This window comes from Leptolyngbya sp. FACHB-8 (assembly GCF_014695575.1).
Taxonomy (GTDB): Bacteria; Cyanobacteriota; Cyanobacteriia; order Elainellales; family Elainellaceae; genus Vacuolonema.
Map to the genome: position 1 here is coordinate 1 of NZ_JACJOO010000011.1, position 57,039 is coordinate 57,039.

Genomic DNA, 57,039 nt, shown 5'->3' on the forward strand with positions numbered 1-57,039 from the left:
TGTTACTCCAAGTCGGTCGAGATGTTAACCCTCTCAGTCCAGTTACTCATTTACTATCTCAAGCATCATCGGATTCCAGTATTTACTTAAATCATTCTCTACTGTGCAACGCCAAAATAGAATGGCTTAAGTCTTTTAGCTCATTCCGGAATTACGGTGATGGTAGTTGAACCTATACAATGCCCAAGTTGCAACAGCACAAACATAGTCAAACATGGCAAGACGGCAGAGGGAAAACAGCGATACAAATGCCGCAATTCGGAATGTGCTCGTCACAACTTTGTTCTGAAGTATTCTTACCGAGGCTACTTGCCTAGCGTGAAACAACAGATTTGCGAGATGGCACTCAATGGCAGTGGGATTCGCGATACTGCACGAGTGCTCAAGATTAGTCCAACTACAGTGATTGAAGAATTAAAAAAAAGATCGTCATCTTGAACACGTAAATCGTCCCTTATTGGAGCGCCTTAAACCAACCTCTGTAACCGTTGCCAAACACGTTGAGGAGGCCGAAGCTGACGAGATGTGGAGCTTTGTCCGCTCTAAGAAACAGGAGCGTTGGCTCTGGCACGCAATTGATCATCAAAGCGGACAAGTGTTAGCGTATGTGCTAGCCGATCATAAAAACCAAGCATTGGTCGAGTTAAAAGCATTGTTGGAGGGGTTTGGCGTTGGAACTTTTTACACCGATGGATGGGGTGCGTATGCCCATTTGTTGGATCAAGACCAGCACGTTGTTGGCAAGTGGAACACCCAAAAAATTGAGCGCAAACACCTAACGTTACGAACCCGAATTAAGCGATTAGCGCGCAGAACCATTTGCTTCTCCAAATCCGAATGGCTCCATGACATCGTGATCGGACTGTTCATTAATCGTTACGAGTTTGGTCGGGTAGTTTGACCCCATCGATCCCCATGTCTAGAACACTACCCTCCGTTAGAAGGAGCAAAAATCGCCTTGAATCTCAGAACACGGGTTTTAACTGGATGACTGCGACAGAGCGTATTCCATGGGAAAGATCGCGGATTGATTACGTCCACGCTGTTTAGCGCAGTACAACAGGCGATCGGCCTGGTTGAGCAGAATATCAGGCGATGTCTCAGGAGCAGGGACAATGCTGGCCATACCCAGACTAATCGTAACGACGTTACTGACAGGAGAGGCGTTATGGGGAATATGCAGTGCTCTGATCGCCTTGTGGATGCGTTCGGCTACAGCGATCGCCCCACTCCTGGAGGTATTGGGTAACAGCACAACAAACTCCTCGCCACCATAGCGGGCCACGAGGTCGGCTGGGCGTTTCACTACCTGCTGGGCAGCTTGAGCAACAGCAATGAGGCAGCGATCGCCCTCCTGGTGCCCATAGGAATCGTTATAAAGCTTGAAATGATCAATGTCGAACAGAAGTAAGGATAGGGGTTGCTCTTCCCGTTGAAGCCGCTGCCATTCGTGTCGTAAATGCTCGTCAAAGCAGCGACGATTCGCAATTTGAGTTAACCCATCAAGATTTACAAGCTTTTCCAGCAGGCCCTTGGCGTGGTTAAGTTGGTGGTTCATTTCCTGAAGACGGGCTTCGGCCTGCTTCCGTTCTCGCAATTCGAGCGCTAATTGAGAATACAGATTGGATTGCTGAATGGCAATGGATAGTTGATTGGATAGCCGTTGCAGGAAATCAATTTCCCAATTCTCCCAGGAGCGGGAGCGATCGCACTGATGCAATTGAATCGCTCCGTTGGGTCTGCCCTGATAGGACGTTCGCACTGCCAGCATTGATTTCAAACCAATCTGCTGGCAAACGGGAGCCGCCGATTGCAGCAGGGGATCCGCGAAGACATCCGGGGAAACGACGACCTCATCCTGGGCCATCATGGTTTCCGTGTGGGCATTGGTCAGTATCGGAAACGGTCCCTGCATCAGCGATATTTGGTCTGGGGATAAGTACTCGGCAACCAGGGAAAGCCGTGGCAATGGCACATCAGTAAAGGCATAGATTAAACAGCGATCGACATTAAAAAGTAAACCGATCTGAGTTGCCGCAGTTTTAAATATTTGCCGACTATCCAGGCTTAGCCGAATATCTTGCGTAATCTGCTTCAATAGCAACGTGCGCTCATACTGCTGTCGCAATGCTACTTCCGCTTGCTGTTGAGCGCGGGTGGCGGCCTCTGCTGCTCTCTTGGCCTTCAGAATTTCGTCCTCATACTGAATACGTTGCCGGATGGGAATTAAAATACAGTCGTTCACAAAATGCCCATCCCGCTCCTGTCGTGCTCCATTCACCAGCATGGGGATATCAACTCCCTGCCGGGAACGCATAGAAAAATAAATCTCCTCCGCCTTCCCATGTAATTTGAGCAGGGGAAAAAAGTGAGTCTGACAGAAAATGCGGCTGGCGATCGGCAAAATTAAATCCAGCTTTTTTCCCTGTAATTCATCAGAAGAATAGCCCAGCAAATTCAGCAATGTGGCGTTGGCTGCCCCAATCGTAAAGTCATCTCGGAAGGACAGGAAGCCACAGGGCGCAGTGTTGAGTAACCCGTCGATTGCCGCTGAATTAGACACAATTTAATGCATAGTTGTGGGCAAAAAAACTTAAGTGGTAGGAACAGGAGACAGATAACCCTGAATCGCCTGAATCGTTTCCTTGGGATGGCTCATATGGGGGCAGTGGCCAGTAGCAGCCATGAGCTTGAGTGTACTGTTGGGCAAGCAACGGTCCAGATAGTGACCGACCTCGACAGGGGCGATCACATCCTCAGCACATTGCAGAATCAGAGAGGGTATCGTCACTTTGGGCAGATCATGCCGATTGTCAGAATAGAAGGTGACTTCAGCAAAACGGCGAGCAATGACAGGGTCAGTTGAGCAAAAGCTAGTCTCTAACTCATGGGTTAGATCGGGGCGATCGCTATTGTGCATCACCATAGGCGCTAGCATGCTCGCCCAGCCGATATAGTTTTTTTCCATAATGTCGAGCAGTCCTTCAATGTCAGCCCGTTCAAACCCACCCAAATACTCAGGCAGATGATTGATGTAGCAGGGAGAGGGACTAACCATAATTAACTGCTGAAACAGGGAAGGTGCTTCAATAGAAGCAAGTAGGCCAACCATACTACTGACGGAATGGCCAACAAAAATAACATCTTCCAGATTTAGCGCCTCACAAATGTCGAGAACGTCCTGGGCATAGCCCTGGAGAGCGCTATACCGTTCGGTGTTGTAAGCGCTCAGATCAGATTGCCCAGAACCCACATAATCAAATAAAACTAAGCGGTAGTCCTGCTCAAAGGCGGGTGTGATAAACCGCCACATATTTTGATCACACCCAAACCCATGGGCGAACAGCATGGTCTGGTGGCCTTTTCCCAAAACGGTCACATTGTTGCGTTGGAGAACGTTTTGAGTCATTCATTCACACCAGTGAAAATATACAGGGTTCAAGTTGATTCTAGATGCTTTGCTTAGCCTCCTATGAGGAATATTGCGGGGTGGTTACGTTTATTCATAGGACTATTTAGGCGGTGGCTGTCCTGTTCGTCGTTGCCTGTTGCGATCGCCCTCGGGCCGTGTCATCAATTAAGCTGGATAAGCGTTGCTGCCAGGTAGATGATCCCTAAAAAGCTCTCGTTAGACTATCGTAGCGAGTTGGAATCACCCGAACTGCTTCAATTTGACAAAAAAGTTCTCAACCCAGGGGTGCTCCTTGTAAAGCTCTTGATCGTACTCTCGGGGCTGTTTGTAGCTCTTCTTGGGAGGAATAACAGCCTTTTCGCCTTGTCCTAACCAGATTAGAGAGGGTTATAAATAAATCCTGCAAATCCTGCCCAGTCCCAACGAACAAGGGAACAATGGAAACGTTGCCTGCACCCCAAGTTCCATCACTTTGGTGTGGCATAACGCTGCCGTCCGCAAGGATATCCCCCAACGGGCAGCCGTCCCTCAAGCAAGGCGAGACGGGAAATTCATGAAACTACTGCTCATTGAAGACGATCTAGCCATCGGAGAGATTCTCACCAATACCCTTACCCTGCATCACTGGGTCGTCGAGCGGGCAACCGATGGTCAGATGGGATTGGAAATGGCTGCTCAGCAATTTTATGACCTGATTCTGCTCGATATTGGGCTACCCAAATTAGACGGACTAACCGTCTGCAAGCGACTTCGCAGGAATGGCTACGAGAACCCCATCCTACTCCTCACCGGGCAAGACAGTGTCAGCGCTCAGGTCGCAGGGCTGGACGCCGGAGCCGACGACTACGTCACCAAGCCCTTCGATATCGACGTTCTGCTGGCTCGCGTACGGGCGCTCGTTCGCAAAGGAAAATCCACCACCCTTACCTGGGGAACGATTCAACTCGATACTATCAGTGGTGAAGTCACCAGTGAAGGCAAACCCGTACGCCTCACCGCCAAAGAATTTAGTCTACTTGAGCTATTTTTGCGTAACCCCCGCCACCTCTACAGCCGTCGGGCCATCCTCGATCGCCTTTGGAATGCTGCTGATTCCCCTGGCGAAGAAACCGTCAGCACCCACATCAAATGTCTGCGCCAAAAGTTAAAAGCCCTGGGCTCGGCTGACCCCATCGAAACCGTCCATGGGATAGGTTATCGGCTGCGAGACCCGCAAACCGCTGCGCCTTCCAACCTGCTAGAGTTTCCCACCCTTAAGACTCCTGAGCCCCCCGCCCCTGCTCCCACCGCAGCCCAGCAGAAGGCCCAGGCCGTTACTTTCAAAGTTTGGAACCAGTTCAAAACTCAGTATCTAGAACAGATTCGGGCTTTAGAAAGTTTAGTAACCAGCCTGCAACCCCAGGCTGACTCTCCGAGTCAGCAGCAAGCCATCCAACAGCTAGCCCATAAGTTAGTTGGCTCTATGGGCATGTTTGGGTTGATGGAGGCATCTCAACAGGCCAAGCAAATTGAACAGTTGATGCAAGGCTCGTCCCTGAATAGCTTACAAATTCAGGAGGCTAGACAACGGGTTGGGGTACTCCGCGATACCATCGAGCAGGCTCAGATGGTTCAACCTCCCAAGGTGCAAGCTCCCAAGCTGCATTCTGCCACATCTCGCCCTACCGCCTCTGGCTATATCTTGATTGTGGATGATGACCTGCTACTAGCAGAGCGGCTGCGCATCGAGGCGATCGCCTGGGACTTTCAGGTCGAAATTGCCAACGATCTGACAACCGCCCGTGATCTGATCGCGCAGGCTCCCCCCCGCATCATTCTGTTAGATCTCAACCTGTCAGAGGCAGAAGATGGGCTCACCTTGATACGGGAGCTAGAGCGGCGATCGCCCCCCATCCCCGTCATTATCATGACCGCGCGGGAAGACCTGAGCGATCGCATTGCAGCGACTCGCCTGGGCGTCAGTGCATTTCTGCGGAAGCCACTACCCGCCTACGAAATTCTCAAAACCGTTACGGATGTCCTGAGTCGGAAGCCACCCCAAAACCGGGGCGATCGCATCCTTATTGTGGACGACGATCCAGGCTTCCTGAAATTGCTCTTTAGTCTTTTGGCGGTCGAGGGAGTACATGTCAGTACGTCAAACCAACCCCAGACTTTCTGGCAGGCACTGGCAACCTGTAACCCAGATGTCCTGATTCTGGATCTGGAAATGCCAGAATTTAATGGCATTGAACTGTGTCAGGTCGTCCGCGCTGACCCCCAATGGCAGCACCTTAAAATCCTCTTCCTGTCTTCCCATACTGAAGCCAGAAGAATGGCAGAGGCCTATGCTGCCGGAGCCGATGACTACATCAGCAAATCAATGTCTGGGCCAGAGCTCGTGGCCCAAATTCTCCACCGATTAAACCGAGCCCCTCGAGCAACAGACCGAAGTAATCCGGGAGCCGTTCCACGGCTTTAGTATCTAGTCAACCTGAAGGGGATAATGACCTAAACCCCTTCAGGTTGGCCAGATCCGGATTGCGAGCGGACGTCTACCCATCGCATCGTTCACCAATTTCACCTTCTGGATCTCTGCAACACAGGGAAACGTGCCATGCATTCCACCATGTATCGCCTGTTTCTAAGGTATGGAGTGGCTGTCGCCAGCACAGCGATCGCCCTTTTGCTCACCCTCTGGCTAGAGCCCTATATGGTGCGTACCGTTGGAGCCTTCTTTTACGGTGCGGTGATCGTCAGCACCTGGTACGGAGGCCGACGACCCGGTATGGTATCCATCCTCCTATCTGTTCTGGCATTGGACTGGTACGTCATCACACCCCATGATCCGTTTCTTGGGGCAGATGCTAGCAATCTCGTTCCCCTCGGCATTTTTATGCTGATTGCACTCACCATTAATTTGCTAGGGGCCAACCTGCGAGCCAGCAAACGCCGAGTAGAACGCCTCAACCGCATGCTTCAACAAGAAAATGCCGAACGGCTCAGCAATGCACTGAATGCGGCTCAGATGGGGCTATGGGACTGGGACATGATCAACGGCACTGTAGAGTGGTCACCCGAACATGAGCAACTTTTGGGCTTGGCCCCTGGAGAATTTGATGGCCAGTATGCCACCTTTGATGCCTGCCTTCACCCCGATGATCGCTCTGGCTTGACCCAGGCAATCACCCATTCTCTAGAACACCGTATTGCCTATCACCATGAATTTCGGGTCGTCTGGAAAGATGGCAGCACTCATTGGATTGAAGGGCGAGGGCGCGCTTACTATAACTTTGAGGGGCAGCCCGTTCGTATGTCGGGCACCATCATGGCTATCGATGCCCGTAAAAAGGCTGAGCTCGCCTTGCAGCAACTCAATGCGGACCTGGAGCAACGGATTTCAGAAAGGACAACTGAGCTCTCTCAGGTGAACGATCGCCTGCTAGAAACTATTCTAGAGCAGCAACACACCCAACTACTCTTGCTGGAACAGGCTCAACTGCTAGACCTAGCCCACGACACAATCCTCACCTGTGACCTCAATTGGGTCATTACCTTCTGGAATGAGGGAGCCGAACGCATGTATGGCTGGACTAAGAAAGAAGCGTTGGGCAAAGAAACCACAACCCTTCTGAAAACCCAGTTTCCACACCCCCTGGACGAGATCAAAACTGAGTTGTTTGAACGGGGATACTGGGAGGGTGAACTGGTGCAGTGGGATAAGAGCGATCGCCCCCTATTCGTTGCGAGCCGCTGGGTCGTTCAAAAGGATCTCATGGGAAGACCCATTAAGATTCTCGAAATTACCAACGACATCACCGCTCGCAAGGAGGCCGAGCAAGCTCTGCAACGTTACACCCGTGAGATTGAGGATCTCTACAACAACGCTCCTTGCGGCTACCATTCCGTTGATGCAGAGGGAACCCTGGTTCGGATGAATGATACAGAACTTCGCTGGTTTGGCTATACCCGTGATGAAATCCTATACCAGAAGAAGCTCGTGGATTTGCTCGCGCCAGAAAGTCGGGCCATCTTCCACGACATTTTTTCCACATTCAAACAGCAGGGTTGGATCAATAACCTGGAACTGGAGGTGATTAACCGCGACGGCACTACCCGCTGGGTGAATCTCAATGCAACAGCCATTTATGATGCTGACGGTAATTTTGTGACCAGTCGCTCATCCCTCTTCGATGTCAGCGATCGCAAGCAAGCAGAAGCAGAACGGGAGCAAGTGGCGATCGCTCTCCAGGAAAGCGAAGCAACCTTTCGGCTACTGAGCGAATTCGCCCCGATGGGCATTTTTCTATGTGATTCTGAGGGATCCTGTACCTATACCAATCCCCGCTATCAAGCCATTGTGGGGTGTACAGCCGAAGAAGCCCTGGGAAATAGCTGGATCAACTTCGTTCATCCAGAAGATCGCCCCTGGATACACGACCATTGGAAGCAGCTCGTTAACGATATCCAGGAGGGCATCGTTGAAGACATGCGCTACCAGGATCGCCAGGGTCGGGTTCGCCATGCGCTGGTACGCACCTCTCCCATCCGGACCACGGATGGAACGGTGATCCACTTTGTCGGTGTGGTCGAGGACATCACAGAGCGGCACGAAATTGACCAGATGAAGAAAGATTTTATCTCCGTTGTCAGCCATGAGCTCCGCACGCCGCTGACCTCCATTCGTGGCTCCCTAGGGCTGGTGGCTGGAGGAGTTTATGACCAAAAACCCGAAAAGATGAAAGCCATGATTGATATCGCGGCCCGCCAGAGCGATCGCCTGGTTCGTCTGGTCAACGACATCCTCGACCTGCGCCGGCTGGAGTCAGGGCAGACTCTATTTAACCTGAAGCTTCATAACAGTGAGGATTTGATTCAGCAATCGGTGGATGTGATGCGATCGCAAGCTGGCCAGAATGACATTACCCTGACCATCATTCCTAACACCAACACCGTCTGGGCCGATGCCGACGCCATCCTCCAAACCCTCACCAATCTCCTCAGCAATGCCATTAAATTCTCCCCTCCCGGTAGCACGGTGTGGCTGAAAGCAGAACCGTTAGAAGCAGGAGAGAAAGAAAGTGACGGATTAAGGGAGTTATGGCGTGAAAAAGTAACAGAGCGCAGAGGAACGGAACGGTTCCTGAGTCTGGATGAAGCCAGTTCCCTGGGCCTTCTCCCCCCTCGCCCCCCCGCCCCCTCAACCTTCTACATCCTCTTCTCAATACAAGATCAGGGCCGTGGCATCCCCGCTGATCAACTTGAGAAAATTTTTGGACAATTTCAACAAGTGGATGCCTCCGACTCCCGCGAAAAGGGCGGCACAGGCCTGGGTCTGGCTATTTGCCGCACTATCGTTGAACAGCATCGGGGTAAGATCTGGGTAGAAAGCGAGCTGGGCAAGGGCAGCACTTTCTATTTCACCCTTCCCACAACCTCCGATGTTAACCAAGCGTGTTCTGGTGATTGATGACGAAGCCGATATCCGAGCTATTCTTCAGGGATGTCTAGAAGATATTGCAGGCTGGGATGTCATAATTGCGGCCTCTGGCGAGCAAGGTATCCAGTTAGCTACAACGAGTCAGCCTGACGGCATTCTAATGGATGTATCAATGCCTGGCATGGGCGGTCTTGAAGCCCTACAAAAACTTAAGCAGAACCCAATGACTGGCAATATCCCAGTAGCATTACTAACAGCCAAAGTCCTGACGGAGGAACAAGAGCACTTTGCGCATCTCAATATTGCAGGACTAATCATGAAACCCTTTGATCCCATGACCCTGGTGGACCAAGTCATAGAAATCTTTCACTGGAATATCTAGCACTCGACGGCTTACAGTGCTTTGCGCTTGAATCAGCCACGGTTGTTTTTGTAAGAACCGCGCTCCGTGTGGCTCTTACAAAAACAACCAGATCTTAAGCGCTTTTAAGATGACAAGGAGTGAAGCCCCTATCTGCTCTCCTCGCTCTAAACCATATAGTGACACTTACTTTGAATAAAATTCAAACTTCTTAAACTTCAAAAATTCTTCAAATCTCATTTCTACAGTGAAGGAGTGCTGCAGGAGTTAGATATTTTGGTGCCACCAGTATGCTACGTCCGCCATGACTAGCACTTTTCGGACATTCCCTAAATATCCCTTGGCTTGAATATTTATCGGTTTCTACACCCCTAATCGCTATCATCATTTCCCGAAAACCAATGATCTCATCTCTGTATCCCCAATTTGGCCTACAAAACTTTACAAGAATGGCAACTAAACGTGTTTTGGTCATTGATGATGAAGCAGATGTTCGGGCTGTCGTTCAGGGATGTTTAGAAGATATAGCCGGTTGGAATGTCGTTACAGCAGCTTCAGGCTTTGAAGGATTACAGCGGGTTCTCATCGAGCAACCTGATGCAATTGTGTTGGATGTCATGATGCCTGGAATGGATGGGTTCGCATTTTTGCAGGCGCTCCATTCTCAAGCACAAGACCGATGCATTCCTGTTATTTTGCTGACTGCGAAGATAAATTTAGACTACACACCAACGCCTTCGGTACTAAGCATCAAAGGCATTATCTCTAAACCATTTGACCCATTCATCCTAGCTGAGCAGGTCGCTAGTATCCTGAATTGGCAGATGGAATCCTGACGCTTCTTCTATTTCTAAACCTGCACTAACAATTCATTTACCAATGTTAAAACAATACTCTAGACAGTTTTTCTGAAATCCTTGATTTTGCGTGCGCTTCGCGCACGCAAAATCAAGGATTTCAGAAAAACTGTCCGAACTAATGTTAAAAGAATAGAAATGGATTTGCCTGTTCCATCCTTTTAACATTAGTGGGATTTATATCAGTTTTGCTTAGCGCCATACCAAGGCTTCTATAAGGACTAACAGGGTTTGTCATAAAACAGTCCCATGAAAAATTTAGTTTTGCATATAGAGCACATACATAAAACTAAATCTTTTTTGGAATTTCTGATAAACCCCGAATTTCCGCAGCATTCACCCTGCTGAGTAAACTAAATTGAGTAAACTAAGAAGTAATAGCTTATGTCATTTGTTAGAGGAATGAGGGCGATCGCTTTCCTAACATGGAATGAACATGCTATCCACAACATCCAGAATATTGTCAGTGAAAGACAATAGGCGATTGCCTAAACCGTGCCCATCTATATCACCGTTCCCATCCTTTAGAGAATGTTTGAAATCATCCAAGAGTTGATTTCGCACAGGTAAGATTCACGGCAAATTAGACTTGCAAGCATCCTTTTAGTCCCTCTCGTTTATCAAGAGCTATGAACTCTTTAATCTCGTTTGAGCAATTTTCAGACTGGGCAGCTGCTAGACCTGAGCCTCCCTACTTTTTGCTGTTTGCCAGCATGCTCATCATTTTGACATGCTCCCTTCCACTCATCGTTGCGGTGCGGCATCGGGTAAATTACTGGTCAAAAAACTTTTCTCCTGATACCTTGCCCCGGGGTGGGGGTGTACAAGTTCTGCTGCCCTTCCTTGGAACATCTGCAGGATTGTGTATCCTGCTTGCATCTACCATGGAAGTTTTTGGCCTGGCTATACTGCCATCTCTGATTTTCGCCCTTGTATTGACGGTTGTGATCAGCCAGCTTGCCTGGTCGCAATTAGGCAAACTGCTCAGTCGCCGTCTGGTTCGTTCCTATCTGGATCAGTTTTCTGATTTTCCACGAGTAGGCATTTAACCGCCTTATGGCGTTTTTCTAAGACCCATTCGAAGAGGGTGATTTTTCGTGCTTAACAGATACTAGTAGGCTACGGCCTAAGTTCGTTGCCTATTTTTTGTGGTGAGGTGCTTCGCACCTCACCACAAAAAATAGGTTGTACACTTCTGCCCCAGCCTACTAAAGATCAACCTCTTCAATAATTTTGAAAACAGCCTCAGGGATACTCAACATAGCGGATATTTTTCGCCCCAAAGACAAGTCGAGTAACAGCAAGAAATCAAGAGGAAGCCACTAAGTCGATCAGTTTGTTAAAAAGAAAATGGCGCGATCGCTCAATGCCTTTTAACTATTACTAGTGGGCTGCGGCCTAAGTTCGCAACCTATGTTTTTGTGTAGGGTGCTTCGCACCCTACACAAAAACATAGGTGATGGATTTCCGCCGCAGCGTACTAGGCACGATTGAAGACAAGAAAATTTATCGAACCCGGACGTATAGTCGCATTAGTTCTCGATTGCCCCTAACGTTTTCAGAGTGGCTCTCTGAGCCACGGTCAACCCGGTTACGCCTTGAATATTCATCCCTTCGTATAGGCGATCGACCGTTAACGTGTTGATACAACGTCCTGACTGCACATCCCAAAGCTTGATGGTGCGATCGTTGCTACCACTGAATAGAATTTGACCGTCGGAACTAAAGATCACCGACCGGACCCAACCGTTATGTTCATCCAGGACGTGGAGACAATGCCCCGTTTGCAGATCCCACAGTCGAATGGTTTGATCATCACCGCCACTTGCCAGAAATCGACCATTGGGACAGATGGCAACCGTCCAGATAGCTCCAGTATGCCCCTGCAAAACCTTCAAACATTTTCCAGTCTGCCCATCCCATAATCGAACGGTCTGGTCATGACTGCCACTTGCCAGCCGGTGACCATTCGGCTCAAATGCCAGTGCGAAAATTGCACCGATATGTCCCTGAAAAACCTTCAGACATTCTCCACTTTGCACATCCCACAAGCGAATAGTGAGATCAAAACTACCGCTTGCCAACCATTGACCACTGGAGTCGAACGCGATCGCACGAATACCGCTCTCATGTCCGCACAACATATGCAAACAGTGATGCGTTTGCACATCCCAAAGCCGCACAGTGCAATCATAACTACTACTTGCCAGAATTTGTCCCGTTGGGCTAAACAGAATGGTCCAGATCGATGCGTTGTGTGCTGACCATTGATCGAGGTGCCCAGTTTGGATATTCCATAGCGCGATCGACTCATTGTGTCGATTGACCGCGAGTGTTTGGCCGTCAGGACTAAAACTGACATTGCTGAAGGGTGACATCCGACGAATTGGGTTAGAAAAGGTTTTGTAGGGGTGAAGTTGCGATCGATTGTGATCTCGTTGCACATGCCACAACTGAATCGTTTCATCTTGACCACTACTCGCAAGAATTTGGCCATCCGGACTGAGGCTCAGGGAGTGAATGCCACCGGTATAGCCGCGCAGTGTTTTCAGGTTCTGTCCGCCCGGCAAATTCCACAGCCGCACGGTGTAATCTTTTCCTGTACTAGCCAATAATTGGCTGTCGGCACTGATGGCGAGCCCATAAACATCATGCGTATGGCCTTCAAGTACATGAATAGGTTGCCCGTCTGGAACACTCCAAAGGCGCAGCGTACTATCGAGGCTCGCACTGGCTAACCAATGACCATCCGGGCTAAAAGCAATGTTCCAAACCCAGTCGGTATGTTCCTGCAGTAGCTTGACGCTGGAAGTTATGACATTAGGCTTCGACGCTCGGTTGTGAGGCAGATGAGCGTTCCACAGTCGAATCGATCCATCCCGACAGCCGCTGGCGAGGAGTTGACCGTCCGGGCTGTAGCGTACACACTGAACCCCGCTGGTATGCCCTTGTAAGATACTCAAGCAGTTCCCATTACTCACATCCCAAATCCGAACCGTTGCATCATTACTGCTGCTGGCTAGAGTTTGTTGATTTGGAGCAAAGTGGACAGAATAAACACTCTGGGTGTGCCCTTCCAAAACACGGAAACACTGCCCCTGCAAGTTCCATAGGCGGACTGTTTTGTCTTCACTACCGCTCGCAAACTGCTGACCATCAGGACTAAAACTCACTGACCGAACACCACCCGAATGGTCTGTTAGCAGCTGCAAGCATTGCCCACTCTGAACATCCCACAAGCGCACGGAACTATCCGTACAGCCGCTGGCTAGCAAAGCACCAGAGGGACTAAAGGCAACTGACCAAACCCAGCCGACATGACCTTCCAAGGTGCCCAGAAGTTGGGTTGTGGTGACATTCCAGAGATAGATATTACCACTGGAATCGCCCACTGCCATCATCTCACCATCTGGGCTCATGTCGATTGACATGGCAATACTGAACATTTCCGAAAAGATGGACTTGGCAAACGTAGCATTCTGAAAATTGACCCTGGATAAATCGACTTGCCGTAAGTCGGCTTGTTGCATTACAAGACCAGAAAAATCTGAGCCACGCAAATCGACTTGAAGCTGCACCAGGAGGTTAATCAGGTTGCCGGCAATGTACCCGGGTTTCTTCCCCTGTTGCGTTAATAGGTGCCTTGCTTGCGACTCAATTGCTGCCACGCTACCAAAGCAAGACAGCAACCGTTCCATCACCGGTTGAATAATGAGGCGCGTCTGAATCTCTCGAACGTAATCTTTTGCTTGTACTCGTAATAAAGAATGCGTCTGCCAAACGTTAAGCCGCTGCGTCTCAAATTCGATACAAATTTGTTGTACGAATTGTTCCGTGACATATTCCATCACTACGGGTTGTAAGAAGAATAACCCATCATTTTTTTCAAGGAGCGATCGCCGGAGTAATGAGTTGACCAAATTAGGTACATGTTGCTGAGCAGCCAGATCAACTACATTCTCTCGAATGTCTGCGATCGAGACTGGCTCCCGATGAATAGCAAACCAGAACAGGATTTTTTGTTCTGCTTCAGATAGGCGATCGAACTGACGCTCCAGCACATCGCGAATATCTTCAAATACCGCCAATCCCTGGCTGAGAAAGGGTACTACCTCGCTAATACTGCCGTTAAACAAATCTTGAGTTGCGGCTGCCACCAGTTTCAGCGCCAGAGGATTGCCACCGTAGTGATGGATTAACGCCTCCCATTCGACTTCTGACCCTGTAAACGCTCCTTTTTGCCGAAAGATGGCACGTCCGTCATCCGGTGTGAGCCCACTCAGGGGCAGCGATCGCACCAGCGTCTGTGCGCCTTCCATCAGAGCCATCTCGCGTGGCTTTTCTCGACTCGTCAGTAACAAACAACTCCCATGAGACGCTTCACCAATGGCTCTGAGCAACTGTCCGTAACCTTCATACCCCGATCGCCATTGTCCCACTGGCTCACGCTGCAAAATGGTTTCAACGTTATCGAGAATTAATAAACACCGACGCGATCGCAGGTATTGCATCAGTTTGGGAAGCTGCTGAGCAAGCGTCGTGGGAATGATGGGGTCTTCCCCATAGAGCGGCATAAGAAACTTCAGCAGGCTTGATAGCAGTTCATCTAGCGGGGGCGCATTCGCCAGGGAGCGCCACACGACGATCTCAAACTCAGCTTGCATCTGCAGCGCCGCCTTGACGGTGATCGTACTTTTGCCAATGCCGCCAATGCCCAACAGCCCAACGATGCGACAGCGATCAGACACAACCCACTGCCATAGTTGCGCCAGTTCTGCCTCACGTCCATAAAATACCGAGGCATCAACCGCCGTGTCCCAGTCCTGTTGAGGATTGCATCGGCTCTCGGTTTCCTCCGAGGAGGCAGGGGATTTCACGTCTGCCTGCGTTAATTCCAACCCAAACGCTCGGAACAAATACTCTACGGATTGGCGATCGACCCCCAGTTCACGTTTGAAGATGCGAGCCAGGGTATTGAGGGAAAGCCCGGTGCGATCGCTGATGTCTTCCTGGGTAAAGTGTTTACCCCAGGTTTCATCGGATTCTGCCTGCTGTTTTGCCGTCTGAAATTTTTGCCATCCCTGAGGCGATAGGATGACTCCTCGCACTCGCTTAGACGGGGTTGTTCCACGTCTAGATTTTGATGGGTTGGAATTCATACAGCCACTCATGCAAAGGACAGAACGAACCTTTCCTTAAAGTATCGGGCGTTTCTTGAATACAAGCCTGACGAAGAGCTTCAGCGAACTAGAAAGACCGGCAAATGATTCCTTTTTGGCCGAAGTATATCAGGTTTCATTGATCCTCGCTATTAACGACCTATCCGAACAGCAATTCCCAGTATGAGAAGGCCGAGAGTGCGTGCCCGACGGGCACGCACTCTCGGCCTTGAAGCTCGAAAACCGCCCACTAAAGGTGGGCGGTTTTCGAGCTTGATTTCAAAATGAGAATTGCTGCTATCCGAAACCCTAATTCAGGGAAGGTGCGGACGCACCTTCCCTGAATTAGGGTTTCAGTTTCGGACTTTAAGTCGCGTTTTAACTCAAAGAACTTGAGTGGTGTGGATAGGGCGATCGCAGAAGAATGAAGTTAACCGAGTGGGCCGCAAGCTCACCTAACAAAAGGAGAACAAGATGAGCAGCAATCACGTAAACAGTCAAAATATGAAACTCGAAGTTATGGTATTGCCCGTCTCAGATGTTGATCGTTCCAAGCACTTCTATGAGGCGTTGGGGTGGCGGTTGGATGCTGACTTTGTCACTAGTAAGGACTTCCGGGTAGTGCAATTAACCCCTCCTGGCTCCGAAGCCTCGATCATCTTCGGGCAGGGAGTGACGTTAGCCGCACCGGGTTCCGTTCAGGGGCTGTACCTCATCGTTTACGACATCGAGGCAGCCCGCGCCGAACTCGTTGATCGGGGTGTTGAGGTGAGTGAAGTATTCCACGACATCGGAGGAGTTTTCCATCACGCCGGAACCGAGGGACGGGTACCAGGCCCCGATCCGAAACGTCGCGACTATGCCTCCTATGCCTCGTTCCGTGATCCAGACGGCAATGGCTGGGTGCTCCAGGAGTTGAAAACACGGCTTCCCGGACGGTAACAAGACAAGCACTGAAGAACAAGGAGCCCAAAGTAACAGCTTTTTGCTCCTTCTAATACCCACCATCCATACAGCAGTCAGCCCACACACTAGACAACATCTAAAACGAGGACACATATGAAAACGCAGAACGTATGGTTTATTACCGGAGCCTCCAGAGGTTTTGGGTTGGAAATTGCCAGAGCAGCCCTGGCAGCAGGTGACCAGGTTGTGGCAACGGTTCGCAGCCAGCCCGCACAAGTCACCAATGCTTTGCACAACGACCCGAATCTGTATGTGGTGCAGATGGATGTCACCCAGGAAGACCAGGTAAAAGTGGCTGTTCAGCAGGGCATTGCCCGTTTTGGTCGGATTGATGTCTTGGTCAATAATGCTGGCTATGGCATGGTTACAGCGATCGAAGAAGCCACAGATGCCGAAGTTCGCCAACAGTATGACACCAACGTATTTGGTTTACTAAGCGTGACGCGTGCCGTATTGCCCTACCTGCGCCAGCAAAAGTCTGGACGCATCATCAATATTTCGTCGTTGTTTGGCTACGATGCCATTCCAGGCTGGGGGTTGTACGGGTCCACTAAGTTTGCCGTCGAAGGCCTCTCGAAAGGGCTGGCAGTCGAGCTGGCACCGCTCGGCATCCATGTCACGGTAGTCGCTCCCGGTCTTTTTAGTACCGACTTCCTGAGCACGGAATCCTATATTGCCGCAAAAACCATCATTGACGACTACCAGGAAACGGTAGGACAGATGCGGAGCGGAGCCGATGCGCTACACGGGAACCAACCCGGTGATCCGAAAAAGTTTGCTCAGGTGATTCTTCAAGTCGCCACTACAGACCATCCGCCCGTGCATTTGCCCGTCGGGAAGGATGCGATCGCCATGTACCAAAACAACGCCGTGAAAGTGGCCCAGGAAATCGAAGCATGGCTACCAGTCACGACCAGTACCGACCATGACCAACGTATTACAGCTTCGACCGTAGTTTGACCTGCAACATTCATACATGATTTCTAAAGGAGTTTTACCATGGACATCGAACAAAAAGTTGCTGTGATTACCGGCGCATCGCAGGGCATCGGCGCAGCTCTCGTCAAGGCGTACCGCGATCGCAACTACCGAGTCATCGCAATCTCGCGCTCGATCCAGCCCTCAGACGATGATGAAATCGTGACAGTATCTGGCGACATCGCGGAGCGAAAAACTGCCGAGCGTGCGATTATCGAGGGTGTGACCCGATTTGGGCGGATTGACACGCTCATTAACAACGCTGGCATCTTCATCGCCAAGCCATTTACCGACTACACCGAGGCTGATTACACGGCATACCTGGGCACCAATATCGCTGGATTTTTTCACATGACGCAACTCGCGATCGCTGAGATGGAAAAGCAGGGCAGCGGTCATATCGTGCAGATTTCAACGAGCCTAGTTGATAACGCGATCGCGGGTGTACCGTCTGTGCTTGCGTCCCTAACAAAAGGTGGATTAAATGCTGCAACCCGATCGCTGGCGATCGAGTACGCCAAGCGCGGTATCCGAGCGAATGCGATCGCGCTGGGTACGATCAAGACGCCGATGCATCCTGCCGAAACCCATGCACAGCTTGATGCTCTGCACCCAATGGGTCGTATGGGCGAGGTCTCCGATGTCGTCGATGCAGTCCTCTACCTGGAATCAGCCAACTTTGTAACAGGCGAAATCCTTCATGTTGATGGGGGTCAGAGTGCGGGGCACTAACACCCCCTTGTGAGACAACTGACGCTGACGCTCTCAAACAGAATTGCGCGATCATCTAGCCTTCACAGGAACATACACCATGACTCCACTCGAAAAAGGCATGATCTACGAATTACGCATTTATCACGCCACGCCCGGACGATTACCTGCCCTACTTTCGCGCTTCGAGCACCACACGCTACAGATTTGGGAAAAGCATGGCATCCGTCAGGCTGGATTCTGGACCACGTTAATCGGCGAGAGTAATCAGCGGCTCACCTTCATGCTTGCCTGGAACAGCATGGCTGAACGTGAAGAGCGCTGGGCTGCATTCCTTGCCGATCCCGAATGGATCGCGATCAGCACCGAAACTGAGAAAGACGGTCAACTTGTGCAGAACATCAGCAACGAGTTGCTGACACCGACCGCCTTTTCCTCGGTGAAGTGAGCGATGGAGCGAGTGACGGAACTCGAAACCGTTGCAGTCAGTGTGCAAACTCCTCTCCCCCGTCACAACAAGCAATACGGACAGACAACCTGTAACTCCCGTGAATTCAGCACCCCTGTAAACGCAGCTAAGTCACGTTTTAACTCAAAGAACTTGAGTGGTGTGAATCGGGCGATCGCAGAAGAATGAGAAGTAACGAATCTGAACACCAGATTTACCAACAAAAGGAGAACAAGATGAACAGCAATCCCGTAAACAGTCAAAACATAAAACTCGAAGTTGTGTTGTTCAATGTTGCCGATGTTGACCGTGCGAAAGCATTCTACGAAAACCTCGGCTGGCGATTTGACATTGACGTGGCGGAGGGCGACTTCCGAGGCGTGCAGATGACACCACCCAATTCAGACGCCTCGATCATCTTCGGCAAGGGAGTCACTCCAGCGAATTCTGACACGGCGCACAATCTAGTTCTCGCCGTCGAAGACCTCGATGCCGCTCGCGAAGACTTGATCGCTCGTGGTGTCAATGTAAGCGAGATCTTCCATTACGCTGGTGGTCCTTTTAATAATGCTGTGGAGAACCCGCGCGTCGACGGGCGCGATCCAGAAGGTCGTTCTTACTTCTCATTTGCCTCATTCGAGGATCCAGAGGGGAACGTTTGGCTGCTCCAGGAAATTACAACGCGGCTTCCCGGCCGAGAATGGAACTCAGCGCCAGCACAAGATACAGACGTTGCAACCCTTGCAAGCCTTCTCCGCGAGACGGCAGAGCACCACGACCCCTACGAGAAGACTCACGACGAGCATCACTGGTGGGACTGGTACGCGCCCTATTTAAATGCACGTCAGAATGGCAACAGCCCAGAAGAGGCCGCCGCTGCCGCCGACCGTTATATGGAGGAGGTGTTGTCTGCTTCCAGATAAGGCGGTCAGAGTTGTCACACCCACGTACTCGGTGGGTGTGGCAAAGTGATTCTCTCATTCCACCGTACCTATCTGAACACAACAAGGAGGTCAGCCCATGTTTGAAGAAGTCAATCCTAATCGCCGCTCCTTTTTAACAACCACGGTTCAAGCCCTTGCTGCCACTCAACTCGGCAGACTTGGCTACACTAAACAAGACGCTACACCAGCAATGGCCGAGTTACCGATTGAAGGCGAACTGCCTTCGCTTGTGGGCGCGATCGCATGGCTCAACTCGCAGCCATTGACGGTTGACGAGCTGCGTGGAAAAGTTGTGCTCATCAACTTCTGGACGTATACCTGCATCAATTGGCTGCGCCAGCTTCCTTATGTTCGCGCGTGGGCCGAGAAGTATCAGGATCAAGGACTGGTCGTGATCGGTGTGCACACACCGGAGTTCGAATTCGAGAAGACTCTCGATAACGTCCGCCGAGCCTCAACGGACATGGAAATTAACTACCCGATCGCCGTGGATAACGATTATGCGGTGTGGCACGCGTTCGGGAATCGTTATTGGCCGGCCCTTTATTTTATCGACACGCAAGGACGCATTCGTCATCACCACTTCGGCGAAGGCGAGTACGAGCAATCAGAACAGGCCATTCAACAGCTGTTAGCTGAGTCCGCAAGCCGCCGCAGTCAGGAAATGGTTGCAGTCGAGGCTCACGGTTTTGAAGCTGCCGCCGATTGGAACAACCTGAAATCGCCTGAAAACTACCTTGGATATCAAAGAACTGAAAATTTTGCGTCTCCCAGTGGCGCCGTGTTAAACAAGCGCCATTCCTACACCACCCCCGTACAATTGCAACGTAATCAATGGGCACTTTCGGGTGATTGGACCATTGGAAGACAAGCCATTGCACTGAACGAGCCCGGTGGACGGATTGTGTACCGCTTTCACGCCCGCGACCTTCATCTTGTTATGGGGCCAACTGTGTCAGGAACGTCTGTGCGGTTTCGCGTGCTCATAGACGGGCAACCAGCCGTCGCGGCTCACGGACTCGACCTCAATGAACAAGGCGAAGGCACCGTTACCGAACAGCGGTTGTATCAATTGATTCGACAGCCCCAGTCCATCACCGATCGCCAATTCGAGATTCAGTTTCTGGATGCCGGGGTAGAGGCTTTTGCATTCACGTTTGGATGATCACACAAACAGATATGTCCTCGACATGAGCGACAAGAAGGTAAATGATATGACCATGAACTCCACCCATGACAGCCCAATCCTCGTGACCGGAGCAGCCGGAGATGTTGGTGCGATCGGTCGTAACCTGACCGCAATGCTGCTCGACAAGGGGCATAAAGTGCGCGCCTTGGTCCGGCGGGAAGATGAACGCGCTGAAGCTCTACGCGAGCTTGGTGCCGAAGTTGTGCAGGGTGACCTGACGGATCTTGACTCGATGCATCGGGCGATCGCAGGAGTTGCGCGCATCTATTTCGGCATGTCAGTCTCGCCAGCTTATCTCGAAGCCACGGTCAACGTCGCTGCGGTGGCGAAGCATCATGGGGTCGAGGCTTTCGTGAATATGTCCCAGATGACGGTGACGCAGATGAGCATCACCGCGACTACAGACAGCCCACAGCACAAGCTGCACTGGCTTGCAGAACAGGCATTAGCGTGGTCGGGGCTACCCGTCGTCACAGTGCGACCAACGGTCTTTCTCGAAAGCTTCTTCCTGCGTCTCGCCGCTGCTAGTATTCGGGATAGCAACGAACTGGCACTGCCGCTGGGCAACAGCAAGACCTCGCCGGTCTCGGCGGTTGATGTAGCGCGTGCTGTTTCTGAGATCCTCGACGACCCTGCCCCGCACATTGGTCATGTGTACAATTTGACCGGATTCGAGTCAGCCGATCTAGACGACTACGCCCATGTCTTTTCTGAAGCCCTTGGCCGAACGATTCGCTATCGCGACGTACCGCTCCCTGAGTGGATTGATGGGCTTCGCGAGTTTGGGGTGCCAACGCACCTCGTCAACCACCTCGCGGTAATGGCCGAACTTCACGCGCAGGGACGGTATGACCGTATGACAAACGACCTGTTCAAGCTGACTGGCAAGACACCGACGAGCATGTACGACTTCGTGAAATTACACACCGCTGAATTCACGCGACGTGAAGTCACCAAACTGTAATGACAAACTATCAACCGAGGTAACCATGGAAACAGCAGATGTCATTGTGATTGGAAGTGGTCAGGGTGGAGTCCCACTCGCGGCTGACTTTGCCAGAGCTGGTAAGAACGTCGTTTTATTTGAGCGCGATGCGTTGGGCGGCAGTTGCATCAACTATGGCTGTACGCCTTCTAAAGCCTTTTTAGCCGCTGCTCATGCCGCAGGTCGCGCTCGGCAAGCTGCAAAACTCGGCATACACGCGCAGGTTGAAGTCGATTTTCCTGCGGTGATGGAGCGAGTGCAGGGCATTCGCAGCCAGTTTAACCAGGGCACTAAGGGGCGGTTAGAGAGCGCAGGGGTTAAAATCGTCTACGCTGAAGCTGTTTTCACTGGAGAGCGAACGGTCAGCGGAGGGGGCGTGACGGTGCAGGCGCCGATCATCGTCATCAACACAGGGACATCCTCTACGATTCCTGAGCTTCCTGGTTTAGCGGGAACGCCTTATCTCACCAATCGCAATTTCTTTGATTTGCAACAGCTTCCACCTCGGTTGCTTGTGGTTGGCGGAGGCTATATTGCCCTGGAGTTAGGGCAGGGAATGGCGCGTTTAGGCAGCCAGACTGAGTTGATTGTGCGGGGCGATCGCCTACTGGCTCAGGAAGAATCTGATGTCAGTGATGTGCTTTTGGATGCATTCAAGCAAGATGGAATTGGACTGCATTTCAACACGACGGTTCAGCAGGTTGCTTACACGAACGGTGTGTTTACCCTAACGCTGAATAACGGCAAAGTACTGGACGGAGAAGCATTGCTGGTTGCGACTGGGCGCAAACCCAATACCGGAGCATTAAATACTGCGGTGACAGGCATTGAATTGGATGCACAAGGGTTTATTAAAATCGATGATCAGTTTCAGACGACTTGCCCTGGAGTTTATGCGATCGGAGATGTTGCCAAGCAACCTGCTTTTACCCATGTCTCATGGGAAGACTATCGTCGATTGAAAGCCATTCTCTGTGGCGAACAGCGGAGCCGCAACGATCGGGTGTTAGGCTATGCCGTCTACACCGAGCCACAAGTGGGCCGAGTGGGTATGACGTTAGAGCAGGCTGGGAAACAGGGCATCGCTGCCCGCGAAGTCACCCTACCCATGGCTCATATCGCCCGCAGCATCGAGTGGGGGCATGATCTGGGCTTCTACCGCATGGTTATCGACACCCAGACGAATTTGATTTTAGGCGCAACGCTGGTTGGATATGAAGCGGCTGAACTCGTGCATGTCTTTTTGTCGCTGATAGAAGCTGGAGCAACATGGCAGGTACTCGAACAATCGGTTCACATTCACCCAACTTATGGTGAGGCATTGCCCAGCCTCGCAAGACTACTGGTTGGAGATGATATGCCAACCTGCCCCAATATATGAGAAAGCCTCAACCTGGAACAAAAAACGACGAGTTCTTGAATGTGCTACATTTTTTGTCCTGTACCGAGGTACAGGACAAAAAATAAAACGACCTCCAGAACTAGTAGGCTGCGGCCTAAGTTCGCAACCTATGTTTTTGTGTAGGGTGCGAAGCACCCTACACAAAAACATAGGTGATGGATTTCCGCCTCAGCCTACTAGATTCTTTTCCTATATTGAGGTCCTGTATGGAGGACCAAAGCTTAAACCAGACTGAGTTGTTGCAAAACGTCTGTTAACACAGTCACCTCCACCGGTTTGAGTAAATAAAACTTGATACCTAACTCGCATGCTTGTGGTAAATCTCGATTGCCAGAGCCAGTAATACCAATGACAGGTAAGGTCTGTAGTTCTGGTTGTTGTCTCAGCCATTGTAAGAAATCGAGACCTGACATACCCGGTAATTTCAGATCGAGGATGACAAAGTTAGGCAAAGGATAGCGAGTGCGATCGCCATAAGCACCTTCTCCACCCAAATACTCAATTGCATCCTCTGCTCTAGCAACCCGTTGTATCAGAAGGGTTAAATTTAACTGAGAAAATATTCGTTCCAGGTGAAGTGCATCAAAAGGACTATCTTCTATGACTAACACCGTTCGTGCCAGGGTATTCTGCTGTTGAGATCTTAAAAAAGCTCTCACTCTTGCCAGTAGTTCGTCAAAATTAATTGGTTTGCGAATGAAGTCGTTCGCACCTAAATCCAGTCCTCGAACTGCATCATCCCGCTCATGGGCTGAGATGAGCAAGATTGGAAAAAAAGGTAGCGCAGAATTTTGCCGGATCTGCTGGGTTACTTCATAACCGTTCATACCCGGCATCATAATATCGAGCAGAACTAGATCGGGGGGATTTGCCTCAACCTTGGCTAGAGCAAGACTTCCACTTTCAGCTGTTTCGACGTCATAGCCCTCAGCTTCTAGTAAAGTTTGCAATAAGAGAATATTGTCAGGCAGGTCGTCAACAACAAGAATGCGAAAACGTTTTTGAGAAGACACGGTCAGTTTTTATTAAAGGATTTTGATGCTTCTATAGCACTTTTTATCGTTATTCAAGCACATCTTAACTCAGGCAAGGCAGCTTTAAGCCGCAATTCAGCCTTTAGTAATATAGCTTACAAGGTTAGCCATTAGGGTGCATCCCACTTTTGCCAATTTGGAAACCCACTTTTGTAAGTGAAGCGGGCTTTACCCGCTTCACTTACAAAAGTGGGATGCACCCGGCCATTACAGCTATTTTGGAAGCCAGCGCGAAAACCGCTTGCCTATGCTTTAAAGCTTGATGAAGGGATCGTTTTTCTAGACGTAAAGCGCACGCCACAACAGCTTTTAAAGCCGGCTCTAAAATTCTTCCTCTATTTGAAATACAAGCATTCATTGATAGCTCAACATTTTTCTCTTAGGTTCCTTCCTCTTCAAACACAGGCAGCTCAATCCAAAAACGGCTTCCCTGACCGGCTTGAGATTCAACCCCTGATCGCCCACCAATTCGTTCTATGCCACGTTGAACGATCGCCAACCCAATACCCGTGCCCGAATAATCTTCCACTCCATGTAAGCGCTCAAAAAGACGAAAAATTTGGTCATGGTACTGCGGGGCAATGCCAATACCGTTATCCTCTACCCATAACCGAACGAATCTGTCACGTCGCTCATTCCAAATTCGGATACGCGGCTGTACGCCAGAAGCAACAAATTTAACAGCATTTGTGACTAAATTGGCGATCGCCTGTTCTACCGTTGAGTAATGCCCTAACACAGTAAACAATGGTTCTTCGACCGTAATTTGAGCTTGCCGGAGTTGGATCTCTAAGTGATTGAGCACATCGTTTACAAGATTGTTTAGATCAACCGGTTGTAATGCCAACTGGATTCGGCTCAAGCGATTATAAGACAACAAGCCCTGTAGCATTTGCTCTAGTTGGTCAGCGTTTTCTCGAATTCGAACAGCGTATTCCTGTCCTGTTACTGCCAATTGATCAGCAAAGTCTTCCAAGAGAATTTGAGCATAACCACGCACGGCTCGTAGGGGCTCCCGCAAGTCATGGGATACCGAGTATGCGAACGATTCCAAATCGTGATTTGCTTCCTCCAGCTCCTGGGTTCGGCGGCTCACTTCCTGTTCCAGCTGATGGGTGTAACGCTGCCGCTCTTCCTCCTGAATGGTCTGTAGCCGATTAGCATATTGTTTCAGCTCAGTAATGTCGTCTACTAGCCCGTCAATGACCATCTCCCCGTTGACAGAATTGAGAGCCTCAGTCAAACGAATCCAGATAGGATTGCCTGTTTTGTCAGCCAATTGTAATTCTCGTTCCCGCTTCTGGTTGAATGCAATCTCTGCCGATTGGGATAAGTGCTGAGTGAATTGATTGACATATTCATCTGTCAGTGAATCGATTTGCAATAGCTGAAGAAAAGCTGGATTGACTTCAATTAAGCGGCGATTGAGGGTTGCTCGAAACACACCGATACTCAATTGCTGCAGCAACGATTGAAAACGAACCTCAAGTAAAGCAGCTCTCTGCCTTGCTTCAGCCCGTTCTATAGCCGCTCTCGCCGCCGCTCGTAGACGAATATAATTCTTTGAAGACTTCAGAATATAGTCGTCCAAGCCTGCCTTCATGGCTTCAACGGCAATTTCTTGACTGGCAGTATCTGTAAACATAATCACCGGGCACTCTGGAAACTGCTGTTTTAGCCGGTGCAGTAAGTCCAGACCGTTGCTCCATAGCAATTGATAATCGATAATGGCCAGGTCAAAGCGATCGCCCGATAGTGCTTGTTCAAACGTCTCTTCATCAAAAATTTCTTGAGCCTGTAGCCCTGAAAACTCTTTCTCGAGTTCTCGAATGATAAAAAGTCGTTGATTGGCATTGTCGTCAGCTACCAGTATCTGCATGGGAATGAAACACTTCCTTTCCAACTATGCGGGTGCCTTGCGTAACTCCATCCAAAAGCGACTGCCCTGATCGGCTTGTGACTCGACCCCCACCCGTCCACCCATCCGTTCGGCTCCCTTGCGCACGATCGCTAGTCCAATCCCCGTGCCCGGATAGGTTTCGGCACTGTGCAGCCGCTCAAATACCTGAAAAATTTGCTCTTGAAATCTAGGTTCAATCCCAATTCCGTTATCTTCTACCCACAACCGTACCCACTCGCCCGTTTCATCAACTCGTTCTTCTGCCCATACGTGAACTTGAGGCTGACGATTCTGTTGGGTAAATTTCAGCGCATTGGTCAGTAAGTTCGTGAGAATTTGGCTAAGGGTGATGTAGTGCCCCATAACGTTCGGTAAGGCCGGCTCAACTATGACTTGAGCGTGCTTAGCATGAATATCAGCTTGTAGATGAGTTATGACTTCTGCAACTACCGCGTTGAGATTGAGGGCCTGTAATTGAATATCGGCCCGACTAAGACGGCTGTAATCCAGTAGAGCCAAAATCAAGGTGTCCATTTCTTGAGCCGCTTCAATGATCCGTTGAGCGTACTCCTGTCCATTCTCATCAAGGCAGTCGCTATAGTCCTCCAGTAGAATTGTCCCTAACCCCTCCATTGAGCGTAGGGGGGCACGGAGGTCATGGGAAACGGAGTAAGCAAATGCCTGCAACGCTTCATTGGCTTCCTGAAGCTCAGCAGTTCGTGCGTCTACCCGTTGTTCCAGTTCAGAGGCATAGCGTTGCAATTGCTCTCGCAGACGAGCTTGTTGAATCGCAACTGCAAGCTGATTGGCAATCTCCTGGGCGATTATCCGTTCTTCCGCATTAAAAGCAGCAGGCTCGCTTGCTAACAAGTATAGGTCTCCGAATAACTCCCCCTCCACGAGCAGAGCAACAATCAAAACGCTGCGTGTTCCTTGACCGAACTGATACTCCAGGATAGGAGGACGCTGGAGCATGGTGCTCAGATCCTCGATGTAGCGAACTGCTTCCCGATAGCGGAAGCCTTCCAAGGATGAGAATGAGGTAATCGGGATGATGGAACCTGCTGGTGTTGAATCAACCTGCCCTGCTAACACTTGAGCTTCGTTGGTCTCGAAATTGAACAAGACAACCGCCGCTTGTTGGTAGGCAATTACTTGATTGAGCCGCCGCAGAGCAGAGTGAGCGATCGCCTCAGAAGAGGTTGCCTGTAGGATGGCGCGATCAATTTGCTGTAAGGTTTCTAACCGTTGAGCCGTGCGGCGAAGTGATTCTTCCACCTGTTTGCGTCGGGTAATATCTACGTTTACGGCAACAGCACTAATAATTTCTCCCAACTCGTTACGGATCGGAACGGCAGAATTGAGGATTGTTTTCCGCTGACCATCGAATGTTTCAATATCAACTTCTTCATTGATAACAGTTTCTCCCTGTCCCACAACACGCGCCAATGCCCAATCATCAGCAGTCAGCCGCTCTCCCGTCTTGACCCACCACCCCTTATACTCGCCATACTCAGCCACACTCCTGTTGCGAGGAGCAGATTCACCCCAAATGGCTCGAATGGCAGCATTCAGTTCTAAAACCTCCCCACTCGCATCAGCAATGCCTACACCTACAGGTAGGAGATCCAGAAGAGTTCTCAGGCGTTTACGCTCTAGTTCATTGGCAATTTTTTCTTGTGTTAACCACTCTTCTGCCTGTTTACGGGCTGTGACATCAAACCGGACTGCCAGATGCTGAAAGGGACTACCAGACTCATCCTGAAAAGGAACGATCGTTGTATCAACCCAATAGTAAGTGCCATCCTTAGCGCGGTTCTTGATCTCGCCATGCCACACCTCACCTTGGGTAATCGTTGCCCAAAGCCTACGGAAGAATTCTTTCGGATGGTAGCCTGAGTTGATCAGGCGGTGGTTCTGCCCAATCAATTCTTCTCGGGAAAATTTCGAGATTTGACAAAATTTGTCATTGACCTCAGTGATCGTTCCTTGAGCATCAGTGATAGCTAAAATCGCAGCTTGGTCTAAAGCAAACTTGACATCCGACAGATCCTTTAAGGCTTTGCGCAACCTCTCTTCAGATTGCTTGCGTTGGGTAATATCCAAAAACGCACCAATACTGCCTCTCGTTTGTCCTTGTTCATCCAGTAGGGGAGCAGCATACTCCAACAGTGTGAGAGTGGTACCATCATTCCAAACCACCTCAACCTCATAATCCTGTACTTCAACTCCATCAGCCGCTGCACGCTGCAGGGGTAGTTCCTCTGGGGGCAGTTCCAGATTATTCTGACAAACTTTGAAGTTGGTCGGGCGTTCGCCTTCCGGCGCACTTAAAGACGCATTTTCAGTCGGAGCAATGGCTAACATTTGAGCCAGCGTCGAGTTAACCTGAATTTTTTCACACTGGGGATCTTTAGCAATACCAACACCAATCGGAATCACTTCTAATAAGGTTTGAGACTCTACCAACTGTCGCTGAAGTTCTCGGTTCAGGTTTAGAATTTCTGCCTCCGCTTGTTTTCGTCCTGTAATGTCGATTGCTGTCACAGCTACCAGCCTTCGGTCATCTAACAAGGGGGAAATCGGAGCAGCATGGAAATCCCATATACGGCTTTCGCCTGTAGAGGTTGTAATAGTGTACTCTCCCATCGCCTTTCGTTGAGTTAACGGATATTGGGACAAGATTGTGGCTCGTACTTCCTCTTTGCGATCGCCATAAGCTTTTTCCGTCCAAATCTCAAGTGTAGGAATGTCTTCGAGGCTATATCCACTAATCTCAGTCCAAGCATGGTTGACCAGCGCTACCTCCCCATCTTCGGTGTGTAGCATGATTGCAAGAGGAGCATTTAATAAGGCCTGTCGAAAGCGATCTTCACTAGTTTGCAATGCGTTCGCTGCTGTTTTGCGGTCTGTAATATCGCGCATGACCTTTGAAAAGCCTTGCAAGTTACCGTGTCTGTCCCGTAAGGCACTCAGTACAATATCTGCCCAGAATAACGACCCATTCTTCCGCCGCCGCCAGCCCTGTTCCTGATATTGACCTTCTGTGGTGGCAATCTCCAGCTTCCGCTCTGCTTGGTCTTGCTCAACGACTTCTGGTGGAAACAACAACGAGAAATGCCGGCCCACAACCTCAAAGGTGGAGTAACCGCTTACCCGCTCTGCTCCTGCATTCCAGGTTGTAATCTTGCCATCAGTATCCAGCATGAAGATGGCGTAGTCTTGCACACTCTCCACGAGTAGTCGATAATTCTCCTCACTTTCCTGTAGGGCTAAGGCTGTTCTCTCAGTTCGTTCTTTGGATGTGATGAGTGCCTGGTTGAGATAGCTAATCATCACTCCTTCGGTCAGAAAGATAGCAATCCGTACCCCGTTTTCTATCCCGGTAACACCGAGCGTAAACAGAGGTTGGACAAAGAAGTAGGTACCGACGAGGGCACTCAAGCCCGTTGCGAATAGCCCTGGCCCTAGCCCCCCATACCAAGCAGCAAACATGACAGGCATGATGAAGACCAATAACGGTGCTTCATAACCAAGCACTGGCACCAGTAGAAACCGGATGATTAACGCCAGCAAGCTTGCCAGGACAGCCACACTATAGCGAGACAGTAGTATCCGTCTTGCTCCTGACATTGTCTAGCCTCCTCATGCAGTTGAACTGCTTGAGCGATCATTCATTAGCAAATTACTCTCAAGCAAATCTATTGAATGATGGCAATCAGCAGGTTATCGTTAACACCTTTTATCCTACTTCCAAGCTTAAGAACTAGCCCTCTAACTGAGTGGAGGTAAGCAGGCTATAACTTTCTGCAGGGTTGTTACTCAATCGTTGAGCTCCGCAGGTTTAACAAGTTTATGCGAGCGATAATTAAGCTGGGTAAGGGATAACGCTCGCGATCGCCATACTACCCCTCCCCCTTCAGATAAGCCACGGCTTTTCCAATCGTCCAATAGTGACACTTTTTTAGGAGGGGTAACGTGACAAGCATGTCAGTAGGGTAAGCGCTTCGCAATAAAAACCGCAGTCTAAACTGCGGTAAGGATACGCGGTAATACTTTTGTGATATAGCTAGTCTGGCAACGCTTTCTCTACAAGACATCAACCTAAAAGCAGAGAATCACCGTCCCAACAAGGACATGCATCATGTGAAGCAATACGGGGACAATCAAGGCTCTTTGGGGATGATGCGTTAGATGGCGATCGCCCCTACTAGCCTCACATCGGAACTTTGTAGTTCTCCAACAAAAAGCCCTCACCCCTTGAAGGCATTTGCTTATTACTACTTGAGCAAGCACAATGATTAATCACTTCATCATCTTGCTGAAATCGTCTCCCCTCGAAAACTCTAATCCTCTCCAGCTAAACACTGTGCAGTTTTAGGGATACGTGAATTTTTTAGAAAATTTTAGAAGGAGCAACCTGAGTCTGGCAAACTTTACGTATCTCCCGTATTTCTCCCTCTGACGAAACATGAAAAGTAGTTACAAAATTGGGTTTGCAGCTATCTGTGGATCAGCAGCAACTCTTGCCCTTTCACCTATCCCGGCCCATGCTTGGGGGCCAGTGTATGAGTTTGGAAACTGCATAATTGATACCGGAGCTCGTAGAGAAACGTTCGAGTGCTACGTGAGCACTGGTGGCGAACCCGATGGCTTCTCTATGAACATCATTCGTGCTGTCAGTAACAATCCAAGTCATGATCCACTAGTCGGAACTTATCGCGCTCGCAACTCCGGTAGTTCGCAACATGTTACGTTTAACTGGAGTAATGGGACAGAAGAACAAGTGCAAGCCTCAGACTTTAGCAACCCTGAGGACTGGGCATTTTGGACCCAAGATGGTTGTGGCATCGGCTTCCAGAGATCAACCTTAGAATTGTAAGTGGCTCAACTCAATTAAACATCAAATTTCAAGAAGCTGTGCCACCCGCTTTGCGAACAACACAGCCTCTTGAAATTTGATGTAGCTCATCAGCTCGGAAAGTGCTGTAAACGTTAACCTGCACGAAATACTACCACTCGTACCAAAATTCCTATGATCAGGAGCAGATAAGCCAGGAGAATCGAGAACCAAAGGGTGCGCCTCGGTAGCGGTGTAGACCGATGACAACCACGGATACCACCTGCGATACCGCCCCCAATAGATCCCACTGGAATTAAAACAATCAGCATCGCTAGAACATAAATTCCCGCATAGGCACCTCCATTCACTAACCCAGGTATCGAAAAGAGCGGGACAAACGCGATCACCAACGTGCCCAAAAACGAACCTAAAATGGCAGGAAATAGGGTAAATTTGATGCGCCGTTTAATGATTCCAATCACTAAACCAATAACGCCACCGACCACTAATCCAATACTTAAAGACCAGATAGAAACAGATAAAACCTCAGATAGAACCTGTGCCAAAATATTCATAAAGTAAGACAAATGATTAGTAAATTATGAATGATTAGAGCTACATACCGCTTAGCTACATCTCAAGCTTTTAGCAACTACAGGCTGAATGACAATCTTTGTATACAAGCGAATCAATCGAGATAATGATCTACTGCACGCTCTCAAGCAGCTCACAGGTTCTATATAAGCGAGTGGAAGGTGATCACCCTCCACTCGCTCATTCGCTTCCAAGCAACTTACAGGTTCTTTTGTTGGTGAGAAGGTAGGGCGATCGCCCCACCTTCCCAGGCGCTTCTAGAAAACACACTTGTTCCTTTCATATTTCACTGGATGGAACCGTTGCACAGTTCCATCCAGTGAAAAGCTCACGTCTATCATTTCGCCGAGGAAATCGACTGAGTTGCTTGCAAGGCTTGTTCTAACATCTCAGTCGCTCTTTCACGATCGGAGGTACCAAATAGCCCCGCGACCCAATCCTGCAACTGTATCACAAGCTGCTGTGTTCCTTGTGCCTCAGCCTGTGGCTGAGCATAAGCACGAGCGATCGCAATGAATGCCTGTGCTCGATCTGCCGGATTAGCAATTGATTGGGCCGTTTGCAAAGCAGCATCAAACTTCCCCTGCTGCGCAAATCCCTGCACGACCGAAGGCAGTAGCCACGGGATCTCTTCACTTTGAGCCATTTGTAACGCTTGCTCCGGTTGCCCAGACTGGGCATAGCCCTGCACGATATCTGATGTAAATCCCTCCAACTGGCCAGTCTGAGCAAGTTGCAGTGCCCGTTCAGGCTGTCCGGCATCGAGATACCCAACTGCCACCTCCGACAAAATGCCTTTGACCTGCTGTGCCTGGACAAACTGCCATGCCTGATCCGGCTGCTTTTGATCTAAATAGTGTCTGACGATGCCGATCATTGCACCATTACGGTTAGGGTTGGACTGCGCCAACTCAACTGCTGCTTCTAAATTGCCTGCCGCAGCATAGGCGATCGCAATATCTCCCAATGCCCCCTGCCGCTCGCTAATCGGCGGGATCTCCTGAACAATCTGCATAGCTCGCTCAAAGTTGCCGATTTTGGCATAGCCAATGGCGACTCGACCCAGCGCATCCGCGTCGGCTTGACCACGCTTAGCATCATTGGGACCGATGGCTCTAGCAAACTGGTAAGCCTCTGCCAACGTTGCCACGGCTTTGTCGTCCAAACCCACCTGCTGGTAGAGGAGTGCCGCATCGACAAGGTGAATCACTTTATCCAGGGGAAATGGAGCATCAGGGCGGTTACGGATTGTGGGAAGGGTTTGATCCAGAAGGGCGATCGCCCGATCATTTGCGCCCAACTCCGTAAACTGCCGTGTCGTCCAGAGGATAGCGCTTCCCTGCAATGCAGCCGTTTCAGCCTTCTCGGTATCCAGCGTTGCGGCACTGATGATGGCCTGTTCGAGTACTGTCTTTGCAGGTTCAGGATGCCCTGCTAGAGCCAGCTTCATGCCCATGCTGTTCAACATTTGTGTTCGGTAATAGGCATCGTCAATCTTTTGCGCGTTGGCGATCGCTTCCTTCAGTAACCCATCCGCTCGCTGAGATTGTCCTGCATCCAACAAATCCGCTGCAATTTCTGACAGGGCGAGTGGGTCCCCCATGCCGCTGCCGAGGGCGATCGCTAAATCAAACTGTCCCTCATCGGCAAACTCTCCTGCGCGATACATCAACGATTCCGTCGGAGAGGTGCCGCTGCCGCTACACCCGCTTGCTGCTTGAGTACGAGCGGATTCCAGTGCCTCTGTAACCCATCGCCTGCCCTCCGCCTCCTGTCCGGCTAACCAATAGCTGCCCGCTACCCTTGCCAGAGGGATGGCCTTGAAGCAGGGCTGCATGGCCTCTGCTGCCCCCAGCGCCTGTTGGGAAATGGCAACGGCCTGTTGCGAATTACCTAGTTTTGCGTATTGAAAGGCAATGTCTGACAGTAGTCTGGCTTGCTGATCAGGAGCAGGTAGGGCAACCGCCTGCTTCACGGTGAGAATCCCCAGAACGGGCAGGGCTGCCAGAAGGAAAAGTTTGGCACAACGCACGTTAGATTTCATAGTGGCTCGATGGGGATAGAGAATTTGAGTAACCGACCGTCACTTAGCAATGCACCCCGATCACGAAACTATTTTGCGGTTCGCTTCCCTTGATTCTGAACTAAGCTCGGATCACAGAGAAAACCCGTCGAATCAACCTTTGGAACAGCCATAAGGTGAGACTGTAAAAGGCAACATTCAGAGTGAATGCCCCAAGATTTGCGTAGGCATAGTCTTCTAGCCCAAGCTTGCCCCAACCAGTTGTAGGTGAACCGGCCTCCACATCCTGAACAAACGCCAAGGGAAAACCTGCTCTTTGCTCTCCAAACTTGCACTGTCCAGTTTGACAGGGTTGAGCACCAGTGCAGAGCGTTTCACAATAGGCGGGCTGCTTGTAACGCAGAGAGGCAATCGTCAACCCGACTGCCATCAGAATAGTGAGGGTAATCTTGATTCCTTTATAAGCGAAAGGGCCGCTGCTTGTCATTAGAGACTGATCAAGGATGTGATCCGGATTATGTTAACTTAGTGCTACGAAACCTAAATGTACCTGGCTCGATCTGAACTTTTAATTAGTTTTCATCTTGGGCAACCCATTCAAGAAGTTTTGCTGAGCAGCAGACTCAAGTATTGACGACAGTAGAATACATCGGTTCCCATTACATCCTCTCTCCAGGTACCCTAGCCGCTTTCTCCTGCAGCCATATAAGGTTTGGCCGCTGCAACGCTGATTGCAGGATTATTATCACGTCTTTGGCTGTTAGCTAAGGAGATTTCTGAGAAACAATATCCCCATTATTTGGAAAAAAGGCGCGGCGAAGCCGCGCCTTTTTTCCAAATAATGGGGAAGTTCTTATCTGGAAATCTCCTAAGACTAAGCTGATTTTAGAAAACAGGGATTTGCGCGTGGGGTGTAAATCTCCGTCTTAACTCTTTACTCTCTTCTTCAAAGAATCCCTTGGTATTTACCAGGGGATTTTGTTATGTCAATGAGGTGATAGAAGGCATCGACAACAGCCATTGCACTGCTTTCAAACAGCACACGGCCCTTACGTCTCCTGCTCCTCAAGCTGATAATCCATCAGTACAAGCCCTCTGGAGCTAGAATCATGCGATCGCCCAAGCCCCACAAAAGAACCATTTCCCCTTGCCGGTACAGCTGAAGCAGTTCTCACACTGCTTCACAGAATGCATAAAATTTGAAGCAGTGGATCAATAGTGTTCACTGTACGGTTGTACAATGCCGTACCTTTTCGCAATAACGGCTACATCCCACTTTTACAGATTCGAAAACCCACTTTTGTGAGTGAAGTGGGAGAAGCCTATCTCACCCATAAAAGTGGGATACTGCCAGCAATAACTAAGTCAGTTATTATTATTAAATATAAGACTGAAAAGGCTGTGCCATTTGAAATACGAGCAGCCCAACCTTCTCGGCCTGATGTTTAATCGGGCTGAGCTGCTTATCAGAAATTCATAAGTTTTTATATTGAGGAAATTGCCCTGCCAAAGATTGCCTTTTCCCACGTAGAGCGCGCGAAAAGGCAATCTTTAAAGCAGACCTGACCACTAAACCGCGAAAATCAACTCATGTTTGAAGGTGGGGAGGTCGGTACCCCGCCTTCAAACATGAGCAAGCTTAAGCCGCCGAGTCCTAAAGCAGCTCAATTCGTAAGAGGGCCGCCCTGTTTATATCTAGTCTGCAAATACCCCAGAACGCTATCCAGAGTTCTGTAATCAGTACGATTCTTGGTTTCTAGATTTATCAGGGAATATCCTGTTCCGTCCTCCAGAATACCGACTATAAGCCGATAACCGAACTTCTCGGCCGTAACAGAAGCTAAAAAATTTGGATAACTCACTATATGCACCTATCTTTAGAGAGACCTTTCTAGCCAGGGACACTTTATAAATCTATACCTAAAGATAGAGGTAAGGCAATTAAAGGGTTTTTCGTAGGATAAAGCGAATGCAATTTATGCATAACTAGTACGCTGAGGCGGAAATCCATCACCTATGTTTTGTGTGGGGTGCTTCGCACCCCACACAAAACATAGGTTGCGAACTTAGGCCGCAGCCTACTAGCTAGATAGGACTGGCCTTTCCTGCACCACAATTGTGTGCTTCCTCCCACGACAATTCTGCAAAGGGCGATCGCCATGGCTACCAGAAACAAGGGTTTGGGGGCTACCTCAAGTTAAGAATAGGAAGAAACAGACAGTTACATGCTTAGCTTTGCTGCCGCACATACATCTACACTCTGCTTGATATACGCCATGACTTCGGCCCCATAGGTGATCACAGAAATCAGCGGCAGCACTTCAGTGGGCACCGTTGTGGCAGCAGATCCTAGGCATGGCGATTACGCCTCAACGATAGGTTTAGTACTGCCTCACAGAATTTATAGGCTTGGGAGTTTACCTCGGCTACCCCCTTCCTTACATGAAGCCATTGGGTAATAGAGTTTGGACCGGCACTCCTTCTGGCCAGCTCTAAGCATTCCGCGAGCAGCACCTCATCTCCATTTATCAAGCGAACTAAATATTCAGCGTTGTTTTGACCCAAAGTAGAACAAAGTATCCTCTCTACTGCTTGCCGACCAATTTCCTCATCAGGGTGCACGGCGATCGCCTCCATCCTGTTTTTTCTTCTCTTGCCACTGTTTTTTCTGAGACAGCTTTGGCTCTTTTTCCGCCATTAGCACAGCTAAACGGCAAACATAAATTTACTCACCCTCCGATAGTACTGCATTACCGCTATCTCACTGCATTGCTAGCGGAAGCACAAACTATGTCAGCGCTTGTCAGCAACTTCACTAAATTACGTGAAATTCAGACTGTGACACTCACAGAATCGCAGAAATGTAGCATTCTGAATTTCACGTTTAATCACGCTCACCGACTTATTAACGTTACACCCTTACGGAACCAAGGTTACAGGTAACGAAAGGTGCTCTTTCATCAGCGTGAAGACGACGACTGCGATCAAGAAGGTTTTAATCAAACCCCGGATTTTGTAGAAGATCCTACAACAGCCTCAGCTTTAGTAATAACAGTGGAAATTGAAACCATAAAGTATTTAGGCTAACTAGAATCTCTTAATTTATCACAACAAACGGTGAACCATACGCTCACAATTGGTTCCTCAAAAATTCTCATTTTGAAATGAAGCCCTGGAAACTCATCATGAGAACGGCTATTACTTCGGGTTAAGTGGTTAAAATCGAGCAGGAACCTGAAAGGCTGTGCCACCCGTAACGTTGGTGATACAGCCTTTTGGGTCTTATGCCTAGTTGAGCTGGGCTACTTAGGGCTTATGGTGTAGTCAATCTAAATGGCATCTATCTGAAGACAGCTATAAGTAAATAAATCTTGCATAGATACCTAGTTTATTTCGGGTTTTGGCATCTTAGTTATGTAAGCAAACTTGAGTCTAAAAGTAACTATCTCTGGTTTTCATAAGTAAGCCATTTAAGTTCCCATGTTCAGTTTTTCGCTTCAATTCAGGACTCGCCCTAAAAAGGTATTGAGTGCCATTAAACGAAACTGCAACAGAAGTTTTTATACAGTTTGAAAAATTTATGAGAGACAAAGCGCAAATTCAGCCAGAGGATTGCTTGGCTGGGGGTGGCGAGATGGGAATGCTAATGCGATCTCTGGACTGGTCAAAAACCTTAGTGGGTCCTGTCAGTACCTGGCCCCAGAGCTTACGAACAGCAGTGAGCATTATGCTGGCATCCCGCTTTCCAATGCTGATTCATTGGGGGCCAGAATATGTACAGTTTTATAACGATGGTTTTCGTCCAATCTTAGGGAATAGCAAGCATCCAGGTGCGCTAGGGCAGCCTGCTTATCCATGGTGGGCAGAGATCTGGGACGTTCTAGTTCCCATGTTCGATCGCGTCATGGCTGGTGAAGGTACCTGGTATGAGGATCAGGTCGTCTTCCCAAACCGTTACGGCTACACCGAAGAAGCCTATTTCACCTTCTCCCACAGCCCCATCCGTGATGAGTCAGGGCAGGTTGCGGGAATTTTTCAAGCCGTAACAGAAACCACAGAACGAGTCCTTAACGAACGTCGCCTCAAAACACTGCGAGATCTCGCGGCCAGAGCAGTTGAAGCCCAAATGGCAGAGGCAGCCTGTCAAATTGCGGCTGAAACACTGGACGAGAATCCCAACGATATTCCCTTTGCCCTGTTGTATCTCATTGACCAGGATAGAAATCAAGCAACGTTAGCTGGCACTGTTGGATTAGAACCTGATACACCTGCAAGCCCGGCGATCGTCCAACTTAATAAAGATTTAGCAACCTATGATTGCTGGTCTATCACTCAGGTTGCATCGACAGGGCAAATGGTACAGGTCGACAACCTGTTTGAGAAATTTGGTTTATTACCAGGAGGGCTGTGGCCCGAATCCCCATCAACGGCTTTAGTATTACCGGTTGCTCAACCGGGATCGCTCCTACCCACTGGCCTACTGGTAGCGGGAATTAGCCCTCGGCGAGCACTGAACGATAGCTATCAAAGTTTTTTGACCCTGGTCGCTGGGCAAATAGCGATCGCCATTAGTAATACCCGGGCACTGGAGCAAGAACGAAAACGGGCATCTGCACTGGCAGAACTCGATCGCGCCAAAAGTCAGTTTCTGGCAAATATGAGCCACGAGCTGCGAACTCCTCTCAATGGCATTTTGGGATATGCTCAAATCCTCAAACGACACAAAACATTAAGCGATTCTCAGAAGAATGGATTGAGCGTTATCAACCAATGCGGCGAACATTTATTGACTTTAATTAATGATGTTCTCGATATATCCAAAATTGAAGCTCGAAAAATGGAGCTGCATCCGAAAAACTTTCGATTCCCCGAATTCCTGGAAGGGGTTGCTGATATTTGTCAGATTCGGGCAAAACAGAAGGGAATCGAGCTTATCTATGAAGCTTTAACTCCTCTTCCTTTAAGAATTCGAGCAGATGAGAAGCGATTACGCCAGATATTGCTCAATCTGCTAGGAAATGCCGTAAAGTTTACCGAAATGGGTAGTGTGACTTTCAAAGTCGGCTGTGTTGGTGATTCTCAGTGGATTGTGGATGACCAAACTTCTCTTCCCCTTAAAATTCGTTTTCAGGTAGAAGATACAGGCGTAGGGATCGCACCAGATCAGCTTGAAAATATTTTTCTGCCGTTTCAGCAGGCAGAGGGGCAGGACCAGCAGATTGAAGGTACGGGGCTAGGGCTTACGATTACACGCCAACTGATTGAAATGATGGGGGGAGAAATTCATGTAAAAAGTATTTTGGGGCAGGGAAGCACTTTCTGGTTGGAGTTAGAATTACCCGAAGTAGATTCTGTAGATGAACTGAATAGTTTGAATACTCAAGAAATTATCAGCTACGAGGGGCCCACGCGTAGAGTATTAGTCGTAGATGACAAATGGGCGAACCGCGCCGTTCTGATTAATTTGCTAGAACCGCTCGGATTTGAGGTTGTTGAGGCAGAGAATGGGCAGGAAGGGTTGAACAAAACGCAGCAGTTCAAGCCAGACATCATTTTCATGGATTTAGTCATGCCTGTGATGGATGGGTTTGAGGCCACTCGTCAGCTTCGGGCCTCGTCTAACTTCAAAGACAACATCATTATTGCTACGTCAGCCAGTGTGTTTGAGTTTGATCAACAACAAAGCTTGGATGTTGGCTGCGATGACTTTCTACCTAAACCCGTGCGGGAAGCAGATCTCCTCGAACAGTTGCGCACTCACCTGAAGTTGCAATGGATTTACGAGAAGCAAGGAGGCGAAACTGATTCTGCAATCAGTGCTTCAGAGAATTCACAGATGGCTCCTTCTTCCCTGATAATTCCTTCTGATGCGATCGCAACTCTACTTGATCTATCTTTGCGGGGCGACCTCAAGGGTATCACTGAGCGCTTAAATCAGCTTGAGCTTTCAAGCCCACAGCTAACTCCCTTCACCCATCATTTGCGACAATTAGTAAAAGGTTTCAAGATCAAACAAATCCAAGAGTTTATCAAAGAATATAAAAATGAGCACTGATACAGCTGAGCAGGGTGTTATTCTCATTGTGGATGATAAACCTGCGAATTTAAGTGTTTTATTTGAGTTTCTTGCAGATGCAGGCTTCCAAATTTTGGTAGCAGAAGATAGCGATGGAGCAATTGAAACAGCTAAATATGCAGCTCCTGATCTAATTCTGCTAGACATTCTGATGCCAGAAATTGATGGCTTTGAAACCTGCCGCCGTCTGAAACAGGATGGGCAAACAAAAGAAATTCCAGTTATCTTTTTAACGGCTCTTAATGAGACGGTTGATAAAGTCAGAGGATTAGAATTGGGAGCCGTTGATTATTTAACAAAGCCACTTCAGGAAGAAGAAGTTTTAGCTCGCGTTAGGATACATTTAAGTATTCGAAAGTTAACTCGGCAACTACAATCACAAAACTTACAGCTAGAACAAGAAATTGCTGAACGCAAACAAATTGAAGCTCGTTTACAGCATCAAACAACAGAATTAATCCAACGAGAAGAAGCCTTAAGGGAAACATCACAGAAGCTTCAGGCAATTGTGCAATCTGCTCCTTTAGCAATTCTGGTACTGGATCCTCAAGGGTACGTAAAAATGTGGAACCGTGCTGCTGAAAAAACATTTGGATGGCATGAGTCCGAAGTGTTAGGTTGCCCTTTGCCGATTGTGCAGAAGAATAAGCAAGAGGAGTTCCACTCCCTTCTCCAACAGGGTTTGCAGGGACAGTCATTAACCCAGGTAGAAGTTCGTCGCCAAAAACGAGATGGAACAGACATTGATATTAGCATTTCAACTGCACCTTTACAGGATACCGATGGTCAGATCAGCGGGATCATGGCTGTCCTAATGGATATTACGGAACGCAGACAAACAGAACAAAAAATCCATGAGCAAGCTGCTTTACTAGACATTACGACAGACGCTATTTTCGTGCGAAATTTAGACAATCAAATTTCGTTCTGGAACAAAGGTGCAGAGCGTTTATACGGGTGGTTGGCAGAAGAAATTCTGGGTAAGAGTGCGAACTGTCTCTCCTCCAACAAAGATATATCGCAACTAGCCGAAGCTCAGAAGGTAGTAGCGAGGCAGGGCGAATGGCAAGGTAGATTATGGCAACTAACCAAAAATGGTAGCAAAGTTGTTGTTGAAAGCCGCTGGACATTGGTAAAAGATGAGAATGATCATCCTAAATCGATTTTAGTCGTTAATACGGATGTGACTGAAAAACAACAGCTAGAAGCACAGTTTTTGCGGACCCAGCGCATTCAAAGTATTGGAACATTAGCAGGTGGTATTGCTCATGACCTCAACAACCTTTTAACTCCAATTCTGGCCTCTGTTCAGCTTATGCAAATGCAAAATGGCTTACAGGATGAGAAAAAAGAGCTGTTATTAAAAACAATTGAACAGAACACAAAGCGTGGAGCAGCCCTTATCAAACAAGTTCTATCGTTTGCTCGAGGGATGGAGGGGCAACGAACGGTTGTTCAAGTAAAACATTTAATTACGGAAATAAAGCAGACGGCTCTGGAGACATTTCCAAAAACGATAGATATTCAAACGAATGTTATTTCTGACTTATGGACAGTATTTGGAGATGCAACTCAGCTACATCAAGTTCTGCTGAATCTTTGCATCAATGCAAGTGATGCAATGCCTCGCGGCGGCACGTTAAATATTAAAGCTTGCAATTTACTCGTAGACAACAACTATGCCCGTTTGCACCTTGATGCCAAAGTGGGCCCTTACCTGGTTATTGCTGTATCGGATACGGGAACAGGGATTCCTCCAGAAGTGATGGAGCATATTTTTGAGCCATTCTTCACTACTAAAGAATTTGGTAAAGGAACAGGCTTAGGCTTATCAACTGTCCATATGATTGTGAAAGGCCATGGTGGTTTTGTTGATGTGGCTAGCTCAGTTGGGCAGGGAACTCGGGTCAAGATTTACTTACCCGCAATTCACGCCATTGAACCTGTGCAATCAGAAGAACCTAAAATTCCGTTGGGTAATGGCGAACTAATTTTAGTTGTCGATGATGAAGAGGCTATTCGTGAAACCTGCAAAATATCATTAGAAGCCTACAATTACCGTGTTTTGACAGCAAGTGATGGAATGGAAGCGATCGCCCTCTACAATAAATATCAACATGAGATCCAGTTGGTAGTGATTGATTTAATGATGCCAAAGATGGATGGAAGAGTGACGGTTCCGGCCCTAAGGCGAATTAATCGGGATATCAAGATTATTGGAATGAGCGGATTACTTTCCAACAATCACCTACCTGGCTCAGTCAATAGTTATATGAAGGCGTTTTTACCGAAACCAATAGCTATAACCGAACTCTTACCGAGAATCAGGCAAATACTTTGAAGCATTACGATTAATGGAATAGAAAATTTGGTCTTCGGCGCAGGAAGTCTATTGTAATGAGATGCGCCCATAAAATGTGAGTTGGGTTAGTTTTTCGTGAGCGATGCGCACGAAAAACTAACCTTAGCGAAATTTTTCTCAGGCTAATCTTCGCGAACACGACTTGATTAGCCTGTCGCTTTAGAACGCAAGGTTTGACCAAAGTGGCCTTCAGCAATCCCGCCTGGGTAAAACCAACTTTAGCCATGCCAGCTTTCGTGAAGCAGAGCCAGCATGGCTTCGAGTTCCGTGTCTTGCTTAGAAAGGTCAAGCTGGGCAAACGTTTCAAAATCCGTTGTGTAGGACCGGGGCGCAAGGACTGTCTCCTTAACGGCCTGCTGAAGTACGGCCCATTGATGGTTGGGGATTTCGCCGAAGAATTCACTATATCACTCAAACATCACTTATAAACTTCATAGCTAACAAGTCATATTACTTTGTGTTCCTCCGTTAGCACCCTTGGCCAAAAAGATAAAAACTGTATTAATGTTCAGTTTGGGCTCAGCCAAAGCCCATCGTTGCGAGTGGCACACGCAACAATGGGTACATTACTGCTATACATTAGAAGCGTTATAACCTAGTACACGCGCTAGCCATGAGCAACTCGATCGCTTGGACACCTGACGCTGAAGCACGCTTGAAAGAAATTCCATTTTTTGTGCGACCTGCTGCCCGCAAAAAAATTGAGAAGTTTGCTCAAGAGTCAGGAATTACTCAGATTACTGTCGAGGTATACGAGCAAGCCAAACAAAAGTTTGGCAACTAATGAATTAAAGCCAATCATTGTTTTGCTCACCTTATATCCTGTTTCAAAATCTAGTACAAAGCAGCAATCAGCCCATGTTTGAAGGTGGGGGGTGCTTTGCACCCCCCACCTTCAAACATGGGCTGACTTAAGCCGTCGATTAATAGAATGCTAATCCGTCTTTGTTGAACCCATACAGCCAGTTGTCGTGTTAAGGAATCTTGGAATCCCGAAAAGCTTGACAAGGCATTAAGGTGCTTTGCGATCGCACTTTCGATAAGGAAGCAACCGCCGAAAGAAACGATACGTCTTGCGTACCATGTTTAGTACTGTATGAGGTACCTTGAGCCTCATAGGAGCCAGGATAGGAAGATAGAAACGATAGTAAGCCCATTTCAAGTCATCCCAGGCAGAACAGGGTTCCTGGTTCAGAAAATCTGACACATCCACAACCAAGCCCCTACCTTCGTACATCATCACGTTTCGACCATGCACATCATGCCCGTTCAGCCCTCGGCTCTGCGCATAGTCCAATGCCTGATCAATATCCTTAATAACCTGCTTTGGAATACGAATTCCTAAGCTGAGACAGTCATACAACGTTATACCCTCTAACCGCTTAAGAATTAAGCAGTTACTTCCCCGGTAAAAGCACTCCGAAAAAGCCGGATGTGTTCCCAGTCGTCGATAAACTTCCGCCTCTTCGGTTAAACCAGGCCGCCCCGGAGCATAAACCTTAATGACATAATCAGGGAACTCGGGATGCCAGAAAACAGCTGCATAATTCCCCATCCCGAGAGCCCGCCACGGAAACGGAACCTTTCGCACAACTACAGGATCGTTGGGATCAACGCTTTCGATGTGTACATGGGGAAGCAATTGAGCCTCAACCCGTTGAACTAGACTATCTAAGGACATAGATAAGCATTGAGCTCGGTTCTATAACAATTTTAAGAGAATAATTCGTATTCCCTTCGGTGGGTTATTGGCAGAGCCGGGTAGGGATTATATCTTGCGTCTGGATAGAATTAATATCTAAACCCCTTATTTTCCCATGTTGCAACGGGGAAGTAGGAGGTTCGTTTCTGAAATTTGGAAGGGCAATTTTTCTGCTATGAAGTGATAGAAAAATTGCCCTTCCAAATTCTGGTTTTAGCTATCTACAAGATATGAGCGTATTCAAAAGAGGGGGATGAGCATTATATGCTCATCCCCCTCTTTTGTTCTACCTAAACACAAAACTGACCTTACAGTAGACTCTTATTTCTCAACCGATAAACTTGAGGTAGCTGCCACCAGGGAATATTAGGATATTCATGGTGTTCTTGATGATAACCAAAGTGGTAACAGGTGAGAAATGACCAGATAACAGGGAAGTTTGTGCTCTTGGCTCGGTGAGGGTTAGTGTAGCCCTCATCTGGCTCTCGATGGGTTAGGAAAGTACCGAAATAAAACAACTGAACTGAGCTTAAGAGAGAGGGAACCACCCAAAATAATGCCAAATTACTATCAGGAATTCCGAGGAAATAGTGAATGCTGTGAAAGAGCACTACCAATGCAATAATTCGACCCCAACTCCAATAGTGCTTCATGAATTGGAAATACCAGATAAAGAAGTTTTCACTTCTTCCTTCATGGTAGTCTGGGTCACGTTCTGTGCTGGGATACTTATGGTGTAACCAATGCTTCTTCAACAATTCCTGATAGGAGAACAGCCCGTAGCACCATACAGCAAGAGTGCCAATCGCATGGTTGATTTTAATATTCGAGGGATAAACCACACCATGCATGGCATCATGGGCCGTAATAAACAATCCTGTGTACAGGAATACTTGCCAAACAAAAGCCAAACCAACTATCCAAACGCTGGTCTTGGAAACATCTATCGATAGGAGGAATAACAAACTGACTAACCACAGGGTTAGGATGGTGCAGGCAACCAATAGCCCTTTCACAGACTGAGTGACTGCTCGTTGGTTTGGCGATTCCAGTCCCTCCATTTCTAAAGAGGAGGCTTGAATCGGTCTTGATTGAAGGGAACTTAATTTAGTCACACCTACTTCTCGCTAACACGGGGTAATCAATTGAACCTATTGTGAGTTAGGCTTGTCAAACTCTTATCTGTATCCTAGCGATTCAGTTCTGAATCTTTGTCCATCTTTTGTCTAGTTATAAAGCTACTCGAAGTAGTTATTACCAAAGGATGGTAGCCAGCAAATATAAAAAGTTAAAAAACTAATGCATGTAGAGAAATTTAGTTATTTTTATTAAGAAAAAGGAGAAAGGTAGCATACTACGTCATCTCTTCCATCTCGTCTTATGATTTCGAGCTTCAAGAATACGGAGTACCAAACCCTATACATGGTCCGCATTTCGGTAGCAAGTATCACCAAACCAGTTTTTAATCAGCCTTTGTTACGGCAGGATAACAACTACGGTTTATCCTTCTATTCAGTAGCACCGTAATCTGGGTTTAAGTGCACAAATATTTCTACGTGGCTTATGAAATAATTTTTAAAAAGTGAGGTAAATACAAATTACTCAAGCTTCAAAAACTATTAGATTCGCTGAAAAACCAGGTCACCTTCCTATACTTCTTCGGTTTTACCTATTTTTTTTAAGTCCTATAGTATTTGCGAGGCTTATCACTTCAACAGCAAAAGATTTACCTGCTTATAGCGTTTTTGAAGGTCTTCCAGCTAGGAAATGCTCCGCTCCGTTACCCATTCAACCCTTATTTAATTGAAATAGACCGACCAGTGTAGAAATTAGTCTTCCTTTACAAGGCATCAGCCATCATACTAACTGACAATACTCACTCCATAAGTTACTGCTTTTTTTGCTTAGGATTCGTCTTACCTAATCAAAAAATCATGATAGCGACGCTTCCCATTTCATAAATCACACGAAGAAATGCCGTGAGAGTACACTCCAATAATTTAGCGATTGCTCCTATAGCAGACCTCTACTCCAGGCATAGAGCTTAATTCACAAAAGTATGAAGTTTTATTAAATCCACTAATTTTACTGAATTATCTTAGGGCGTACGCCGATATGAGTACACAAATTACAGTTTTGCATTCAAGATAAGCAACAAATCTCTCCGCTAATAAAGATAGAATCTACCCCAGGGGTGTATCATGCGGAATCTGCCTACGAAGTAACAGTATGTTGATTGTGATCCCCCTTTAATGGACATCACAATCAATATAACGTTTCTATACGAAGCAGAGTTTGTAACACTTCAACTTAGGAGATTTCCAGTAATGAAATTACCCCCAGAATGTTGGTGCTTTGCCCGCGAAGCGGGCAAAGCACCAACATTCTGGGTAAATTCTTATGCAGAAACCTCCTTAAAGGTCAATCACCCACACGTTCAGCTAATTCCAACCATCGTTCCGTCGAGTCGTCGATCGCCTGACTAAGCGCTGCTAGCTGTTCGGTAAGACGTTGGAGTTCAGTAAAGTCACCCGGAGGTTTACCATAGAGCAACGTTTCCAACTCCTCCTTTTGGCGCTCCATCTCGGGAATCTTGTGTTCCAGTTCCTCGTATTCCCGCTTTTCCTTATAGGAAAGCTTACGGGGTTGAGTCGAATTAGCCGTTTTGGCACTGGATTTTGGCTCACTAGGCTCTGTAGAGGAAGACTTCTCTTTTTTGGCAGAAGTTTTCTCAGCTTTCTCGGCCTCGCTGTCCTGGGCCTGTTTATAGTCCAGGTAAAGGGAGTAATTGCCGGGATACTGGCGAATGTTACCGCCTTCCTCGAAGGCAAAGACGGTATCGACCGTGCGATCCAGAAAATAGCGATCGTGCGAGACGACAATCACACAACCATTAAAATCTTCTAAATACTCCTCCAAAACCGATAGTGTTTGTACATCCAGATCATTGGTTGGTTCATCCAGAATCAATACATTGGGAGCGCTCATGAGTACACGCAGGAGAAACAAGCGACGCTTCTCTCCACCCGATAGTTTATGGATCGGTGCATACTGCTGATTGGGAGGAAACAAAAAGCGCTCCAACATCTGGGAAGCCGTAATGATACTTCCATCCGAAGTTTTTACCAGTTCTGCAATGCTTTTGAGATAGTCAATGACGCGATCATTTTCATTCATCGCGACATCTTCGGAATGTTGGTCGAAATAGCCAATATGGATAGTGGCTCCCAATTCCACAGTTCCAGAATCCGGCTGAACCCTGCCTGTAATGATGTCCATCAGGGTAGATTTGCCAACTCCATTGCCACCAATAATACCGATGCGATCGTCTGGACTAAAGAGGTAGCTGAAATCCTGGATCAAAATGCGATCGCCATACCCTTTCCGGATATGTTCTAGTTCAATCACCTTCTTACCAATCCGACGGCCCACGGTGGAAATTTCCACCTTACCCTGCGACTGCTTAAACTCCTGTGCCTGCATATCGCGAATGCGCTCAATGCGTGCCTTTTGTTTGGTGCTGCGAGCTTTAGGGCCACGCTTCAGCCATTCCAACTCGCGCCGTAATACCCCAGCATGTTTGCGCTGGGTGCTGGCAGCGGAGTCCTCCGATTCTGCCTTTTTCTCTAAGTAATAGGCGTAGTTGCCAGAGTAATTGAACAAATCACCCCGGTCGATTTCGAGAATGCGATTCGTAACCCGATCCAGGAAGTAGCGATCGTGAGTAATCAGAAGCAAGGCTCCTCGAAAGCGGTTGAGGTAGCTTTGCAGCCATTCCACCGAGAGAGCATCCAGGTGGTTGGTTGGCTCATCCATTAGCAGCACATCGGGGTCAGAGAGAAGAGCGGTGGCGATCGCAATTCGCTTACGATATCCCCCCGACAAATCTCCAACACGGGCCTCAAAATCATCAATGCCCAACCTGCTCAGCACAGTTTTAGCATTGGTTTCCAGATCCCATGCCCCAGCCGCCTCAATCTTTTGGCTCACGGTAGACAGCCGGGACATCACCGCATCGGCGTCTCCATGACCATGGGCTAGTTTATCCGAGAGTTCTTCATACTCCCGAATCAGTGCCATCTGTTCGCCACTATCGACAAACACTTGTTCCAGAACGGTATGGTTATCATTCAGATCTGGCTGCTGAGGCAGGTAGACAATCTTGGCCCCCTGGTTAATCCAGATATCGCCGCCATCCGTAGGCTCCAACCCGGCAATCATTTTCAGTAGGGTAGATTTGCCCGACCCATTGGTGCCAATCAACCCTACCTTATCGCCCTCCTCCAGGCTAAAGGTGGCATCTTTCAGGATCTCCTTGATGCCAAAGTCTTTTTTGAGCGATCGCACAGAATAAATAGTCATGGGTCACAGGATAGCTTCCAGTCACCTAGTCTAACGTTGCCTGGCTCCCAATAGCCGCATCTGCACCCCTCGGGCTGGAGCCAGAGTTACTCCTCGCCGCCGGGGCACCTCCGGTTCTGAGTCAACCAACTCTAGCTGGTAGTGGGTTAGAACAGTAGCCAGAGCTAACTTCAACTCATACAGAGCGAGTGCCTCCCCTACACAGCGACGCGCACCGTTGCCAAAGGGAATGAACTCGAAGGGTGTGTACTTTCGCTCCAAAAAGCGCTCAGGCCGAAATTCCTTAGGATTAGGGTAGAGGTCCTCCCGTTGCAGGGTGAGGTACATACAGCCCATAAAAATGGTTCCAGCGGGGAACTGGTAGCCCAGCAGTTCTACAGGTTCCTGGGCCTCTCGGGGGAAGGTGAGCATTGCTACAGGGGTACAACGTAGGGTTTCCTGGCAGACAGCCGTGAGATAGGGAAGCTTGGCGATGGTTATGGGATCGGCTCCTGGTTCCAGGCTATTGAGTTCGGCCAGGAGCTTTGCTTGAATCTCGGTTTTGTGGTGGAGCCAATACAACGCCCAAGCCATAGCCGTTGCGGTGGTTTCATGGCCCGCAAACAACAACGTCATCAATTCATCACGCAGTTCTTTATCGCTAAGAGGTTGCCCATCCTCATCGCGAGCCGCCATCAACAGGGACAGAATATCAGAGCGGTTTTCATCGGGGTTCGCACGACGCTCCTCCAATTCGGCATAGAGGAGATCGGTTAGTTGTTGCCGCAACCTCACAAACTGCCCCCAAGGGCTCCAGGCACCCAAATCGAACTGAAGGAACTTGAGAAAGAGTAAAGCCGAAGTTAGGGGCGAAGCAAAATGTTCCGTTGTTTCAGCCAACACGCTTTTAATTTGTTTCGCGCGATCGCCATCGGAAAGGCCGAACACGGCCTCAAAAATCACTTGTAGCGAAATACCCTGGGTGACTTTTCGAGCTGAAAAAACGTCTCCAACGTTCAGTTCTTTAAAAGCATCCTGAGTAATGCGGCCGATGAGATCACCGTACACGGCCAATCGCTCCCCATGGAAGGGCGGCATTAGCAGTTGGCGGTGGCGTTTGTGACGGTCATCACTTAAGGTGATGATTGATTGATCACCCACCAAGGGCTCTAGCAACAGATTGAGTTCGCCGGGAGCACTGAAGAGTTTGCGATCGTTGGTGAGAATATATTGAATCGCATCAGGATGGCTAACCAGGACGATTTTGTCACCAAACCCTAAACCCGTTCCCACAAATATGTCGGGAGACAGCTGATGATTGCTCTCTAAATAGCCCACTGGATCAAAAATCCATTGTACCCGTTGCAAAAATACGGGCTTGGACACGGGCTTGAGGGTTTTTCCGGGGGGGGCTTCGAGGGTTTTCATGGCGGTTTAGCTACCTTCTTGAGCACCAACTTGACCCTATCATTACATATTTATTTACAGCGCTTTGCGCTTGAATCAGCCACAGTTGTTTTTGTGAGAGCCGCGCGGAGCGCAGTTCTCACAAAAACAACCAGATTTTAAGCGCTGGAAAAGCACGATAAGACAAGTTTTTCTGATACTCTTGACTCCGTTTGCGCGTTGAACACGCAAAATCAAGGGTTTTGGAAAAACCTCAGCAATTCCAATTTTGAAATCAGGCCCGAAAACCGCGCGCCTTTGGCGCGCGGTTTTCGGGCATCAAAGCCAAGAGTTCATGCCCTACGGGTATGAACTCTTGGCTTTGATGCCCATACTGAGAATTGCTGGAAAAACCTATCCTGAGTGCGGGTCTAGAACACGACCCGCTATAGTGAAGAATGATCTTCCTGACCGAGAGGGGAACCGTCCCTTACTCCTGTTGTGACGTCCATGCAAAACCTTGAACAACAACTGGCTCAGGAGCTTTCCCTGCGCCCTGCCCAGATCCAAAACGCCCTGGAGCTCTTTGCAGAAGGGGCCACTGTTCCCTTCATCGCTCGCTACCGAAAAGAGCGTACGGGGGAGATGAATGAGGTGCAATTGCGAGAACTGGCCGATCGCTACGCCTACCTGACCGAACTGGGAGAGCGTAAGACGACGATTTTGCAGGCGATCGCGGAGCAGGGCAAACTCACCGATGAGTTAAAAGCCAAAATTGAAGCCTGCACTCAAAAAACCGAGTTAGAAGACCTCTACCTGCCCTACCGGCCCAAGCGCCGCACCCGTGCAACCATTGCCCGTGAGAAAGGGCTAGAACCATTGGCAGCGGCCATCAAAGCGGCCAACCGTCCGAATGCGCCAGCACTATCTCTAGAAGCAGAAGCGGCGAAGTTTCTCTCCGAGCAGGTCAAGACCGCAGAAGAAGCGCTGAAGGGCGCGGCAGATATTCTGGCAGAGGAAGTAGCTGAGCAGGCACCATACCGAGCATACCTGCGGCAATACTTATTAGAATCTGGCGTGTTTATGTCGCAAATTAAGGCGGCGCATCCCGAGGGAACAACCAAGTTTGAGATGTACCGCAACTATCAAGCCAAGGTGCAGGCGATCGCTCCCCACAACTTGCTCGCCTTACTGCGTGGGGAAACAGAAGACATCCTCACTCTCACCCTCAGTTTTGATGAAGAGCAGGTGCTGTATTACCTGGAATCTGAGGTCATTCGCACCAAAACACCAGCGATTAAGCAGTTTTATCGAGAGATGTTGAAGGATGCCTTCAACCGACTGATGAAAACTTCGCTGATCTCAGCCGTGATGGCGGAGAAGAAAGCCTGGGCGGACGGAGAATCGATCAAAACCTTTGAAGCGAATTTGCGGGATCTACTTCTGGCGGCTCCGGCAGGGATGAAGCCGACTCTGGCGCTCGATCCTGGATTTCGTACCGGTTGCAAGACAGCGGTGATCAGCGAAACGGGAAAGTTTTTGGAATATCAAACTATTTTTCCCCACCAGTCTGCAGCTCAACGGGAGCAGGCTGCCAAAACGGTCAAAACGCTGATTGAGAAGTACCAGATTCAACTGATTGCCATTGGTAACGGTACCGCTGGACGTGAAACAGATGCCTTTGTCACGGAAGTTCTGCAAGGGATTGAACGCCCTCCCATCAAAGTGATGGTGAATGAATCAGGCGCCTCCATTTATTCCGCAAGCTCTGTGGCTTTAGAGGAGTTTCCTGATCTGGATCTGACAGTGAGAGGTGCTATTAGCATTGGGCGACGGCTGCAAGATCCGCTTGCAGAGCTGGTGAAGATTGACCCCAAATCCATCGGTGTTGGCCAGTACCAGCACGATGTCGACCAGAAATTGCTGAAGAAAAAACTGGATGAAACGGTAGAAAGCTGCGTGAACTATGTGGGTGTGGACTTAAACACCGCTTCCAAAGAACTGCTGACCTTTGTATCGGGGTTGAGCCCCAGCGTAGCCAGCAACATTGTTGCCTATCGCAATCAAAATGGGGCCTTTCGCGATCGCCGTCATCTCCTCAAAGTGCCTAAGCTCGGGGCGAAAGCCTTTGAGCAGGCAGCAGGATTTCTGCGCATTCGGGGCGGTAACAACCCGTTAGATAACACAGCGGTACACCCGGAAAGCTATGGGGTGGTGGAAGCGATCGCCCGCGACTTGAAGGTGCCCCTGTCCGACATCTCCAAATCCCTTGATCAATTGAAAGCAGTTAATTTGAAGCAATATGTTACCGACACCATCGGTGAACCCACATTGCGGGACATTTTTCGGGAGTTGGAGAAGCCAGGACGTGACCCCCGAGCAGAGTTTAAGTATGCCACCTTCAACGAAGCGGTAAAGGAAATCTCTGATCTTCAGGTTGGAATGCAGCTTGAAGGCATTGTGACCAACGTTGCCAACTTTGGAGCTTTCGTTGATATTGGCGTACACCAAGATGGACTGATCCATGTCTCGCAAATGGCTGATCACTTTGTCAGCGATCCGAAGCAGGTTGTCAAGGTAGGTCAGGTCGTCAGCGTGCGTGTTCTAGAAGTAAATGAAGGGCTCAAGCGAATCAGCCTCTCCATGAAGTCTTCGGATTCTCCACCACCCAATCGGGGCGATCGCCAAAGCAATCCTCGTCCTAGCTCCAAAGGAAAAGCCCCAGCACCCGAGTCGAAACCCTCCAGCCTGGAAGACTTACAAGCTAAATTTGGTCGCAAACGGCCTAAATAAACGGCTTCAATACTCCAAAATAGAAATTCGCGGCCGTTGTGCCGCGAATTTCTATTTTGGGGTTAAGCGCGATCGCGCCCATGCACTTCGGCGGGAGGCGTCGTCACCTCAACCGCAGTAAAGGGTTCCAGGATTTTATAGGTGTGGGATGCGCCTTCAGGAACCACCCAGGAGTTGCCGGGTTCCAGCAAAATCATTTGGCCTTCCAAATGCAACTCAGCACGGCCATTGATCACATAGCCGATCGCCTCATAAGGACGTTGAGTCATCGGTTTTGCATCGTTGGGTTGCTCATTTTCCCAGAGCCGCATAGAGAGTTTTTTACTCAGTGCCAAGTGCTTCTGGCCCATCTCACCGATGGGTGCGGTTTCAGATGTCACTTTAATGACCGTCGTATCACTCATAGAACAATACCTCCAAATGATGTGGATAAAAGAACTTAAAACCTTCTGAGAACAAGGGTTAAACGGCATTCTTGATGCGAAATACCGTTCAGCGCGCTAATACGATTTGATAACACCGCATTATTTTCTCTATCCCATACGCATCCTAAGTTGAACATTTTGATCCAACATCTTTCCAATGGCTGACCATCAAAAGCTGTTTACCTTTATCCAGCCAATTAACCAGCTGGCCCAAATCATTCTCACCCATTTACTTGAGACAGAATCTCAAGCATTTCTTGCGAAAGGATTGATTCTGCTTGTTTCTGGCCCATGCCAAATCCACACTTCCATAAAAAATGTTTCCACTAAATGATCAGGACAGTTCTTTTTCTGGCGCAGAATCACCGAGTTAATCCGAAATAACGTTGGCTGTGTCTGGAGTTTCAGAAGTCACTTGTTCCTGTAAGGAAGTCACCTATGCGAGTTCGGATTGAATTTTTGGATGTTACTTGCCGCGACTCTGAAGATGTTACTGGAGCTGATACCCTTTACATTGTCGGTGGGGCATCTGATGGAGGGCGACAATTACAGCCTGTACTAACCAGTCGGCTGTGGTTACAAGGAGGCCAAACTCGCCCATTTTTCAATAACAGCAATGTGATTTTTGATGGCGATCTTCCCGTGGGCAGCATGGTTCACTTGGGGTTCAATGCTTATGACGAAGATGCATCCAAAGACTGGGCCAAGCATGGTGATTGGATCACCAAACTTGCAGATGGCATTGCAGGAGAAATTGAAAAACTTCCTCGCAATCCCAATCAGCCTCAGCAAACGGATGGGCCCAACTCAAAAGATCCGGCACAGGTTGCTGCAGCCATTTTGCGGGGCGGAGTACGTGTCATCGGCTTTTTTGCCAACATGGATAAGGATGACCCTCTCGGTAGCCATACTGCCGATATTGCCATCGGCAACCCCGGTTGGGAAGTGCGGGAATGGCTTTGTAAGGGCAACCGTCTCGGTGGTTTTCTAGGGTATTCCACCTGGGATTACAGCATTCGCTACCGTGTTACTCAGCTCAGTGATGGAGTACCCGGAGCGATCGCCACCTACGGCAACACAATTAAACTGCGCCATCTGGCCAGCGCCCGTACCCTCCACTCCCATGAGCAGACCTATGGCCATCCCGGTAGCTCTCGTCAACAACAGGTCACGGCATTTGAATACGCAGATGACAACGATTTATGGGTGATCAAAGGCCCCCACGGACAACCGGAGGATTACAAGCGGGGTCAGGTCGTTCAACATGGCGACATCATTCGACTGGAGCATGTTGCGACCCGGCGTAACCTGCACAGCCACGGGGGCATTCCCTCTCCGGTCACTGGGCAGCAGGAAGTCACCTGCTATGGTTACAACGGCATCGGAGATGATAATGATAACTGGCGCGTTGAATTGGAAGCTGGCGGCTCTCTGGGATCAAATAAGCGGCTACGATTGATTCACGTCAACACCAACCATGCACTGCATTCCCACTACGGCTACAGCCACCCCAACTGGACTCAGGGCCAGCAAGAGGTAACAGGCTTCGGTGGCCGGGATGATAATGATTGGTGGTCGCTGTTTGAGATCCGCTAAGTGATGGAAGGGGTAGGCGATCGCCTACCTCCTCTTATACTTACAGTCGAACAAAGGAGAGTGGACACTCAGTGCTCCCTCTCCTTTGTTCTAATAAAAATGGCTATTCCCACATCTTGCACTACAGCGCTTTTCAAGCGCTTAAAATCTGGTTGTTTTTGTGAGAGTTGCGCTCAACGCAACTCTCACAAAAACAACCGTAGCTGATTCAAGCGCAAAGCGCTATAAAACCCAAAGCCTCATTTTGTGTGCGCTTCGGGCACACAAAATGAGGCTTTGGGTTTTGGTCAGCAATTCTCATTTTGAAATCAGGCCCGAAAACCGCGCGAAGGCGCGCGGTTTTCGGGCATCAAAGCCAAGAGTTCACACCCGTAGGGCGTGAACTCTTGGCTTTGATGCCCATACTGAGAATTGATGGGTTTTGGTACGGTAGAGGTGCAAGAGGAAAGAAACAAGTGTGTTTCTTAGGAGGTTTCTGCATAAGAATTTACCCAGAATGTTAGTGCTTTGCCCGCTTCGCGGGCAAAGCACTAACATTCTGGGGGTAATTTCATTACTGGAAATCTCCTTAAAGTATTGCTAGACGAAAGGGAATTGTCGAGCTTGGTGGAATGGAGAGCGATCGCCAACCTCAGCAGCACCATCGTTGAAACCACTATAAAAATGTCCCAGCGGGAGCCCAAATATTTGCCTAAGAAACAAAAGGCCCACACCCTGTAATTGGGCGCAGGCCAGAATGCTAGTACTCTTATTTTTCACGGAAGGCGACGATAAGTCTGTACGGTAGCGTGATGGCTACACTAAATTTAATAACAACAAAAAATACCAACAGAATCATAGGAGAAAGAATGCTACATAAGGTAATACGGCATTGCGTCAGCCTTTATCACGGTTATCGAACCGGATACCATACAGCATTCTTCTAAAAGCTGAGTTCGGCTACACTCGTAATAAAAGCCACAGTCAGCAGGAACTGTGGCATGGGTTGTACTTTTTTTCATCCTGCCAACTCGTAACTTTAAAGCCCTCTACCAACATAAGGAGGGGATAAGGAATCTTTGGGAGGAAATCAAACTCCAACAAAAAATTGCAGGCGAGCTGTAGCATTGGTACGCTCTTTAGCTGCGTTTTACGTTGATGGCCTTAGCTGAATGGTTATGTCATGACGAGTCACTAAGGAGACTTCCAAAAAATGGGGATATTGTTTCTCAGAAACCTCCTAAGAGTACAGCTTCTACTGGCTCTTCAGGCTCTAACCATCCAGGAGATAGCGCTCATTCATCCTGTAACGATCGCCAACCAGGATCAGCTCCCTCAAAGTAGAGTCTGGTTACGAAAATAAGCTCCAATGAAAAAACCCGCTCTGAATATCAGAACGGGCCGAAGTGGAGAAAATCAACCATGAAATCTATAAGGGAGGCAAGGGCGGCTTGTAACTGGCCCGTTGCGTCATCCAAAACTTTCGCTTGGGGAAACTTTGCTTATACTCTCACCCCATTCCCTAGCGTTCTACAGCAAAATTGCCAAACCTAATAGCCGCGATCGATGGAATAAATCGGGGTACTTACGGTTGAGCGGACACAGCAAGGGTCTTTAGACCTCTAAAATAACCTTATAACTTATGGGAGTTGCAGGATGTAGAGCATAGTGCAAGATGTGGGGGGTAAAACTCACTACATTTTGCACTATCCGTAAGTCCTAATATTGTAAGTTGCCGTGGTTTAGCTCAATAGCATATTTCTAAAGTAGAGCTCGGTTATGACTTCGGTTATATCGGAGGACTACCCTAAAAGCCATACAAATTAGAACGGCGGGAAGAGGCTCACCAGAACGGGATCGGATAATTTTGTATATGAATCAAGTCGCATTTTATACTAGGTTCTTCCCAAAAGAACGCTGATCCATCCACGTTTTTCCTAAAGAGCGAGATTACAGTGATTTCTTCATGGCATAATCCACTTCCATCAAAAGGGTACACAACTCATCAAGTAGTTGTTTGTTGCTATAAAGACAGATGGGTCCCAATCTTGTTGTACCCACTTACGGATGCAATCGCATTGCGTCAAAAAGCACAAACTTTTGGTAAGGATCTCTTTATCTGCCCAGTCAGCGGGTTTTCAAGCAAGGAACTTGATTTGCTGTGAATCTGTAGATCGGTAGCGGCAAATAGCTCAACTCGATCAAACCTAAAAGCCATAGTGCTGTGCTTCCCAATAGGTGAAAAGCACGGCATCGTGGTTTTTAGGTTTGATTAACAGGTATGGAATGCGTAATTGTTTCTGGACGTATAGGTTTATAGGTTTTGTAGAGCGGTGCTGAATTTGGAAATGGGACGCGATCGCCAACACTAGCGCTGCTAGTGTTAGCACCCCAAAAATTGCAGGAAATCCGTAGCACCCAGTACAAAGTAGTGGCTAAGCAGCCACTTCCACAAAAAATTCTGGATTTTATTCTGTACAGAATCCTAAATAAATAAGCTTTTTAAAGGTCAAAAATTTTCAGATTTCCTGCAATCAAAAGTTCCCCACATTTGCCATAAGCCCTAAATTTAAGCACTCTGAAGATTTTTGCCACTATTCAGCATCGGTCTTTTCTGAGAAATTGATTAAGCAATATAATGTTTCAACTTTTTCACTAATAAATGTTGCAGCTGCTTGATCCCGTTGCTAGGGTGTGCAGAGGACTTGAGCGGATGCCTTCATCCTGTAAGTTCTCCTGATCTGTACGGAAACGTTAGTTGTAATCATGCTTGCGAACGTTATGACCATGGCTGCTCTGCTCGATTTGCATCAAGCCGCATCCATTCACCCGCGACAATCACGTCATGGCGTTCTTTGCCCAGGACTTGTTTTAGAAGTTGTTTCGCGCAAAGCGCACGAAACAACCCTTCTAGCCAGTTCTAAAACATGCCCTAGTGAATGCGATCGCAGTTCCCTTGAGCTACTTGATGCAACGTTCCCTGTTGTTTCGGTCGAGCCTTGTTCAATTGCAAACTGCTGTTGAATTCCTATGTGACTCACCTAGGTACAGGACAAAAATTGAAGGACGTGGAAAAACTCATCGATGAATAACTCCAGATTCAGTAGGATTTGACGCAGGTGGTCGAAACCATAGCGAAAGATACTCTTGGCTT

At 48.6% G+C, this 57,039-nt stretch carries 35 protein-coding genes and 2 pseudogenes; 22 read left to right on the forward strand and 15 right to left on the reverse strand.

What is annotated here, in order from left to right; all coding sequences use genetic code 11:
- The first annotated feature begins 159 nt into the window (after nt 1-159).
- Together H6F91_RS27760 and H6F91_RS27765 are read left to right on the forward strand one after the other, a co-directional pair.
- Nucleotides 160-438, forward strand: a complete 279-nt coding sequence (locus H6F91_RS27760) for an IS1-like element transposase (protein WP_242035594.1) — start codon at nt 160-162, stop codon at nt 436-438.
- 19 nt (nt 439-457) lie between these two features.
- Entirely contained in the window at nt 458-901 is a 444-nt protein-coding gene (locus tag H6F91_RS27765) for an IS1 family transposase (protein WP_242035595.1), read from the forward strand.
- 78 nt (nt 902-979) lie between these two features.
- Here the strand turns inward: H6F91_RS27765 and H6F91_RS01955 are convergent, their stop codons facing one another.
- Nucleotides 980-2,563: a diguanylate cyclase gene (locus tag H6F91_RS01955; RefSeq protein WP_190774971.1), complete on the reverse strand. Its 1,584-nt coding sequence runs from the start codon at nt 2,561-2,563 to the stop codon at nt 980-982.
- Between the two features lie 30 nt (nt 2,564-2,593).
- Nucleotides 2,594-3,409, reverse strand: a complete 816-nt coding sequence (locus tag H6F91_RS01960; protein ID WP_190774970.1) for an alpha/beta hydrolase — start codon at nt 3,407-3,409, stop codon at nt 2,594-2,596.
- A gap of 556 nt (nt 3,410-3,965) precedes the next feature.
- Here H6F91_RS01960 and H6F91_RS01965 point away from each other — a divergent pair.
- The 5 genes from H6F91_RS01965 (at nt 3,966) to H6F91_RS01985 (ending at nt 11,098) form a co-directional block, all read left to right on the forward strand.
- Entirely contained in the window at nt 3,966-5,873 is a 1,908-nt protein-coding gene (locus tag H6F91_RS01965; RefSeq protein ID WP_190774969.1) for a response regulator, read from the forward strand.
- Nucleotides 5,874-6,008: 135 nt separating this feature from the next.
- Nucleotides 6,009-8,861, forward strand: a complete 2,853-nt coding sequence (locus tag H6F91_RS01970) for a PAS domain S-box protein (protein ID WP_190789200.1) — start codon at nt 6,009-6,011, stop codon at nt 8,859-8,861.
- Entirely contained in the window at nt 8,833-9,213 is a 381-nt protein-coding gene (locus H6F91_RS01975) for a response regulator (protein WP_190774967.1), read from the forward strand. Before H6F91_RS01970 ends, H6F91_RS01975 begins: the two co-directional genes overlap by 29 nt.
- Before the next feature lie 428 nt (nt 9,214-9,641).
- Nucleotides 9,642-10,028 (forward strand): response regulator, encoded by a 387-nt coding sequence (locus H6F91_RS01980; RefSeq protein WP_190774966.1) that lies wholly within the window; start codon nt 9,642-9,644, stop codon nt 10,026-10,028.
- A gap of 650 nt (nt 10,029-10,678) precedes the next feature.
- On the forward strand, nt 10,679-11,098 hold the full coding sequence (locus tag H6F91_RS01985; RefSeq protein ID WP_190774965.1) for a hypothetical protein: 420 nt from the start codon (nt 10,679-10,681) through the stop codon (nt 11,096-11,098).
- Nucleotides 11,099-11,581: 483 nt separating this feature from the next.
- On the opposite strand, the gene H6F91_RS01990 is transcribed toward H6F91_RS01985, so the two are convergent.
- Nucleotides 11,582-15,208, reverse strand: coding sequence for an NB-ARC domain-containing protein (locus H6F91_RS01990; protein WP_190773794.1), 3,627 nt, complete (start codon nt 15,206-15,208; stop codon nt 11,582-11,584).
- A 504-nt stretch (nt 15,209-15,712) separates the two neighbouring features.
- On the opposite strand from H6F91_RS01990, the gene H6F91_RS01995 reads away from it, so the two are divergent.
- The 9 genes from H6F91_RS01995 to H6F91_RS02035 all read left to right on the forward strand — a co-directional run bounded on the left by H6F91_RS01995 (nt 15,713) and on the right by H6F91_RS02035 (nt 22,810).
- Entirely contained in the window at nt 15,713-16,150 is a 438-nt protein-coding gene (locus tag H6F91_RS01995; RefSeq protein WP_199307586.1) for a VOC family protein, read from the forward strand.
- Nucleotides 16,151-16,267: 117 nt separating this feature from the next.
- Nucleotides 16,268-17,134, forward strand: coding sequence for an oxidoreductase (locus H6F91_RS02000; RefSeq protein ID WP_190773792.1), 867 nt, complete (start codon nt 16,268-16,270; stop codon nt 17,132-17,134).
- Nucleotides 17,135-17,173: 39 nt separating this feature from the next.
- Complete coding sequence (locus H6F91_RS02005; protein WP_190773791.1) at nt 17,174-17,884, forward strand: SDR family oxidoreductase; 711 nt, start codon at nt 17,174-17,176, stop codon at nt 17,882-17,884.
- 100 nt (nt 17,885-17,984) lie between these two features.
- Entirely contained in the window at nt 17,985-18,311 is a 327-nt protein-coding gene (locus H6F91_RS02010; protein ID WP_190773796.1) for an NIPSNAP family protein, read from the forward strand.
- Between the two features lie 3 nt (nt 18,312-18,314).
- On the forward strand, nt 18,315-18,500 hold the full coding sequence (locus H6F91_RS02015) for a hypothetical protein (RefSeq protein ID WP_190773790.1): 186 nt from the start codon (nt 18,315-18,317) through the stop codon (nt 18,498-18,500).
- 47 nt (nt 18,501-18,547) lie between these two features.
- The gene (locus H6F91_RS02020) at nt 18,548-19,234 is read left to right on the forward strand and encodes a VOC family protein (RefSeq protein WP_190773789.1); all 687 of its coding nucleotides are present in this window, start codon (nt 18,548-18,550) and stop codon (nt 19,232-19,234) included.
- A 97-nt stretch (nt 19,235-19,331) separates the two neighbouring features.
- Nucleotides 19,332-20,420 carry a thioredoxin family protein gene (locus H6F91_RS02025; protein WP_190773788.1) on the forward strand — a complete coding sequence of 363 codons (1,089 nt, stop codon included), beginning with the start codon at nt 19,332-19,334 and terminating at the stop codon, nt 20,418-20,420.
- Between the two features lie 25 nt (nt 20,421-20,445).
- Nucleotides 20,446-21,408, forward strand: coding sequence for an SDR family NAD(P)-dependent oxidoreductase (locus tag H6F91_RS02030; protein WP_199330869.1), 963 nt, complete (start codon nt 20,446-20,448; stop codon nt 21,406-21,408).
- Nucleotides 21,409-21,433: 25 nt separating this feature from the next.
- Nucleotides 21,434-22,810 (forward strand): FAD-dependent oxidoreductase, encoded by a 1,377-nt coding sequence (locus H6F91_RS02035; RefSeq protein WP_190773787.1) that lies wholly within the window; start codon nt 21,434-21,436, stop codon nt 22,808-22,810.
- A 242-nt stretch (nt 22,811-23,052) separates the two neighbouring features.
- On the opposite strand, the gene H6F91_RS28485 is transcribed toward H6F91_RS02035, so the two are convergent.
- From H6F91_RS28485 to H6F91_RS02050, 4 genes and pseudogenes are all read right to left on the reverse strand, one after another.
- Entirely contained in the window at nt 23,053-23,490 is a 438-nt protein-coding gene (locus H6F91_RS28485; protein WP_347280000.1) for a response regulator, read from the reverse strand.
- Nucleotides 23,473-23,850 (reverse strand): annotated as a pseudogene (locus H6F91_RS28490) (response regulator); the annotation flags it as partial. The gene H6F91_RS28485 and the pseudogene H6F91_RS28490, both read right to left, overlap by 18 nt.
- 394 nt (nt 23,851-24,244) lie before the next feature.
- A complete protein-coding gene (locus H6F91_RS02045) occupies nt 24,245-25,744 on the reverse strand; it encodes an ATP-binding protein (protein ID WP_190773785.1) in 1,500 nt (499 codons plus the stop codon).
- A gap of 24 nt (nt 25,745-25,768) precedes the next feature.
- Complete coding sequence (locus H6F91_RS02050; RefSeq protein ID WP_190773784.1) at nt 25,769-29,398, reverse strand: PAS domain S-box protein; 3,630 nt, start codon at nt 29,396-29,398, stop codon at nt 25,769-25,771.
- Nucleotides 29,399-30,236: 838 nt separating this feature from the next.
- Here H6F91_RS02050 and H6F91_RS02055 point away from each other — a divergent pair.
- Entirely contained in the window at nt 30,237-30,647 is a 411-nt protein-coding gene (locus H6F91_RS02055) for a hypothetical protein (RefSeq protein ID WP_190773783.1), read from the forward strand.
- Between the two features lie 113 nt (nt 30,648-30,760).
- Here the strand turns inward: H6F91_RS02055 and H6F91_RS02060 are convergent, their stop codons facing one another.
- Nucleotides 30,761-31,183, reverse strand: a complete 423-nt coding sequence (locus H6F91_RS02060) for a hypothetical protein (protein ID WP_190773782.1) — start codon at nt 31,181-31,183, stop codon at nt 30,761-30,763.
- A gap of 356 nt (nt 31,184-31,539) precedes the next feature.
- Nucleotides 31,540-33,246 (reverse strand): hypothetical protein, encoded by a 1,707-nt coding sequence (locus tag H6F91_RS02065; RefSeq protein ID WP_190773781.1) that lies wholly within the window; start codon nt 33,244-33,246, stop codon nt 31,540-31,542.
- 3,559 nt (nt 33,247-36,805) lie between these two features.
- Here H6F91_RS02065 and H6F91_RS02075 point away from each other — a divergent pair.
- Nucleotides 36,806-39,280 (forward strand): ATP-binding protein, encoded by a 2,475-nt coding sequence (locus H6F91_RS02075; RefSeq protein ID WP_190773779.1) that lies wholly within the window; start codon nt 36,806-36,808, stop codon nt 39,278-39,280.
- Nucleotides 39,270-41,642: a response regulator gene (locus H6F91_RS02080; RefSeq protein WP_190789201.1), complete on the forward strand. Its 2,373-nt coding sequence runs from the start codon at nt 39,270-39,272 to the stop codon at nt 41,640-41,642. The genes H6F91_RS02075 and H6F91_RS02080 overlap by 11 nt, the downstream gene beginning before the upstream one ends.
- Nucleotides 41,643-41,908: 266 nt before the next feature.
- Here the strand turns inward: H6F91_RS02080 and H6F91_RS28495 are convergent.
- A pseudogene (locus H6F91_RS28495) lies at nt 41,909-42,049 on the reverse strand (magnesium-protoporphyrin IX monomethyl ester cyclase); the annotation flags it as partial.
- A 227-nt stretch (nt 42,050-42,276) separates the two neighbouring features.
- Between H6F91_RS28495 and H6F91_RS02090 the strand changes: the two are divergent.
- On the forward strand, nt 42,277-42,447 hold the full coding sequence (locus tag H6F91_RS02090; protein WP_190789202.1) for a PCP reductase family protein: 171 nt from the start codon (nt 42,277-42,279) through the stop codon (nt 42,445-42,447).
- A gap of 228 nt (nt 42,448-42,675) precedes the next feature.
- Here H6F91_RS02090 and H6F91_RS02095 read toward each other — a convergent pair whose 3' ends face one another.
- The 4 genes from H6F91_RS02095 to H6F91_RS02115 form a co-directional block, all read right to left on the reverse strand.
- Nucleotides 42,676-43,344: a serine/threonine protein kinase gene (locus H6F91_RS02095; RefSeq protein WP_190789203.1), complete on the reverse strand. Its 669-nt coding sequence runs from the start codon at nt 43,342-43,344 to the stop codon at nt 42,676-42,678.
- Nucleotides 43,345-43,673: 329 nt separating this feature from the next.
- Nucleotides 43,674-44,480, reverse strand: a complete 807-nt coding sequence (gene crtW, locus H6F91_RS02100; RefSeq protein WP_347279999.1) for a beta-carotene ketolase CrtW — start codon at nt 44,478-44,480, stop codon at nt 43,674-43,676.
- A 1,306-nt stretch (nt 44,481-45,786) separates the two neighbouring features.
- Nucleotides 45,787-47,727: an ABC-F family ATP-binding cassette domain-containing protein gene (locus H6F91_RS02110; protein ID WP_190774461.1), complete on the reverse strand. Its 1,941-nt coding sequence runs from the start codon at nt 47,725-47,727 to the stop codon at nt 45,787-45,789.
- Between the two features lie 30 nt (nt 47,728-47,757).
- A complete protein-coding gene (locus H6F91_RS02115; RefSeq protein ID WP_190774462.1) occupies nt 47,758-49,134 on the reverse strand; it encodes a cytochrome P450 in 1,377 nt (458 codons plus the stop codon).
- Nucleotides 49,135-49,602: 468 nt separating this feature from the next.
- Here H6F91_RS02115 and H6F91_RS02120 point away from each other — a divergent pair, with 468 nt between their 5' ends.
- A complete protein-coding gene (locus H6F91_RS02120; protein ID WP_190774485.1) occupies nt 49,603-51,885 on the forward strand; it encodes a Tex family protein in 2,283 nt (760 codons plus the stop codon).
- Nucleotides 51,886-51,947: 62 nt separating this feature from the next.
- Here the strand turns inward: H6F91_RS02120 and H6F91_RS02125 are convergent, their stop codons facing one another.
- Nucleotides 51,948-52,289, reverse strand: a complete 342-nt coding sequence (locus H6F91_RS02125; protein WP_190774463.1) for a cupin domain-containing protein — start codon at nt 52,287-52,289, stop codon at nt 51,948-51,950.
- 459 nt (nt 52,290-52,748) lie between these two features.
- On the opposite strand from H6F91_RS02125, the gene H6F91_RS02130 reads away from it, so the two are divergent.
- Nucleotides 52,749-53,906 carry an MIR domain-containing protein gene (locus H6F91_RS02130; protein ID WP_190774464.1) on the forward strand — a complete coding sequence of 386 codons (1,158 nt, stop codon included), beginning with the start codon at nt 52,749-52,751 and terminating at the stop codon, nt 53,904-53,906.
- Nucleotides 53,907-57,039 lie beyond the last annotated feature (3,133 nt).

Excerpts from the sequence above, each read along its gene's own strand:
- H6F91_RS02000 (WP_190773792.1), top strand. The coding sequence starts at position 16,268 with ATGAAAACGCAGAACGTATGGTTTATTACCGGAGCCTCCAGAGGTTTT.
- H6F91_RS01975 (WP_190774967.1), top strand. The coding sequence starts at position 8,833 with ATGTTAACCAAGCGTGTTCTGGTGATTGATGACGAAGCCGATATCCGA.
- H6F91_RS02030 (WP_199330869.1), top strand. The coding sequence starts at position 20,446 with ATGAGCGACAAGAAGGTAAATGATATGACCATGAACTCCACCCATGAC.
- H6F91_RS02055 (WP_190773783.1), top strand. The coding sequence starts at position 30,237 with ATGAAAAGTAGTTACAAAATTGGGTTTGCAGCTATCTGTGGATCAGCA.
- H6F91_RS02025 (WP_190773788.1), top strand. The coding sequence starts at position 19,332 with ATGTTTGAAGAAGTCAATCCTAATCGCCGCTCCTTTTTAACAACCACG.
- H6F91_RS02075 (WP_190773779.1), top strand. The coding sequence starts at position 36,806 with ATGAGAGACAAAGCGCAAATTCAGCCAGAGGATTGCTTGGCTGGGGGT.
- H6F91_RS02010 (WP_190773796.1), top strand. The coding sequence starts at position 17,985 with ATGATCTACGAATTACGCATTTATCACGCCACGCCCGGACGATTACCT.
- H6F91_RS02130 (WP_190774464.1), top strand. The coding sequence starts at position 52,749 with ATGCGAGTTCGGATTGAATTTTTGGATGTTACTTGCCGCGACTCTGAA.
- H6F91_RS02005 (WP_190773791.1), top strand. The coding sequence starts at position 17,174 with ATGGACATCGAACAAAAAGTTGCTGTGATTACCGGCGCATCGCAGGGC.
- H6F91_RS02020 (WP_190773789.1), top strand. The coding sequence starts at position 18,548 with ATGAACAGCAATCCCGTAAACAGTCAAAACATAAAACTCGAAGTTGTG.
- H6F91_RS01965 (WP_190774969.1), top strand. The coding sequence starts at position 3,966 with ATGAAACTACTGCTCATTGAAGACGATCTAGCCATCGGAGAGATTCTC.
- H6F91_RS27760 (WP_242035594.1), top strand. The coding sequence starts at position 160 with ATGGTAGTTGAACCTATACAATGCCCAAGTTGCAACAGCACAAACATA.
- H6F91_RS02110 (WP_190774461.1), bottom strand. The coding sequence starts at position 47,727 with ATGACTATTTATTCTGTGCGATCGCTCAAAAAAGACTTTGGCATCAAG.
- H6F91_RS01985 (WP_190774965.1), top strand. The coding sequence starts at position 10,679 with ATGAACTCTTTAATCTCGTTTGAGCAATTTTCAGACTGGGCAGCTGCT.
- H6F91_RS02015 (WP_190773790.1), top strand. The coding sequence starts at position 18,315 with ATGGAGCGAGTGACGGAACTCGAAACCGTTGCAGTCAGTGTGCAAACT.
- H6F91_RS01980 (WP_190774966.1), top strand. The coding sequence starts at position 9,642 with ATGGCAACTAAACGTGTTTTGGTCATTGATGATGAAGCAGATGTTCGG.
- H6F91_RS02125 (WP_190774463.1), bottom strand. The coding sequence starts at position 52,289 with ATGAGTGATACGACGGTCATTAAAGTGACATCTGAAACCGCACCCATC.
- H6F91_RS02080 (WP_190789201.1), top strand. The coding sequence starts at position 39,270 with ATGAGCACTGATACAGCTGAGCAGGGTGTTATTCTCATTGTGGATGAT.
- H6F91_RS02050 (WP_190773784.1), bottom strand. The coding sequence starts at position 29,398 with ATGTCAGGAGCAAGACGGATACTACTGTCTCGCTATAGTGTGGCTGTC.
- H6F91_RS02095 (WP_190789203.1), bottom strand. The coding sequence starts at position 43,344 with ATGTCCTTAGATAGTCTAGTTCAACGGGTTGAGGCTCAATTGCTTCCC.
- H6F91_RS02035 (WP_190773787.1), top strand. The coding sequence starts at position 21,434 with ATGGAAACAGCAGATGTCATTGTGATTGGAAGTGGTCAGGGTGGAGTC.
- H6F91_RS01960 (WP_190774970.1), bottom strand. The coding sequence starts at position 3,409 with ATGACTCAAAACGTTCTCCAACGCAACAATGTGACCGTTTTGGGAAAA.
- H6F91_RS01970 (WP_190789200.1), top strand. The coding sequence starts at position 6,009 with ATGCATTCCACCATGTATCGCCTGTTTCTAAGGTATGGAGTGGCTGTC.
- H6F91_RS01995 (WP_199307586.1), top strand. The coding sequence starts at position 15,713 with ATGAAACTCGAAGTTATGGTATTGCCCGTCTCAGATGTTGATCGTTCC.
- H6F91_RS02115 (WP_190774462.1), bottom strand. The coding sequence starts at position 49,134 with ATGAAAACCCTCGAAGCCCCCCCCGGAAAAACCCTCAAGCCCGTGTCC.
- H6F91_RS02045 (WP_190773785.1), bottom strand. The coding sequence starts at position 25,744 with ATGCAGATACTGGTAGCTGACGACAATGCCAATCAACGACTTTTTATC.
- H6F91_RS01990 (WP_190773794.1), bottom strand. The coding sequence starts at position 15,208 with ATGAATTCCAACCCATCAAAATCTAGACGTGGAACAACCCCGTCTAAG.
- H6F91_RS02090 (WP_190789202.1), top strand. The coding sequence starts at position 42,277 with ATGAGCAACTCGATCGCTTGGACACCTGACGCTGAAGCACGCTTGAAA.
- H6F91_RS02060 (WP_190773782.1), bottom strand. The coding sequence starts at position 31,183 with ATGAATATTTTGGCACAGGTTCTATCTGAGGTTTTATCTGTTTCTATC.
- H6F91_RS02065 (WP_190773781.1), bottom strand. The coding sequence starts at position 33,246 with ATGAAATCTAACGTGCGTTGTGCCAAACTTTTCCTTCTGGCAGCCCTG.
- H6F91_RS02120 (WP_190774485.1), top strand. The coding sequence starts at position 49,603 with ATGCAAAACCTTGAACAACAACTGGCTCAGGAGCTTTCCCTGCGCCCT.